Here is a 42599-nt window from a genome sequence, read left to right on the forward strand (position 1 = left end):
ATTTAAGGCGTAAATTGACGTAAATGGTTGTTCCCTTTACAAAACTTACAACGCAGAAGTGAGTTGTTTTAACCAGTAAAATAGATTAGCTATTTACTGTAATTGGTATTACATAGCGGATACGAAGATAACACAAAAAACAATCAGTCCTTCAAGACGTTAATTTTTGCTTTCCAAACTTCGTGGTTAATCGGTTTTTTTGGGGAGGAGTGTAATACCATTCCGCTTAATATAATGATCAGGTTTTACGCAGGGTAAATGACTAAGGTCAAGGCGCATGATGGAGTAATAGCCGGCTATTGCGATTGAATGCAACGCAGATATTAGTAATTTAAACCAGTAAAAACGATCAGTTACTTAGGCGGATTGGTATAAGTGCTCATTCAGCGCTGTTGCAGGTTAGCTTCCATCCAACTCTCTAAAATCAAGGCCGCAGAAACGCTGTCTATTTTCCCTTTGTCTAATGCTTTAAAGCCACCTCGTTCAAAAATAAACTCTTTGGCGCTGGCAGTGGTTAAACGTTCATCTTGCAATGCTGTTTTCACACCGAAACGCCCATTAAGACGATTAGCAAACTTTTTAGCGCGCAGGGTGATCGGTTGCTCTGACCCATCCATATTCAGCGGTAAACCAACTACGATTAAATCGGGTTGCCATTCTTTAATCACTTTTTCAACAGTATCCCAATTAGGAATGCCATCGTTGGCTTTGATGGCGTGAATGGGTTGTGCGGTGGCGGTAATCATTTGACCGGTCGCGACACCGATACTTTTGGTGCCAAAATCAAAGCCTAATAGGCTTTGTGGTGCTTTATCTGTTGTCGTTGTAGCAGTCATGCGTGTCCTGTGGTGGTGGTGAGTTGCTCAGGGCTAATGCCTAAACGTTGCAGAGATGCACTCCAGCGTTTTTCGGCAGGGGTGTTAAAAATAATGTCGTTTTCACTCTCAATGGTGAGCCAATGGTTATCGTTCATCTCTTGCTCTAGTTGCCCAGAACTCCAGCTTGCGTAACCCAGTGCAACGATATATTTTTCAGGTGCATCATCGGTGCCAAGCGTTGATAATACCGCATTAGAATTAGACATCATTAAGTGCTCGTTAAGCTCGGTACTCTGTGAGTTATCCGCAAGTGGACTGTGCAGTACAAAACCGCGTTCAAGCTCGAGTGGCCCACCTAAAAAAACAGCATCTTCAAGGGGAGGCTCAGGTTGATGTTTAATGCTTTCTACATTGCTTAGTAGCTCTTGTAAGGTAAGTTTTACTGGGAAATTAATGATAAATCCCATTGCTCCCTCCTCATCATGCTCACAAAGATAAACAACGGACTGCTTAAAGTACGGGTCAGTGAGTGCGGGCATTGCAATTAAAAAGTGATCTTTAAGGGTGCTGAGCACCTCTGTTTTATCGCTATTAACATCGACTTCATTTTGCTGAAGTTCAGGATTAGCACTTTTATTTATTTTATCATTCATGTGAACCCCCTTTAGTTGCCATACCTTGAGTATGGCAAATTATAACAAATTATCGAATACGCTTTTCAATGGCGTCCATTAATTTTCCTGCAATGTTTGTGCCGTAGGCGTTATCTATCTCTTGAATACAGGTTGGGCTAGTGACGTTAATCTCGGTTATTTTGTCACCAATTACATCTAAGCCAACAAATATCAGCCCTTTCTCTTTGAGTTTAGGACCAATACTGTTAGCAATAAACCAATCAGATTCAGAAAGAGGTTGTGCGACACCACGGCCACCCGCCGCTAAATTACCGCGTGTTTCCCCTTTCGCAGGAATACGTGCCAAAGAGTAAGGCATCGGCTCGCCATCAACAATTAAAATACGTTTATCGCCATCTTTGATAGCAGGAATAAAGGCTTGTGCCATAGTGTAACGTGTTTCATGTTCGGTAAGCGTTTCGATGATCACCCCTAAGTTGGCATCTTTCTCTTTGATACGGAAAATAGACGCGCCACCCATGCCATCAAGTGGCTTTAAAATGATATCTTTATGTTTTTGGTGGAATGCACGGATTTTATCACTACTGCGTGTTACCAGTGTGGGAGGGGTGAATTCACTAAACCATGCGGTGAACAGTTTCTCATTAGCATCACGTAGGCTTTGTGGTTTATTAACAATTAAACAACCTTCCTCTTCAGCGCGTTCAAGCAGATAGGTTGCGTAAATGTACTCAGTATCAAAAGGGGGATCTTTACGCATTAATACGGCGTCTAAATCGGCAAGAGGATGATCAACGGTTTCTTCAAGTTGATAAAAATTTCCCTCTTCACGTTGTACGGTAAGCTTTTTACTGCTTGCAAAACAACGTCCATCGTCTAAATAAAGATCCTTCATGGTGATGTAATAAAGTTCCCAACCGCGAGATTGTGCTTCTAATAACATCGCAAAACTTGAGTCTTTTTGAATTTTTATGTTTTCGATAGGATCCATCACGATCCCTATTTTTATAGTCATTTTAAATCCTTAAGCAAGATCGCCAAAGCGACATTGTAGTGCGGTAATTGCGGTTAACGCGGCGGTTTCGGTGCGTAATATACGCGGGCCGAGTAGCGTTTCAGTAAAATTAAGCGTTTCTGTTAATGTTATCTCTTGCTCACTTAATCCACCCTCTGGGCCGATCAATAGCGAGATATTGGTGATGTTGTCTGGCAGTGTATTAATCGAGTATTTAGCGCGCGGATGCAATGTTAGTTTGACTGCATCCGTAGGGGCTGAACACCAAGCAGTTAATTGCTCTGTTGCATGAATGGTAGGCACGCTATTACGACCAGATTGCTCACAGGCCGCAATGGCTATTTTTTGCCACTGTTGCTGTTTTTTTGCCATGCGCTCAAGGTTGATTTTAACCCCACAACGCTCACTAATGAGGGGGGTTATCTCATTAACACCCAGCTCAACGGCTTTTTGAATGACAAATTCCATGCGCTCACCCCGTGAGATAACTTGTCCTAAATGCAGATGTAAGGGGCTTTCATTATCAGTTTCGTGAAAATCATCAATGTGTACAGTGCAATTGCGTTTTTGTACATCAATTAACGTAGCAGAGTATTCACCACCTTGACCGTTAAAAAGGGTGATTGTTCCTTTCACTTTCAAACGCAATACACGGATATGTTGCGTTACATCATCACCCAGTTGCACTGTTTGTTTAACGGTTAATGGTTGTGGATCATAAAATCGAGGTTGGCGCATATTGTTCTATCTTGTTATCTCATTAGGTTGTTAGTATAACGCAAAAAGTTTGTTGAAAACTAACGCTTATTTATTATTAATTTTCACTCAGATATGCGACAATTTATTCATATTATTTTGTATTTAAAGAAGAGTGCCATGTCAGATTCAATATTAAGAGATAAGTCGAATGATCCCAAGCAGGGTGTCTATTTTATTGGTACTACACCACCCAAGCAGGATACTGATATTGCACTTGTTTCAGGCATTGCTGATAAACTGCTCAACCGTTTAGCGGAGATAGATTATGACGGTTTGATTGTTTACGATATTCAAGATGAAACTTCTCGTATCGATAAACCACGGCCTTTCCCGTTTAAATATACCCATGATTCTCGGCTTTATTCAAAGTTATTACACGATAAATGTGGTAAACCGGTGATCACCTATAAAAGTGTTTCTCAACGCGACAGTGCCGATTTTTCTGCGTGGTTAAGTGACGCATGGCATCAATTTTCAGTGCGTGACATCGTGTTAGTGGGTAGCCCTTCTGCCAATGGCGAAATTAAACTGTCACTCAATGATGCTTATGATGTGTTAAAAAAACACAATTTAGATTTTCATCTTGGTGGCGTTACCATTGCAGAACGCCATATTGCTAAAGGTGATGAGCACTTACGTTTAACCAATAAAGTGCTACAGGGGTGTGAGTTTTTCATTTCACAAGCGGTTTATAATGCGCAAGCAACGATTGACTTGTTAACCCGTTACGCGTCGCAATGTAAAGCAAAGGGGGTAAAACCTAAACGTATTGTATTAACATTTTCACCTTGTGGCAGCGCTAAAACATTAGAATTTATAGAATGGTTAGGTATCTCGGTACCAGAAGCCACTAAATTGCGTATTTTAGAGTCAGATAACCCACTTAAAGAATCGTTACTGATTAGTCGCAATAACTTTGAGCAGATTTTACAAGCTTGTCTACCTTTAAATATTCCATTTGGTTTGAATATTGAAAGTTTAACCAATCGTAAAGAGGAGATAGATGCCGCCATTTTGTTATTCAAACTGCTTAAAGCGACATTAGATCTGAAATTGGCAGAATCGCAGCTGTAACCACTATTACAATTTGAACTCTGTGCCTTCATTTAATAACATCAACACCAAGGCACAGAGTTTATAAAGAGATGATTATTTAACCTTTTTTCGTGTCTTCGTGGTTAATTTTACTGGTGTTTTCTTCTCTGCTTGCCATCTCGTTCTTTTTTAGCAGTGAATATTTCCCTCAATTCTTCTTTTTTGTGATAAAAAACAAAGAATTTTTTACATTTATCGTTATGATCCCTTTTTTATTTCTGGATCCCTCTGTTAATGAAGTTAACTCATGAAGCGCAAACTGAACTGACCCGTATTGCGGTGAAAGCAGGGCAGATTTTGCATCAACATGGTGCTGAAAGCCGTTTGGTTGAACAAACTACTCAACGTATTGGTGTCGCACTCGGTGCGCAAAGTATTGAACTTTCAGTTAGCTCTGATGCCATTGTGATCACTAGCTTGTTTGAAGGTAATTGCGTCACGACCACAAGGCGCTGTTATGATCGGGGCATCAATATGCAGATGGTCTGTGATGTACTACGTATCTGTGTGATGTTGGAAAAACAGTTACTTGATGCTGCCCAAGTGAAAGAGCGCTTAGCACGTTTAAAACCCTACAAATATAATCGTTGGTTAGTGGTGGTGATGATCGGTTTTTCCTGTGCGAGCTTTAGCCATTTTTTTGGAGGAGATTGGCCTGTTTATATCACTACTTTTTTTGCATCTGCGGGGGCGATGATTTTACGTCAAGAGTTAGCCCATCGGCATCATAATCCCTTTGTAAACTTTGCATTATCTGCTTTTGTCGCAACCTCTATTGCCAGTATTGGAGTCATCTATCAGTTTGGTGATAAACCACAAATTGCATTGGCAGCTTCTGTGCTGTTATTGGTGCCTGGTTTTCCATTGATTAATGCGGTTTCTGACATACTAAAAGGGCATATCAGCACCGGGATAGCACGCTGGGTATTTGCAACGATGCTCACTATTAGTGTATCAATCGGTATTGTTACCTCAATGACCCTGACGGGTGTTTCAGGGTGGTTATCCCCATGATACTTCAAGATGCAAAGTCAGCAAGGCAAATCGTGCCAAGATGCTAGGCATAAAATTGAAGTATAGCGTTCTACAGTGAAGTTTTATAACGACGCAGATTGGTGCAAGTTGCCTTGCCCTTCGGGGTGTGAGCTCGAAAACCAGATCCGCGTTACAACAATCGAAAAGTGAATAACAATTAGCTCATGTTGTGCCTTGCTCTGGTGTCCGAGCTCGCACCTGACAAAGCATCTTGAGGTAACATGGGGATATACTAATGGAACTTTTAACGTTAATAATTATTGATGCATTATTTGCCGCTGTGCCTGCCGTTGGCTTTGCGATGGTCTTTAATGTGCCTAAAAAGATGCTTATCTATTGTGCTATCGGTGGTGCGTTGGCACATAGCTTGCGTTTTTTATTGATGAATTTCGATGTGCAGATTGAATGGGCAACCTTGATTGCCTCTAGTTCAATGGGATTTTTAGGGCTTTATTGGTCACGTAAACGGTTAATCCCCAGACCTGTATTTACGGTGGCTTCTGTTATCCCGATGATCCCCGGTAGTTTTGCATTTACCACCGTGATTGGTTTGGTTGAGCTTAATAGTGCAGGTTATAGTATTGAAATAATGCAAATAGTCACTGAAAATGGACTAAAAACGCTGTTTATTTTAGGTGCATTAAGTTTTGGTTTAGCGTTACCGTCAATACTCATTTACCGAGGCAGGCCAATCGTATAAACTGCGCTCAATTAATATGAGGAACAGACCATGTCAGATAAATTTTTCTTCAAAGGAAGAAAAGAAAAGAAACCAAAACACACGAGTTACGGTTTTAATACTAAACGCAGTGCAAAATCGGGCACTGAAATACACCCATTTAGTTTGCTAGTACAAAGTGAAGTAAGAAAGTTAGAAATTGAAGATATCTTAACAGAGCATCACTTATTTGCTGAGATTGAAGTGAACGAAAGCAAAGATGAAAATATCATTGAGCTTGAAGGTTTTTTAAACAGACCGAAAACAACCACTTTTGAGAAAATGCCTAAGCGCAATGAGCCTTGTTCTTGTGGTAGTGGTAAAAAATATAAGAAGTGCTGTGGATAGATCACCTGTTTTTAGTGGCGCATGACGTTCCTTACTGAATAGGTGGGCATTTCATACCATTCCGCTTAATAAAGTGGTCAGAGTTTACGTAGGAAAAAGAGTTAAGAGCAAGGCGCATGATTGAGTAATAGCTGGCTATTGTGATTGAGTGCAACGCAGATACTGACTTTTTTAACAAGTAAAAGTGACCAAATACTTAGGCAGATTGGTATCACATCACCGTAAGAGCAAAAAACACAGCAATCGCCATGTTTAGGTTTTAATCGTGTTTGACACGACTGGCATTGATAAAAAAAGAGACAAGCGTCCGTGGGCATTGTCTCTTTTTTTTTGAAAGTGGCAAAATGGGCAGGTCAGTGTACTTTGTAATAAAATTTCACTCATGATCGTTGCCCTTAATCTCACTCAAGTATTACCCCTGCTCTAATAAACGACGAAGATCAATTAAGGCCGCATTGGCGCGTGATACGTAATTTGCCATGACCAAAGAGTGGTTCGCTAAAATACCAAAACCACTACCATTGAGTATCATCGGTGTCCAAACTGTCTCTTGCGTGGCTTCTAAATCGCGAATGATCTGTTTTAGGCTAACCTGTGCATTTTTCTTTTCCAGTACATCTGCAAAGTCAATTTCAGCGGCTTTTAAAAAGTGTAATATTGCCCATGTTGCGCCACGACTTTCATAAAAAACATCGTCAATTTTCCACCATGATGTTTTTACCATTGTCTGGGCTGCGGTTGTGGTTGATTGTTTTGCATTTGGATCGCCTGCTAACGCGGTATTGTATCTGTCGTGACCCACACTGGCACTTAAACGATGTGAGATAGAGCCAAGACGCTTTTCAACTTCACGTAACCAGTCTCCTAAATTATCCGCACGGGTGTAAAATTGTGCTTCGCTCGCATCTTGCGCCATTAACCGTGTACGGTAACGTTTCAGGGCTTTAATGGCATCGGAATATTCACTTTCTGCACTGGGCAGTTGCCAACTTTTATGGGAAATATTAAGTTTACTTTGTGCAATTTCTAAATCTTTATCACCTGTTGATTGCGATTGAGAGCGACTAAAATCTAACCGCATTGCTAAGGCTAAATCACGAGTTTGCTCTAACACTCCGTACTCAAAGGCCGGCATGTTATCCATTAATATACCCGGTGGGGTAATATCATTTGAGAGAAAACCACCGGGTTTATTGATTAACCACTCAGTAATATCAATCAGTGTTGAGGTGGTGGTATAACCTGCAACAATAGTATGATTATTCATTTTAGCGGTTTCAGTGGTTTTGAGTTTTACATTATACGCGACTGGCATCCAACCCCACCAGAGTGAGACAGCCCAAAGAATAAGGGTAACAATAGACAAGCCCGCAATGATTGATTTTTTTCCGAACATAATACTTCTTCCATTTTAAGAACAGATCATCTATTCATCATAACAATGCGTAAAATTTTATGCATCATTTAAACTATTTATTTGATAACCTTATAAAAAATAAATTAAGGAATATGATGAAAATTTCAATGATCGTTGCGATGGCAAAAAACAGAGTTATCGGCTTTGATAATAAGATGCCGTGGCATCTGCCAGCAGACCTGAAGTTTTTTAAACGTGTGACATTAGGTAAGCCTGTGATAATGGGACGAAAAACCTATGATTCTATTGGTCGTCCACTACCTGGTCGTCAAAATATCGTATTAACGCGTGATAAAACGCTCACCATCACCGGGGTGGATTGTGTACAGACGGTTGAGCAAGCGTTGCAATTAGTTGCTTCTGTTGATGAGGTCATGGTGATCGGTGGAGCGACTATTTACGAGCAATTTTTGCCAAAGGCAGACCGTTTATACCTTACTTTTATTGATCTTAAAACGCTGGGAGATACTTTTTTTCCTGATTATGAAGCGTTAGCGAGTTGGTCTGAAGTGGCGCGAGAGAAACATATTAAAGATGATAAAAATGGTTACAACTATCAGTTTGTTACCTTAAATCGCGTAGTAAATTAAAAAAGGGCTATCTTTAATAAAAGATAAGACTCATGTGTTTGGAAGAGATATGTATAACAAGTTATCAAAAAATATTTTGGTGGTAGAAGACAGCGTGATGTTCACACGCATTTTAAAGCGTAGTATAGAATCTGTAGATGGTTTTAAAGTGATCACTGTAGAAAGTTTTGGTGCGTTAAAACAGTTATTATCTGAAAAAAAATACCAATTTTTTGCTAGTTTATTAGATGTTAATCTACCTGATGCCCCTAATGGTGAAGTGATTGATTTTGTTTTAGCACATAATATTCCCTCTATTATTTTTACCGGCAAACTTGATGAGAGCTTTCGCAAAAAGATATACACCAAGGGGATTGTAGATTATGTTTTAAAAGAGGGCCCTGCCAATATTGAATATGTTGTTTCCCTACTTAGCCAACTTAAGCGTAACAGTAATATTGATGTGTTAGTTGTTGATGATTCTATTAGTGTGCGCTCTTATATCAAACACCTGTTAGTTATCTATCAATTTACTGTGTTTGAAGCAGTTGATGGTGTTGATGCTTTAGAAAAAGTGAAACGAAACTCCAACATTAGTTTAGTCTTAACCGATTTTAATATGCCTAATATGGATGGTTTAGCGTTAACCAAGCAGCTTCGTCGTCAATATAGTAGTCAACAGATGGCGATAATCGGCATGTCTGCATTTGGTAATAATCAGTTATCTGCTCATTTTTTAAAGTTAGGAGGCAGTGATTTCATTACTAAACCTTTTCTTGAAGAGGAGTTTTTCTGTCGTATTAATCAGAATATGGAGTTGCTTGAGCATATTAAACAGTTAAAGTTTTTAGCAACCAGAGACTTTTTAACGGGGTTATTTAACCGACGTTACTTTTTTGACGTTGGAAATAATATCGTTTCTGGTTATAAAAAGAAGGGGCTTAAACTGGGTATTGCACTGTTGGATATTGATCATTTTAAAAAGGTGAACGATAACTATGGTCATGATGCAGGTGATCTCGTTCTTTGTCAGTTAGGAAAACGATTAATTGATAATTTTGAAGTTGATGATTTAAGCTCTAGTATCGTTGCGCGTTATGGTGGTGAAGAGTTCTGCTTTTTATTGGTGGCGAAAACCCACTCTGAGATAGAGGCAAGTTTGTCTGCACTTCGGCAAAGTATCGAAGATGATAAATACGTATTAAAAGAGGGTTTTGAATTAAAGATAACAGCAAGTATCGGTCTGTTTACTGGAGAATCTGAAGATCTTAAAGTGGCGTTAAGCATTGCTGATAAAGCGTTATATCAAGCTAAAGCGAGTGGTCGTAATCAAGTTGTGGTACTCGATATATAAATGTCATTTTATAGGCAAAAGGGTACAGGCAAAAGAAAAGTGTTTTTTATCTTGCCAACGTAACATGGTTAAACTATTTCCCCATACGCAACCGGTGTCTAATCCATAAATACCCTGTTTATTAACCTTGCCTAATAGTGCTGCCCAGTGACCAAATAAAATGGGGCTACTTTGATCAACACTATCAAGCTCAAACCAAGGTTTCATGATGCTACTATCAGTTTCTGCTGGGCCAAGTTTATTTTTAAACTCTAATGAGCCATCTAAAAAACAGTAGCGCATGCGGGTAAATACGTTGATGATAAAGCGTAAACGCTCATCACCTTGTTGTGCTTCTGACCAGTTATTGGGATGGTTGCCGTACATATTTTTTAGTAACGTTTTGAAATGGCTACTGTGTAGTTCAGCTTCTACTTCAAGGGCAAGTTGCTCAGCTTGTTTGATCGTCCATTGTGGGCTAATGCCCGCATGCACCATTACAAAATCAAATTCTGGGTGGCGCAACATTAAAGGTTGTAAACGTAACCAGTTAAGCAGTTCATCACAATCGGGGGCATTGAGCAGTACATCGAGTTTATCGTTGCTTTTTGCTAGATGAATCCCTTGCCAAATCGCGAGTAGATGTAGGTCATGATTACCTAAAATTACTTTTGCACTGTCACCTAACCCTTTTACAAAACGCAGGGTTTCAAGCGATTGATTACCGCGGGCAACTAAATCACCTGCTAACCACAGTTCATCTTTATTGCTATCAAAGTTGGCAAGCGCAAGTAACTGTTGTAATTCATCATAACAGCCTTGGATATCACCAACAATATAGGTTGCCATTAAGCCTGTTCAGCCTGTTTCTCTTTTCTATCAAAAACGTAGTTAGCTAAACGCACATACTCTTCAACAGTGATGTTTTCTGCACGTTTAGTATGGTCAACTTGTAGCGCTTTTAGCTCTTCTACATCTAAAATATCACGTAAGCCATTACGAATGGTTTTACGGCGCTGATTAAAGGCCATTGAGCAGACTTGCGTTAATATTTTCATGCTTTTGGCAAGAAAAGGAGGCACATCATAAGGCTCTAAACGCACGAAGGCAGAATCTACTTTAGGTGCTGGAATAAAGGCGTTGGGTGGTACTTCTAAAACAGGAATAACTTTGCAATAGTATTGTGCCATCACGGTTAAACGTCCGTAAGCTTTACAATTAGGACCTGCGCAAAGGCGGTTTACCACCTCTTTTTGTAACATAAAATGCATATCTTTTATTTTATCTGCGTACTCAAAAAGATGGAACATCAATGGTGTTGAAATGTTATAAGGTAAGTTACCAAATACACGCAGTTGACGCTCTGTGCTGGCGAGTATGCCAAAATCAAACTGCATCGCATCGGCTTGGGTGATCTTGAGTTTAGGGGAAAGTATTGGATTTTTGGCTAAACGCTCTGCCAAATCTCTGTCTAATTCAATGACGTTTAAGAGGTTTACTTTTTCTGCCACAGGCATGGTTAATGCGCCCAGTCCGGGGCCAATCTCAACGATATTATCATCGGGTTGTGGTGAAATTGCAGAAACGATGGAGTCGATAATGTAATCATCGTGTAAAAAGTTCTGTCCGAAACGTTTACGTGCGGTGTGGCCTAAGTGTGTTTTATTGCTCATTCTCTATCTCTTCTATTTGTTCTGTTGGCTTGTAGCCATGGTGATTGCTTCATTCACTGCGCAGAATAAACTGCCTGCGTCTGCTTTTCCTGTGCCCGCTAAATCAAGGGCGGTACCGTGATCAACTGAGGTGCGAATATAGGGGAGTCCTAAGGTGATATTAACTGCTTTACCAAACCCTTTGTATTTAAGTACGGGTAAACCTTGATCGTGATACATCGCCAATACCACATCGGCATCTGCAAGGTATTTCTCTTGGAATAGGGTATCTGCGGGCAGTGGCCCAATTAAATTTATGCCCTGTAAGCGTAGTTTTTCAAGGGTCGGTTCAATGATTTCTATCTCTTCGCGTCCCATATGACCACCTTCACCTGCATGTGGATTTAATCCACAAACATAGATGCGTGGCGTTTTAATGCCATATTTAACCTGTAACTCGGTGTTTAAAATATTAATAATCGAGGTTAATCGTGCTTCCGTGATAGCATCAGAAACATCTTTAAGGGGTAAGTGAGTGGTGACTAGTGCCACGCGTAAATCTGTTGTCGCTAACATCATGACCACTAAGTCTGTATTTGATTGATCGGCAAAAAACTCTGTATGCCCGCTAAAGGTAAAACCAGCATCATTAATAATGCCTTTATGGACAGGGGCGGTCACTATCGCTGAAAACTCACCCGATAAGCAACCTTGGTTGGCAAAGCTTAATGTATCAAGCACATACTGGGCGTTACTTTTATTAAGTTTTCCTGCTTCTGAGGTAGTTTTAAGCGGTAGGTGGGCAATGGTTAATTCACCAACTTTTATTGTCTTTGAGTGTGGGTAATCAACTAATGTCACCTCCAAGTCTAGCTGCTTGATACGCGCTTCAAGTAAATATTTATCACCACAAATAACCAGTGGCGCAGCCCATTCTTGCGCTGCGAGTGTAAGAATAATATCCGTGCCAATACCGCTTGGCTCTCCAGCGGTAATGATGATTGGTTTAATATTATTGATAACGGACATCTTATTTTTTATCCGTTATATAGTCTGGATTATTAATTTTAATATACGCTTCTTGGCGAATCTCATTCATCCACGCATAAACTTCTGCTGGGAATCGTTGTTTAAACAGTAAACCATAGGCTTTTTGTTTAGTTGCATCTTCAGTGGTATCTGATTCACGTTTTTCCATTACCTGTAAAATATGCCAACCATGCATCGTATGAAAAGGTGCGCTGATCTCTCCCATTGGTATTGATAGTGCAAGATCTCTAAACTCAGGGACATACATGTTAGGATCTGCCCAGCCTAAATCTCCACCTTTTACCGCAGAACCGGGATCTTGAGAATGTGCAGTGGCAAGCTCTGCAAATGTTTTACTGCCATCTAAAATCTCTTTACGGTATTGAACAAGTAATTTTTTGGCTTTCTTATCACTGAGAATGATATTTGCTTTAATTAAGATGTGACGTGCTTTTACTTCAACGGTGATCACATTTTCAGAGCCTTTTTTGTCTAAGACTTTAATCAGGTGAATACCCATGTTAGTACGGAATGGACCAATGAGATCCCCTTTTTGGGTTTTTTGGTCATCAAAAACATTGGCAAATAAACTTGGGATCTCATCCAATGTTCGCCATCCCCAGTCTCCGCCTTCAAGCGCTTTAGGGCCTTGTGAGAATTCAATTGCCAGCGCTTGTACATTCGCACCCTCTGTGAGCTTTTTAGCTAACAGATCCGCTTGGATTATAATGGCCTGTTGTCTATCTTCTGATGCGTCGTCATCAACTCTAAGCATAATATGTGCAAAATGGAACTGAGTGGTTTTTTCGCCCTGTTCATTAAGACGTTTTACCATCTGTTCAACTTCTTGATCAGAGATATTAATACGCCGACGTACTTGGATTTGACGGATCTCATTGATGGTTAACTCATCACGAATGTTATCCACGTAGGCTGCATAACTATTACCCTGTTTTGCGATCTTTGCTTTTAATTGCACCAGTGTTAAACCATCATCTTTGGCAATCTGTTGTAGCGTTTGATCAAGCTGCGCATCATTAATGCGTAAACCGATACGCTGTGCAATTTGTAGCTGTAATCGGTCGGTGATCAACTTATCAAGGATCTGTTTTTGTAACTCGCCATCTGCGGGCAGTGCTTGGCCATTTTTTGTATAACGGCTACTAATATCCTTTTGCATACGCGTGATATCGCTAGTTAAGATAACCTCTTGATTGACCACCGCTTCAATTTTATCAACCAGTTGATTTTGTGCGCATACTATTGTCATGGGTGAGATGAAAATTCCGCAGATAAAAGGTAATAACACTTTTTTTAGTAATTTCATTTTCTGTCCGTTTTTGTTCGTTTACTGTAAATAGAAAGGGCGACCATAATCAAAAATCCCTTGTTCACCAGAGCTAAATCCGACACCACCAAGCCCTATTAGTTCAAAGGTGAAATTTATACTCTGCTCTGTTTCTGCGTTTTCTGCAATGTTATCTAAGTCACCATAATAGGGCAACATATGTTGATCAAAGGTAAAGCCAAATGCCCAACAGCAAGATTGGTATCTGAATCCAACAATGCTTTCATAGGATTGGTTATATTCAACATCGTGATAATAACTGGCAAATGCGGTCCATTGACTATTGAGTGACCAATTCATTTTAGCGCCTAGTTGATTGACTAATCCTTTGCTATCTATATACAAGTCATTCTCTTCTGGAATAGCAATATAGCGGTAGTTCAATTGTGCAAAAGTATTGTATAACCAGCGTTTTTCAAAGGTAGAGTTAGCACGTTTTATTTTATTGTTATCGGTATCCCACTCAAGTCCTGCATGGAAAAAATAGCTGTTCTCAAAGTTCATATCAAACTCACCAATCAATGATGAGCGCGTATCATCGATAATTTTATTGCCATTTTGTGGCAAATAGGTTTGCGAGGGGCTGAAGTAGTAGTTTTGACCAAGCGCAAAACGCATCTTCTCTTTGCCGTGGCTATTTAAGAAACTGCTCGAGATGCCTAAGGTAATTTGGTTAGCATCAGCAATCCGGTCATAACCAGAATAACGATTATCACGAAACAGGCCATAATAATCTTGTTGTAAACTGGTGGTATCGTAAACACCAATTGCTGATTGATCTTGATAAGGGACATAAAGATACTGTATCTGTGGCACTAATGTTTGTCGATAATCACTGTCCATGAATGAAAAATCACGTTCAAAGTTTACCCCTGAATGAATTTTAAAAGAGGGGATATAACGTGCCACACTTTTTTCTAATTCACTGTACCACGCCTCTTTGTGACTGTCGGGGAGAGTCTGTTCATAAAAACTGAGCATATATTTAAGCTCAGTATTTATAAACATTGAATTGTAATAGAGTGGCAGAGACAGTTTTGGCTCTAAGTGAATACGGGTACCGGTATAAACATTTTTATCACTATGATCAAACTTGGTGATCTCTGAATAAAAATCGAACTGTAAACTTTTCCAATCAATGGGCTGGTAAGCACTAAAGGCAAGCTTGGGCATCACTTTGTGAGGGGTATCACCCCCACCTAAAATTTGAAAAGAGCGTATTTCTAGTTCACTGTTCCAGCTCTCCTGACGGTAACTTAATTTTGCGGTTTGTAGTAGTTGGTTATCACTACGATCACCATAGGGGGTATCAATATCACTGAAGTAATAATCATCACTTACTTGGTTGTAACGGACGTTAAAGTTCCAGTGTTGTGCAAAATTGATATTATGATCCCAGTGATAAAGGTAACGGTCTTCGCCTCGTATTTTATCGTCTGCAAGGTATTCAGCTTGAATGCTACCGCTACCAGCGTCAAATAGATATCGGTATTCACCTGCAATTTTAGTACCGCGATTCTGCATATAGGTCGGGGTGATAGTGGCGTCCATATTAGGCGCTATATTGATATACAGTGGCTGAGTTAAGGTAAAACCATTAGTATCAGACATCTCATGACTTGGAAACAGAAGACCGGTTTTTCGTTTATCTGTTAATGGGTAAGTTACATAAGGAAAATAAAAAACAGGTACATCTTTAATACGTAACACGGCATTATAAGCACTGCCGACCGCCTCTACATTATCAATATACAAGGTGGTTGCATCTAATCGCCAAGTCGTGTCCTCTGGAGGACAAGCTGTATACGATGAGTCATTAAGCTCATACAGGTCTAAACCATTATCAAAAATACGCTGTGCATCACCCCGACCCCCTTGGCCATGAAATTGGTAGTCAGCTTGGGTTAGAATGCTTTGGTCATTGCTTAGATCCATCTCTATATCATCTGCAATGAGTGTTACTCCACCATTGATAAAATTCACATTTCCCTGTGCAGTGGCACGATCTTCATTGAGGTAATAGGTCATTTCATCTGCAGAGAGAAATTTATCTCCTTGTTTTAGATTTACATCACCTTGGTAGATAAATTTGCTGTTTGAGCCTGAAACAGAGAATGCGTCAATTTTCACCGGAATCTGATTATTAGGCTGGGTATTGGTATTCGGCACCAGTGGAGGGACCTTGTTATAACACTGACGGAAAAAGTCGTTAGACGAGCGTGGGGCAATCACCTGCTCTTCACTAGGCGCTTCTATTTCTTCATTCTCTGTTTGTGGGGATATTATCTGTTGCGCATAACTGCTTGGCAGAGGTAATAGTAGTAATAACCACGGGAATTTTTTAAACATTAACCATTCTCAAAAATTGCTTAGGAAGTAGAAGGCGCTAAGCGTAAAAGAGAGTAAGAATATCAGCAAATAGCCTCTGCGAACAATAGTTAGCGCCAAATTTGCATACTCTTTTTATTAAATTGTTCTATTTACCCTAAAAAATTGGCAAATTGCTGCAGAGTTAGTCAAAATAGATAAAAATATCTTATAAAAACAGAGGTCAGAACGTTTATGCGCATTTGGGGAAAAATACTCGGTGGTTTTTTTGGTTTCATGTTTGGTCATTTTTTTGGCATGTTATTGGGGATCTGGTTAGGGCATCGCTTTGATCGTGCTCGCGCAATCAACTTTAATGTACAAAATGGTCTATTTGGAAATAGTGTAACCAGTCAGCAAAAACAAAAATTATTTTTTAATGCCACATTTTCAGTAATGGGGCATGTTGCTAAAGCAAAAGGGCAAGTCACACAAACAGATATTCAAGTAGCAAATGCGTATATGGATCAGATGCGTTTACAGGGCGAAGCACGCTCTCAAGCACAATCTTCTTTTGCTTTGGGTAAAGAGTCTAACTTTCCATTACAGGATACATTATCTGAATTTGCGCAGATGGTGCGCGGAGATCGTAATGTATTACAGATGTTTTTGGGTATTCAAATACAGGTTGCCTTCTCAGATGGTGCGATTGACAGTAAAGAGAAAGCGATTCTTTACACTATCGCAGAGCAGCTTGGTTTCTCTCGTTTTGAGCTTGATCGTCTATTGCAGATGGTTGAGGGACAACAACATTTCCATCAAGAGCAACAGCATCATCAACAGCAAGCAAGTAGCGAAGATGCGTATAAAATATTGGGTGTTGATGAAACGGTAAGTGATAAAGAGGTTAAGCGTGCTTATCGTAAATTGATGAGTCAAAATCATCCTGATAAATTGGCTTCAAAAGGGTTACCAAAAGAGATGATGGAGCTTGCTAAAGAGAAAACCCAAGACATTCAAAAGGCCTATGAAACACTGCGTAAAAAGCGTGGCTTTAAATAGATGCTAATCAGGTTATTGCAACGTTACAGTTTGATGTTGATCTTTGCTAGTAGCTTATTGATCGGGTTGCAACTACCTAGTTTTTTACAACAGTATGAAAGTCGTCTTGATGCGCGTTACTTAGAATCAAGCGAGCAATTATTGAAGTATCAAACGCTGGCAGATCTGTTTTTTGAAGGTTCACTTAATAAATTACTAGATAAACATAAACAAAGTGATGTTGCACTTTTTAAAGCAGAGGCGGATATATTAGAAGCGTTGATTGAGCGTGTTGATTTTTTAACGGCGCAAAAATACTCATTGAATGGAAATTTGCTGAGTCGTCTTGTTTTTTTAATAACGCAAGTGAATCAACCTCTTTTCACTGAAACACAATTGAACTATCAAGCGAATATTGAATTAAGCAAAGATGCGATGTTCGCAGGCTTGTTACTTGCATTAATAAGTACTCTCTTTTTAGAGTTGTTGTTGGCCATGATTCCTCTATTATTTCAAAAAATAAAAACAATCAATAATCAGGTGAACAATCGCAATTAAATCAGTTGTTTTGCATTTATCTCTTTAAATCTGCGCTTAGTTCTTTATGATGGTTGCTTTATTTTAGACTTTTAAATTGGAGCTTAATTCATGTCTACATTTTCCCTTGCCTTTGGCACAGCGACTAAAAACCGCGATCAAAAAATCATTGAAGCCTTTTTCCCTAACCCTCTATTAAACCCAAGTGACGATCTTGTTGCTGTTGTGGGCGGCATTGTGGGTTATCAAGGAGGTAATGAAACAATTGAAATTAGTACTGACGTTGCAGAGCAACTGAGTGCTGCTTTTAATGGGGCAGATGAAACTGCTAATGCTGATTTTGCCACTGCAGCCGTTAAATCAACGCAACCTCTGTTATTAACTATTTTGGCAACAGATGAAGCGCCAGCAACGGTGGCTGAAGGTTACTTGAAATTACAACTTATTTCGCACCGTTTGGTTAAACCACACGGTTTAGTATTAGATGGTATTTTTGGTGTATTACATAACATTGCATGGACTAATAAAGGTGCCATTGACTTACCTGAACTTGCTGATCGTCAGATTGAAGCGCGCTTAAACGGCGAAACTATCAGCATTGATTGTGTTGATAAATTTCCTAAAATGGTTGATTACATTGTGCCAGCAGGTGTACGTATTGCAGACACCGCTCGTGTACGTTTAGGCGCACATGTGGGAGAAGGGACAACGGTTATGCATGAAGGTTTCATTAACTTCAACGCAGGCACAACAGGTGTCAGCATGGTTGAAGGGCGTATCTCTGCGGGTGTTATGGTTGGTGAAGGTTCTGATATCGGTGGTGGGGCTTCTATTATGGGGACACTAAGTGGTGGCGGTAAAATGGTCATCAAAATCGGTGAAAATAGCTTATTAGGTGCGAATGCGGGGTTAGGTATTCCACTGGGTAGTCGTTGTACGATTGAGTCTGGTTTATATGTTACAGCGGGCTCTAAAGTAAAACTACTTGATAATAAAGGCATCGATGCGGGCTTTGTTAAAGCACGTGAATTGGCAAATAAAGATGATTTACTCTTCCGTCGTAATTCAATGACAGGTCAAATCGAGTGTCTAGCAAATAAAAGTGCCGTTGAGTTAAACAGCATGTTGCATTCTAACTAATCTTTTACCTCTTTTGTTTATTTTAGATAAAAAGGCTACATTTTGTAGCCTTTTTATCGTCACCTTGTCCGGTCATAAAACCGTCATCTCTCTGTCACAGTAATCCTTATAATAGTTTGTAGAGAAAATAGCTATAACAGGGAAGCTGATGTCCGCTCAAGAATCGATCACAAATAGAAAATTAATTATTAACCCTGCATTTAAAAAGCAACTTTTATTACTCAAAAGTTGTGCTAATGCAGAGCTTAATATCCAACTCTCACTTGATAAAATGGTTTCTGACAAACAGTACCGTTTAACGGTATTAACGGAGCTAGATGGTTTAGGGAGTGAGCGTTTAAATGATCTTGTAACGCAGTTAAAACGACTTCCCCTTTATATAAAATTAGCCCCTTCTGTGGCAGAAAAAAAAGTGCCTCCAGCAGTAAAAGTGAGCGCCAAGAAATCCCCTATGGCCACTATTTTAGCATCATTATTATTGATTATTGGTATCGCTGCTTTTATCAGTTGGCAAAATGGTTATGTAAATATTAATGTTCCCACTACTGAGGTACAAGCGGTAGACAAAATAGCACCCCAAACGCTAAAAGTGATTGAAGATGAAATTGCTATTATTGCCGCTGTCGTAACGCCTGTGCCAATCCCCAAGAAAGAGCTGACACTACCAAGTGAGCAACGTATTGTTAAGTTGCGCTTACATGGCTCTAATACCGTGGGTGAGAGCCTTGCGCCTGCATTACTAGAAGCTTACCTCGTATCACAATCGGTGACTCAGATGATGTGGGTACAAGGGCCACAGTTAGTAGAGCGTGAGTTGCAATATATTCAAGATGAACAGGTTTATGCCATTGAGTTACATGCACATGGCTCAACAACTGGTTTTAAAGATTTGCTCTCGGGTGAGAGTGATATAAGCATGTCATCGCGGAAAATAAAGATTAAAGAGTTAGATGCACTGCGCCCAACACTGGGAAATTTAGCTTCTGTTGGCCATGAATATATTATTGGTCTTGATGGACTTGCCATTATTGTTAATAAAAATAATCCCATTAGTTATATGACCAATGAATTATTAGCAAAAATATTCTCCGGAGAGGTTAGCAATTGGAAAGAGGTGGGCGGGGATGATTTAGCGATTAACTTATATGCACGTGATAGCAACTCTGGTACTTGGGATACTTTTAATAGTTTGTTATTAAAGGTAAATAATAAGCAACTTAAAAAAGAAACCACACGTATTGAGTCCAGTACTGAGTTATCAAGCCGTGTTGCAGAAGATGTTGCCGCGATTGGTTTTATTGGCCTACCTTATGTGAATAATAGCAAAGCGTTGGCTATTTCAGCCACACAAGAGAGCGCTGTTATCTATCCTACCAGTTTTACGGTGAGCACTGAGGACTACATATTATCGCGTCGCCTTTATCTTTATGTTCCTAATAATAATAAAATGGCACAGAGTTTCAGTCAGTTTGTTATCTCTGCACAGGGACAAAGTGTGGTTGAACAGGTCGGTTTAGTTTCCCAAAACATCAAACTTGAACATGCCTATAGAGTAAAAAATGCGCCACAAAATTATAACAATTATGCTGAAATAGCGAGCCGTTTATCGGTTAGCTTTCGTTTTAAAAGCGGCAGTAATGAGTTTGATAATAAAGCACAACGTGATGTTAAACGCTTAGTGGATTACCTCACGGAACATCGTGGCAGGCGCATCGTTTTAATGGGTTTTTCTGATTCGTTGGGGGACCCAAAAATGAATTTATCACTCTCTTTGGTACGTGCTAGCAAGCTTGAAAAAGAGCTAAATGCTTACGGTTTAAATGTTACTGCTGTCGAAGGTTTTGGAGCAAAATTACCTATTGCTTCTAACAAAAGTGCATTAGGAAGAAGTAAAAATCGTCGTGTTGAAGTTTGGGTCTTTTAGGAGAAAAATATGAGTTTTTTAGTTAAAAATAGAGACACATTAACGCAGTTATTTAGCACTTTTAATTTACAAGAGATACTCTTGTTAAATCAAAACTTAAATAGCTCATGGCATCTGCTAACCTCTCCTCCTGCGCAACTACTTTTAGCAATGAAAGAGAGACAAGTTAATATAACGTGTTTTTTAGGGAAAAAATGTTTACCTTTAATTCGCTTTTATCTTGCTTCGCAACAGAGTCAAAAAACGACCTTTTTATCCATGGAGTTATTAACAACACTCTTTATTAGTTTACCCGCTGTTGAAGCGACGGTATTTAAAGCGCAGATACAAAAAGCACAATACGCCCTACAACAAACCAATCAAGCTCTCTCTGAATTGTTATCAGGACAGGTATTAAAGTCATCTGAAAAGAGCAAACTTGTGGTGCAGTTTAATCATTATCAGTCCAATAACAAACCCTCTTTAACTCAGTTAGCAGAAATGGATAAAAAATATCTTAATTGTTTTTATTATCTACAAGCAGGCGACATTTTTGTTGTGGCTGAAGGGCAGGGTATTGATGTCGACATGTTGTTGTATAGTGAGCTTTCACCCCTACAGCAACTTAAAGCACAACAACTTGTTGGTGATGAAATAGTAGAGGTGAGTGTTTCAGCCTAACTCATTTTGTGTTTTTTATGTTTTTAAGGCAAAACTTTTTTGAATGGTTTTACGATAACGGATGCATAAACACCTGCTTCAACATAGGGGTCCGCATCAGCCCAAGTTTGTGCCTCGGTTAAAGAGTCAAACTCTGCAATTACCGTTGAGCCAGTAAATCCAGCCTCACTTGGGTCTTCACTATCAATCGCAGGGTTTGGCCCTGCAACAAATAGACGACCTTGCTCGTTCAAGTCTTGCAGACGTTTAATATGCGCAGGACGTGATTTAATACGCAGTGGTAAGCTGTTTTCTACATCTTGTGAAAAGATAACGTATAACATTATTTATTCCTCTGACTCTTTTTCTGTTATTTTTTTCTTACTTTCTTCGGGTAAGTGTTTGTAAAGGTAAAGTCCACTTAATACGGTAAACAGTAGGGTGATTGCCAATAGTCCAAATACTTTAAAGTTAACCCAAACCTCTTGTGACATATTAAACGCCACATAGATGTTTACTGCGCCTAACACGGCAAAAAATATCGCCCATGCAAAATTAAGATTGTTCCATATATTGTCTGGTAGGGTGAGTTCTTTGCCTAGCATCTGTTTGATGGCGGGTTTTTTAAAGACGAATTGAGTGACTAACAGGCCGATAGCAAAGACACCATAAACCAGTGTTACTTTCCATTTGATAAACACATCATCATGTAAAAAAAGGGTTAATGACCCAAAAATCAAGATCATACCGAGAGTGATGATCTGCATCTTTTCCGCTTTTTTACCATTTTTAAAGTAACTGTAAATAAAAGTGATGGTCATACCTATCATCAGTGCCGCGGTTGCCGCATAGATATCAACCATCTTATAAACGATAAAAAAGATAACTAACGGGATAAATTCTAATAGTTGTTTCATCTGTTTCTCTTTTGTTTAAGTTCAATATGTTAAAGTGGAAAAATTCACTTTAACATATTAGGTCATTTAAGATCGCCATTATAAATGCGTAGCAGCTTTCATTTTTGCAATAAACTTATCCATCTCAACAAGCAATTTATCAGGATCATCAAGGTTCGCTTCAATCACTTTAACCACCGCTGAGCCTGAAATTGCGCCCGCAGCCCCTGATTTTATCGCCTCTTTAACCTGTGCAGGTTTTGAAATACCAAAACCCAGCAGAGAAGGAGGCGCATTATGTTTGTTTAAGGTTTCAAGCATATGCTCAACGGGCATGCCCGCTTTGGCGTCTGCACCTGTCACACCCGCACGACTTAATAGGTAGGTGTAACCCTCACCATATTCAGCGACTTTTTGCAGTGTCTCTTTATCACCATTGGGTGGTGCGATAAAAATTTGTTGCAGTCCTGTTTTTGCAGCTGCCGTGCGGTAGGGGGCGCTTTCGTGTAAAGGTACATCGGCGATCAAAATCGAATCCACACCTGCATCAACACAACGCTGATAAAAGTTTTCGATGCCATTACGGTAAACTAAGTTCACGTAAAGCAATAATCCAATGGGAATGGTGGGGTGTAACGCGCGTATCTCTTTAATAATCGCTAAGCAGCTATCAGGGGTTGCACCTGCATTAAGTGCACGTGTTGACGCATCTTGAATAACAATACCATCGGCAACAGGATCAGAAAAAGGAATGCCTAACTCAAGTGCATCAGCACCTGCTTTTACTAAAGTATCGATAATCTTAAGTGACAGTTCACGGTTCGGATCGCCAACCGTAACAAAAGGAACAAATGCGCCTTGGTTTTCGGTTTTTAGGCGGGAAAATAGGGCTTGATAACGTTTGGTCATTACAGAATTCCTCTCTCTTCAAAAATCTCAGCCACGGTGAAGATATCTTTATCGCCACGACCTGATAGGTTAACAATAATGATCTGATCTTTATCATCATGTTCAATGATTTTAAGTGCATGTGCTAATGCGTGTGATGACTCTAACGCAGGAATAATGCCCTCTTTTTGTGACAACGCTTTAAACGCCATTAGCGCTTCATCATCGGTGGCATTTACATATTGCGCGCGGCCTGTTTCAGCTAAGTGTGCATGTTGTGGCCCCACTGAAGGGAAATCCAGTCCTGCTGAAATAGAGTAAGACTCTTGTACTTGACCATGTTTGTCTTGCATCATTAATGAGTGCATACCAAAGAAGATACCTTTTGACCCATAAGAGATAGGACAACCATGTTTACCCGTATGGATACCATGACCGCCCGGTTCAACACCAATGAGTTGTACACTTTCATCGTCAATAAAATCATTAAACATGCCGATAGCATTAGAGCCACCCCCGACACAAGCGATCACCATATCAGGTAATACACCCTCTTTTTTAAGGCATTGCTGTTTTGCTTCTTCACCAATCATTTTTTGAAATTCACGCACAATGGTTGGGAAAGGATGAGGTCCTGCGGCGGTGCCTAACAGGTAATGTGTATCTTCGTAGCTGCCCGCCCAATCACGTAGCGCTTCGTTACACGCATCTTTTAACGTAGATGCGCCACTGTGTACGGCAATGACTTCTGCGCCCATTAAACGCATACGAAATACGTTAGGTTTTTGGCGTTCCATGTCTACCGCGCCCATGTATATTTTACACTTAAGATCTAATAATGCACAGGCAAGCGCGGTCGCAACACCATGTTGGCCTGCACCTGTTTCGGCAATAATCTTGTTTTTCCCCATGCGTTTAGCAAGCAGTGCTTGGCCTAATACTTGGTTAGTTTTGTGTGCGCCACCGTGCAGTAGATCTTCACGTTTTAGGTACAGTTTGGTTTTTTTGCCTTTGGTTAAATTACGGCACAATGTTAGTGGTGTCGGGCGACCTGCGTACTCGGTTAATAACTCTGAAAACTCAGCAATAAATTCAGGACAGGTTTGTGCTTTGACAAATTCCGCCTCTAGTTGCTTTAATGCAGGGACTAAAATTTGTGGCACATACATACCGCCAAACTGTCCAAAATAGGGATTTAATTTTTCCATTTTTTGTAACCTTTTGAAATTATTTAATAAGGCAGGACTAAAGTCCCACTTCCAAGTTTATCTGTTTTGGGACGTGAGGCTTTTGCCTTGCCTGTTTTGATTTGCTTTTAAGCAAACAGTGCAGGATCAAAGTCTCACGTCCTATGTTAGTTACGCGCGTAACATATACTGTCGAATCTCAGAAAATGCACTATTGATTTTATCGACATCTTTTTGGCCTGGTTTGCTCTCTAGTCCTGAATTAAAATCAAGGCCAGCAACACCCATTAACGCTGCTTGTTGTGCATTTTCGGGGGTCAGTCCCCCTGCGAGTATAATGTTGTTTTTATCGATATTAGCCTCTGCGAGCAGTGACCAATCAAATACTTTGCCTGTACCACCTGTTTGATTGCCAATGCGAGTATCAAGCAGGTGTTTATCAACGTTAAATTTTTCAAATGCTGGTAGCGTTTCAGATACACCGTGTGCTTTCCAAATCTGACAGGTTTTAGGTAATAAGCTACGTAACATTTTAACATCTTTAGGTGTTTCATCACCGTGCAGTTGTACCACTGCAAGCCCTAAACGTTTAACGGTATAGGCGATTAATTCAGGATCTTCATTTTGGAAAACACCTACATATTTAAGGGGGGCACCGAACATCACTAAGCGTGCTTCTTCTGTATCCACAAAACGTGGTGAGGTATCGACAAAAATAAGACCGCCGTAAATAGCCCCCGCTTTATACACGTTGGCTGCTTGATGAGAGTGCGTTAACCCACATACTTTGTTTTCGCCTAAAATAAGTTGTCGACAGGCAAATTCAATATTGTCTTGGCTCATAATAGAACTACCGACTAAGAAACCGTTGGCATATTTGCTCAGTTCAACCACTTGGCTGTGGTGATTGATACCTGATTCTGAAATCACAATTCTGTCTGCTGGAATATTTTTAGCCAGTACTTTAGTGCGATTAAGATCGATGCTCATATCACGTAGGTCACGGTTATTAATACCAATGACTTTTGCGCCAAGGGCAATCGCACGTATGCGCTCTTCCTCATTGCTTATCTCTGTGAGCACTCCCATGTTAAGGCTATGTGCTGTATCACGCAGAGCTTGGTAAGCATCATCATCAAGCACAGAAAGCATCAGCAAAATAGCATCTGCTTTATAGAGGCGTGCAAGGTAAATTTGGTAGGTATCAATGATGAAGTCTTTACAGATAACGGGTTGCGTTACAATGTCACGCACTTGTGTGATGTAATCAAAACTGCCTTGAAAATATTTTTCATCGGACAATACTGATATTACGTTCGCATGATGTTGGTAAACATTGGCGATCAAGTCTAAGTCAAACTCAGGGCGAATTAACCCTTTTGAAGGGGAGGCTTTTTTACACTCTAAAATAAACACCGTTTCATCTTGATCAAGTGCTTCATAAAAATGGCGATCACTGTCGATAAGCTGATCTTTGAAACTGATCAGTGGTTGTTCTTTTTGGCGGTTTTTAACCCACTCCACTTTATCATCAACAATTTTTCCTAAAATGGTATCTTGTAAGCTTGTATCATTAAGCATGACTCATCTCCGCTAATTTATTTACTAATTGTAATGGTTTGCCACTGTTCATTGCTGTCAATGCCATATTTGTACCTGCTTTAAAATCGTCAGCTAAGCCATTTAAGACCAATAAGGCTGAGGTATTTATGGCGACCGCTGCTTGCTGTGCATCGGTGCCTTTACCTTGTAGTATTTTCTCGGTGATGATTTTATTATCGGAAGGCGTGCCACCAAAAATAGATTCAATCGGATACGTTTTAACACCAAAATCAGCAGGTGTTAAGGTGTATTCTTTAATTTGACCATTCACTAATTCCGCAACTTGTGTCTCGCCATGCAGGGCGACTTCATCAAGGCCACTACCAAAGACGACCATCACACGTTCCATACCGAGTTGCTGCTGAACTTGTGCAATCGGCTTGAGTAGCTCAGATGCGTAAACACCCATTAATTCAAATTTGGGACGTGCAGGGTTTATCAGCGGACCTAACAGGTTGAAAATAGAACGGGTTTTCAGTGCCGCACGCACAGGCGCCGCAAAACGCATACCTGCATGATAAGCGGGCGCAAAAATGAAACAGATATTGAGTTCATCTAAACATCGTCGAGCAACCTCAGCCGACATCTCAAGATTTACTCCAAAGGCGGCTAATAAGTCCGATGATCCTGATTTACTCGATACACTGCGGCTACCATGTTTACATACTTTTAAGCCACAACTGGCCGCTACAATGGCACTGGCTGTGGAGATATTAATAGTGCCAATGCCATCCCCCCCTGTACCCACAATATCGGTAAACGGATAATCAGGTCGTGGAAAGGGTTTTGCTTGCGCAAGCAGGGCGTTAGCGGCCCCTGTTATTTCATCAATGGTTTCACCGCGCATTTTTAAGGCGGTGATTGCTGAAGATAAGACGATAGGGTCTACTTCGCCTTTAACCACTTGTTCAAAAAAAGTTTGGCTCTGCTCAATGCTGAGGGATTTTCCTTGATATAACTGTTCTAAAATATCCATTTAGCTTGCTTCCAAATTAGTCACAAAATTTAAACTGTTTTCCAGTAGGTTTGCACCTTCACAGGTTAAGATTGATTCAGGGTGAAATTGAAACCCGATCACCCGCTCTGCTTGGTTGTAAACAGCCATACACATGCCGTTAAAATCAGCGACCACTTCTAAGGACTCAGGAATCGTTGTGCCGACCAGTGAGTGATAACGTGCCACTGAAAGTGGCTGACTTAACCCACTGAACATGCGATCGCCACAATGGTTAATCAAAGATGATTTACCGTGCATTATCTCATCTGCGCCACCCACTGTGCCACCATACTGTTCAATTAAGGCTTGATGGCCTAAACAGATACCGATCATTGGAATTTGACCACGGCAAAGTCCGATAAGCTCAATCAAGCAACCTGCTTTACTGGGAACGCCAGGGCCGGGAGATAAAATGAGCACCACATCGTTTGCACAGGCATCAATATGTGCTTTAATTTGGCTTGCCGATTGGTTATTACGGTAGATTTTAACCGGGTAACCAAGGGCTTTAAATTGATCTACCAAGTTATAAGTAAATGAATCAAAATTATCCAAGAAAAAGAGGGTCGTTGTTTTAGTCTCTGTCATGCTTATTCGCCTTGAACGTCAGTGAGGGTTGTTCCGTGTGCCAGTGCGATAGCATTTAAAACCGCGGCCGCTTTTTGGCGTGTTTCGTTGGCTTCTAATTGCGGCACAGAATCAAAAACAACACCTGCGCCCGCTTGTGCATAAGCAATATCGTCTTTCACAAATGCACTGCGAATAACAATACAGGTATCCATATCACCGACACCGTTAATATAACCCACTGCACCGCCATAACTACCACGACGTTTTTTCTCTACATCACGTACCAGTTGTGACGCGCGAATTTTCGGTGCGCCGACTAACGTGCCCATGTTCATACACGCTTGATAAGCATGCAGTGCGTCTAAATCACTGCGTAACTGACCGACTACACGTGAAACAAGGTGCATGACATGGCTGTAACGATCAACTTGTAACAGGTCTGCTACATGGCGCGTGCCCGGCTCACTGATACGTGCAACATCGTTACGCGCTAAATCAACGAGCATTAAGTGTTCTGAGGTTTCTTTTTTATCTAAACGCAGTTCTAATTCTAAACGGCTATCTAAGTCTTTGCTGATACTGCCATCTGTATTAAAGCCTCGACTACGTGTACCTGCAATCGGGTATATCTCAACTTCGTTATTCTCTTTCGTGTATTTCAATGCACTTTCTGGTGATGCGCCAAAGAGAATAAAATCACTGTCTTTTAGGTAAAACATATAAGGACTAGGATTCGTTTCTTTGAGTTTTGCATAAGCGGCTAACGGGTTAGGGCAGTGTAGAGAGAAACTACGTGATGGCACCACTTGGAAAATATCACCCTTTACAATGTTCTCTTTTAATTGATTAACAATGGCACAATATTCATCATCACTGACATCAACGCTGATTTTACCCGTAAGTGGAATCAGTTTATTGGCACAAGGGGTAAAGTTACGACAGAGATTTTTAATTTCAGCGAGACGCATCGAGATGCGCACATGGTTTTCATCGCTGTATAAACCACCAAAGACAGATCCGAGAATTTCACTTTTCTGAGTTTGATGATCGTGGATCATTAAGGTTTCAGCAACATAAAACAGGTAATCAGGACAACAGTTCTCGCCATCGGGCACATCACCAATCTCTTCAAAACTGGCAATAAAGTCATAAGCGAATATGCCACCTAAAAATAGTGCTTGTGCATGACTTGAATCTTTTTTAATTTGATCCACGATAAAACGAATAGCATCGACAGGGGAAGATGATTTTAAGCGGTTATCTTCATCACCACTGCGATCAGATTCTGGGAAAAGCAGTACCAATTTACTCGGTGATTGTTGTTTAATCAGTTCGATAGAAAATTTAGGAGTGATAAAGGTGATCAAATCTTTACCATTATCAGTGAGTGCCTCGAGTGTCACGGTTAACCCGTTGCAGGTGATTTTTAAACAAGCATCGACGAGCATTAAACTTTTGAGGTGCGCTTTAGAATCAATTTCCGCAGAATCAAACAGCAGGTGGTTAGCACTGTTGACGCTCATCTTTTTAAATAGGCCCAATGAATCTTGGATATATTCACATTTTTTCTGTAGCGTTTTTAAAAGCCCAATTGGGTGGTGTGTGTTCATCTTGTGATCCTTTATATATTTAGCTTGGCAAATTTAGTTTGTTTTTTTTTGGCTATTTTTGCCATCGCCAAGATAGTTTAAGGATGATGTTCAATATTCTCATTTTTATTCCACTCTATTTTCTAAACGCCAAAAACCAAAAAAGCCCGCAATTTGCGAGCTTCTTAATTTGGTTTTGGGAAAATATTATATACAAAAACCTCATTGCTCGCTTAAGAGAATGAGTGCCACCAAGAATCAGTAAGAGTAATTGTATTAAAAATCATATATCATGCGTCCCATAAATTATAGCAACCATTTTTTGCGATTCGCGCGCTAATGTCAAGTTGATTCTTAGGATATTCATGTTAATTGATCTTCACTCACACACTACCGCTTCAGATGGTCAATTAACACCCAGTGAGTTAGTGAACCGTGCTGAAAATCGTCAGGTAAATGTATTAGCCATTACCGATCACGATACCATCGATGGCCTTGCAGAAGCGCAACGCACTATTGATGATAACGGATTAAAGTTAACCCTGATTAAGGGCATTGAAGTCACTACTAATTGGCTGAATCATGAGATTCATGTGGTTGGGGTGAATATTGACCCTACTAATGTGCAATTATCAAACCTTATCACGTTGCAAAAAGAGAAGCGTGAAATTCGTGCTATTGAGATGGGACGCAGGCTCGCTAAGGCGAACATTGAAGGTGTTTATGAAGGCGCGAAAGCACTTGCGGGAGAAGGCGCTATTACGCGTGCTCATTTTGCACGTTATCTGGTTGAACAGGGCGTTGCACCGACGTTTCAAAAAGTGTTCGATAAATATTTAAGCCGTGGTAATACCGGTTATGTACCCCATAACTGGGTCGATATTGACGAAGCGATTGTTGCCATTCAGCAAGCGGGTGGACAAGCTATTTTAGCGCACCCAAATCACTACAAGCTCTCAAATAAATGGATGCGTCGTCTGTTTACTGATTTTAAAGCGTTAGGTGGGGATGCAATGGAAGTGGCGATGGGACAACAATCACCACAAGTGCGACTACAATTAGCGATGTGGAGCGAAGAGTATGGTTTGCTTGCATCACAGGGCAGCGATTTTCATTTTGTAGGACGCTGGCGTGATTTAGGTAAAGCATTACATCTACCCGAGATCGCTAAACCAATATGGGCAGATTGGCCTATTTATAAAGAATTTAAAGAGAAACAGCTAACATGAGTCAATTTTTTTATGTACACCCGGATACCCCACAACTGCGTTTAATGAAACAAGCGGTCGAGATCATCAAAAAAGGGGGGGTGGTTATCTATCCCACCGATTCAGGTTATGCGTTAGGTTGCTTGATGGAAAATAAACGCGGTTTAGAGCGTATTTGTCAGATTCGTGATTTAGACAAAAAGCATAACTTTACCCTTGCATGTCGAGACCTTTCAGAGATTGCAACTTATGCGCGTGTTGATAATCAAGGGTATCGTGCACTGAAAAATAATACACCAGGTGCGTATACGTTTATTTTTAAGTCAACCAAAGACTTGCCTAAGCGTTTAATGAACCCAACAAAACGCACTATTGGCATTCGTATTCCAGATAATGCCATTGCGTTAGCACTGCTTGAAGAGTTAGGGGAACCATTAATGACCACTAGCTTAATTTTACCGGGCAAAGACAGTACAGAATTTGATCCTGAAGAGATTCGTGATCAGTTAGAAAATCAAGTTGATTTGATATTAAACGGGGGTTATTTAGGTGAATCGCCGACTACTGTCATCGATTTTTCTGATGATGAAGCTGTCATCGTGAGAGAGGGGGCGGGGGATCTCGCCCCATTCCAATAAATAATAACGCAGGTCATCGTCTAGCTTAACCCTTAGGAATCGTTACACAATAACTTGCGCTAAATTGTTTTCAAAAAGCCTAAAATGACGGGTTATTTTGAAAACAAAAGCACAACTAATTTTGAAGCCGATCCTAAGTCATTATTAGACTTTAAATAAGCAATTAAAATTTTAAAAACGTTAACACTTAAAATTTAAGTGTTAGTTGGCATAATGAGAATTACCCAAGGGAATAATTATGAGTGAAAAATTACAAAAAGTATTAGCACGATCAGGCAAAGGCTCACGCCGTAAAATGGAAGTGGTCATTGCAGAAGGGCGCGTCAGTGTCGATGGTAAAGTGGTTGGCCTTGGCGAGCGTGTGACTGAGGGGCAGCTTATCCGTCTTGATGGCCATATGGTGAAATATATCACCGAAGAAAATACCGTGTGTCGCGTGCTTGCATATAACAAACCAGAAGGTGAAGTGTGTACTCGAAGTGATGAAGAGGGGCGTAAAACCGTTTTTGAACGTCTACCACGTTTAAATGGTGCGCGTTGGATCTCAATCGGTCGTTTAGATATCAATACCTCTGGTTTATTACTGTTTACTACCGATGGTGAATTCGCCAACCGTATGATGCATCCAAGTCGTGAAGTTGAGCGTGAATATGCCGTGCGTATTTTTGGTGAAGTGGATGAAGCGATGCTTAACCGTCTGCGCATGGGCGTGAAGTTGGACGATGGTGAAGCTAAATTCCTGTCGATTAAAGAATCTGGTAAAGAAGCAGGCGGTGAAGGAATTAATCGTTGGTATCACGTAGTATTAACCGAAGGTCGTACGCGTGAAGTGCGCCGTTTATGGGAGAGCCAAGGTGTACAAGTGAGCCGTTTAATGCGTGTACGTTACGGTCAGTTGCATCTTGATAAGCAATTACCACAAGGTGGTTGGACTGAGCTGAGCCTGAAAGAGGTCAATCACTTCCGTAAGCTTGTTGAAATGCCAAAAGAGACTGAAAGTAAAGTGCGTGTTGATGAGAATAAAACTAAAAACACTCAAGCACGTATACGTCGCGCGGTGAAAAAACATACTAAACATCGTAAAGCGGGCGAACGTCGTCGTAATACGGCACGTACACGTAACTAGCACCTCAAATGGCTGATAAATTATTTATCGGCCATTTTTTTATCCTATCTCCAAAAAACCGCCTCCGTTAGGATCAGCAATGAAAATTGATTTAACAAAATTAGTCACAGAAAGTCGTAATCCCCATTCAGAAAAAATCGACACATTATCAACCTTTGAGATGTTAAAGCTGATTAATGATGAAGATAAAAAAGTGGCGATTGCGGTAGAGAAAACACTGCCTGACATTACTCTTGTTGTTGATGCGGTGGTCAACGCTTTTCAAAATCAGGGGCGTTTAATTTATATCGGCGCGGGTACCTCTGGTCGTTTAGGTATTTTAGATGCCAGTGAATGCCCGCCTACTTATGGATCGAAACCTGAGCTGGTCATTGGCTTAATTGCGGGGGGTAATAAAGCGATTTTAAGTGCCGTTGAAAATGCAGAAGATAACCGAGAGTTGGCTGTGGCAGATTTGCAAGCACTGTCATTTAATCAAAATGATTTGTTAGTGGGTATTGCCGCCAGTGGTCGCACTCCTTATGTCTTAGGTGCGATGGAGTATGCACTCTCTTTAGGGGCGACAGTTGCGAGTGTAAGCTGCAATCCACAAAGTCCAATGACTGAGCTTGCAAGCATTGCTATCACACCCATTGTAGGGCCTGAAGTGGTGACAGGATCTTCACGCATGAAAGCGGGAACAGCGCAAAAACTGGTGTTAAATATGATCACCTCGGGCGCAATGATCAAAATGGGTAAAGTGTTTGGCAATTTAATGGTGGATGTTGAAGCGACCAACGCAAAGTTAGTACAACGCCAAAAAAATATTGTCGTAGAGGCAACTGATTGCTCGTTCGAGGATGCTGAACAAGCATTAAGCGCTTGTGAGTTTCATTGTAAAACCGCGATTGTGATGATTTTACTGGATATTGATGCGCTGAGTGCTAAGCAGAAACTTAATAACAGTGGTGGGTTTATTCGCCAAACATTGAGCTGAAAATCCAACCTCATTGACGTTGGATTTTTATTAGCGAGGAAACTACTTCATCTCTCTATCAAGTAACTTAATGCTATTAATAATTACTGGTTGCACAGGTTTATCTTGGCTTGCTGTTTTTACTTTTGCAATTTTATCAACCACATCCATGCCTAATGTCACTTCCCCAAAGACTGTATAGCCCCAGTTGCCACCTTTAGCATCTAAAAATGCATTGTCTTTATGATTAATAAAGAATTGGCGTGATGCGGAGTGCGGGTTAGCGGTACGTGCCATGGCGAGTGTGCCACGCTCGTTGCTTAATCCATTACGAGATTCATTTTCAACAGGGGGCAAGGTTGACACTTTGTTGCCTGTTTTCGCTGAGAATCCACCTCCTTGAATCATAAATCCGTTGATCACACGATGAAAAGTGGTTTTTTTGTAACCATCTTTTTGTACATAAGCTAAAAAATTTGCCACTGTTTTGGGTGCTTCATCAGGAAACAGTTCAATGATGATCTGGCCCTTTGATGTTTCCATGACTACCGTTGGGTTTTCTGCTGCAAACAGGTTGAAGCTTGCTATTAACATAAAGAGAGATAAAAAAGTTTTCATGATTTTTCCTATTGTGTTCCGATATATTGCTGTCTGATACGGGAGAGTTAAAGTTGCGCTAGTTTAGCGTTAAGCTCAGGATCTTGAACTATTTGATCCAATAGTTGTGATAACTGTGTATTTAATTGTGTTGTCAGTGCCTTTATATCGACACTAAAAGGTGCTTTCTCTTCATAATGAGAGCGGAATGTTTTACTAAAGGTGATTTTATCAGTATTAAGTTGTACTTTTATGACCATATTAATATCAGTTTCATGGCTGAGACTACCCTGTTCAACCTCTGCTAATAGTTTAATAAGTTGGATCTCTATCTGTTTGTCATTTTGTTTTTTATTGCTGAGGTGATAGCCCTGTTTTAACCAGTGACCGTATAATGTTTTTTCAATGGTTAAACGACTGCTTGTTGATTCATGAATCAGTGTTGCCACTTTATCACCAGAGCTAATGGCGATGAGATAACGTGCATTACGCAAATCAATGCTATTTACTGACCAGATTTTTTCACTCTCTATCTTATTAATAGTGATATTTTCATCTAGTTGTGGTGTTAATTTTAAACTCGTTGGTGTGTTTGCACAGGCGGATAAAAGCAGTATAGGTAATAGTAGGCAGATGCCTTTAATGGTTAAACGCTTCACAATAGTTTTCCTATATAGAGGTGATAAGTTGCTAGCATAGCAAATTTATCGTCTTGGTTTTGTAAATGGGTGATTTTTAAACATTGGAAAGGTTAAATTTTCAAAAAAACCTTATAAATGCATTGTATTTGTTAGCTTTTATTATCTACTGCTCACTGTGGGTTACAATTGCTTATTTCAGATAATAATCTTTTTTTGTACAAAATATGATCCAATAGACTTATTCACTTTCAGTTGAAGATCTTATTCAAAATGCTCTGGTTTTGCTGCAGGCTAGGCACTCTCTAGGCTGGCAATGGTTATCCACTTTTTCTGTGGATAACTCTGTGGGGCATTATCTGAAAAGGTGCTGAAAGACTGATGTTTGCTTGCTTACGCTTACATTGCTGTAAAAATACACATAAATATTTTATATTTAAAAACAGTAGGTTATATATGTCAAGAGCTGTTTATTAGTTTTTGTTTGATGTTTTTTTTTTATTATTATAAAAAAGTCGTGTCAATAATTTTCTGTGAATTATTTTCAAGTTTGTGGAAATATATTAATTGACAAGCTGTTAGAGTTGTAAGTTTTTATTGTTTGTTTTGTAAACATTGATAAACCGTTCTTTATTCAAAAAAAAGTGTAAGATCATTTGTTGCTTTAATGATCACTTTAAAAACTAATTGTTATTATTGACCCTGTTAATGAATTGTTAATTGTTATAAACAAGCTGTTCGTGCTGTTATCTTATCTAAAGTGGTAATTGTGTGACATTTTGAACTTTGTATCTATTATTTTGCTTGCTGTTCTGTTTGATTTTGAGGTTATTATGGAAAAATTATTTCAGTTATCATCCCCTTTTTCTCCTGCGGGTGATCAACCTACTGCGATAAAGCAGCTGGTGGAGGGTATTGAATCAGGACTCGCGTTTCAAACGCTGTTAGGGGTAACAGGATCAGGGAAAACGTTTACGTTGGCGAATGCGATTGAGCAGTTAAATCGGCCCACGTTGATTCTTGCGCCAAACAAAACCTTAGCTGCACAGCTCTATGGTGAGATGAAAGAATTCTTTCCTAATAATGCAGTAGAATACTTTGTTTCCTATTACGATTATTACCAACCAGAAGCGTATGTGCCAAGTTCAGACTCTTTTATTGAGAAAGATGCGGCGGTAAACGCGCATATTGAGCAGATGCGTCTATCTGCGACTAAAGCGCTACTTGAGCGTAAAGATGTTATTTTAATCGCCTCTGTTTCTGCTATTTATGGGTTAGGTGATCCCGATGCTTATTTAAAAATGATGTTGCACCTCACTGTCGGTGAATTTATCTCTAGTCGTGATATTTTACAGCGTTTGGTGGATTTACAATATAACCGCAATGAGACCGAACTTAGTCGCGGTACGTTTCGCGTACGTGGTGAGGTGATTGATATCTTCCCTGCGGACTCGGAAAAAGAGGCGCTGCGCATTGAACTGTTTGATGATGAAGTTGAAAATATCACTGTGTTTGATCCTTTAACAGGTCAAACCTTAGATAAACTCACCCGGGTGACCGTTTATCCTAAAACCCATTATGTCACCCCGCGAGCACAGATATTAAAAGCGGTTGATGCAATCAAAGAGGAGTTAAACGCGCGTAAAAAAGAGTTTATTGCACAGGGTAAGTTAGTGGAGGAGCAACGTATCTCACAACGCACTTTGTATGATATTGAGATGATGAATGAACTCGGTTACTGCTCGGGCATTGAAAACTACTCTCGTTATCTCTCAGGGCGTGAGCAAGGTGCGCCACCTCCTACGTTGTTTGATTACTTGCCGAAAAATAGTCTATTAATCATCGATGAAAGTCATGTTACTGTGCCGCAAATAGGCGCAATGTACAAAGGTGATCGTAGTCGCAAAGAGAACTTAGTGAATTACGGTTTTCGTTTGCCCTCTGCCCTTGATAATCGCCCTTTGATGTTTGAGGAGTTTGAAGCGATCTCCCCACAAACCATCTATGTTTCAGCCACCCCAAGTGATTACGAGATTGAAAAATCACAGGGTGAGATTGTACGTCAAGTGATCCGCCCCACAGGATTGTTAGATCCTGAAATTGAGGTGCGCCCAGTGGATACTCAAGTGGATGATCTGCTTTCAGAAATTAACCTACGTTTACCCCTCAAAGAGCGTGTTTTAGTCACCACCTTAACCAAGCGCATGGCGGAAGATCTCACCGATTACCTGAGCGAACATGGTATTAAAGTACGTTATCTGCATTCTGATGTTGATACGGTGGAGCGTGTGGAGATAATTCGTGACTTACGTTTAGGCGTGTTTGATGTATTAATTGGTATCAACTTATTACGTGAAGGGTTAGACATTCCCGAAGTCTCGCTGGTGGCCATTTTAGATGCCGACAAAGAGGGTTTTTTACGCTCAGAGCGCTCATTAATTCAAACCATGGGGCGTGCTGCACGTAATCTCAAAGGTAAAGCGATTCTTTATGCTGCTAGAATCACCGGCTCAATGCAAAAAGCGATTAAAGTAACCGAAGACAGGCGCGCGCTACAACATCAATTTAATCTTGATAATGGCATTACGCCACAAGGTTTAAATAAAGCGGTCACCGATATTATGCAACTTGGACAACGTAACCTCAAAAAAGGCAACTCAAAACAGTCAAAAATTGCAGAGTATAAAGCCAATTACGAGATACACAGCGAGCGAGACATTCTCAAGTTGATCGCCAAACTTGAAAAGCAGATGTTTGCGTTTGCGAAAGAGTTAGAGTTTGAAAAAGCTGCCCAACTGCGTGACGAGGTGAGCAAATTGCATGAACAGCTAGTAAGTATGGGATAGAGGGAATAAGTCGGGTCAGATCAAACTTTATCCTTTGTGCCTTCGTGGTATCATGTTTAAGCCTTTAACATGAGCTTAAACTATTTTCATTCCTTCATTTTCTAACATCTCGATCAATGATATAAGTGGTAGACCAATTAAGCTGTTAGGATCTTTTCCCTCAAAGCTTGCAAACAGTGTGATGCCATAACCTTCACTTTTAAAACTGCCTGCGCAGTTATAGGGTTGCTCTTTATGCAGGTAGTTAGTGATCATCTCATCTGTTAACGCACGAAATTTAACCACAAAAGGTTCAACCAGTGATTGGATATTACCTGTTTTGCTGTTTACTAAAGCAAGCCCAGTATAAAAGGTGATACTTTTGCCACTGGCTGCTTTTAACTGTTTAAAGGCGTTTTCAAAGTTGTGTGGTTTACCTAAAATAACGCCATTATTAATACACACTTGGTCTGAGCCGATGACCAATGCATCTTCAAAATGGGGGCTAATCGCTTGTGCCTTTTTAATGGCTAAACGTTCAACTAATTGTTGTGCGGTTTCTCCTGCTAGTGCAGTTTCATCTACATTGGGTTTTTCCGTTAAAAAGGTCAGGTGTAACTTTTCTAGTAACTGTTTTCTAAAGGGAGAAGTGGAGGCTAAAACAACTGTTTGTGGCATAATGGGCTCATTGTTAGGTAAGAATCTTGCTATATTAAGTGCTGAAAAATCAGAAAGCGAACGTTAACGTTAAAAGATATAAATAATCACTATTTTTCTTTGACTATCGTCTAACCAATCTATATCATTCGCGCCCATGCAAAAGGTTAAATTACCGATTAGCGTTGATCCGGTACGCGCTGCTCAGTCTGGCACAGAATTTGAAGCTATAATTCAGAAAGCCTTAATGAGAAGATTAGCGGAATCAACAATCAGTATTCAATCTGATATCAAGACTCAATTTATTTTTGAAGTTGACCAACAAAAGTTGCGAATATTTCATGGTAAAGCGAGTGTTGCAGTAGAACTCACTTGTCAACGGTGCAATGAGCCTATGATTTATCAGTGTGAAGCTGAATTTACGTATTGTCCTGTTCATAATCAAGAGCAGGAAAATAATTGTCCAGACGTGTATGAACCCATTTATTATGATGAAAATGGGGAGGTAAATCTTCACGACATCGTTGAAGATGAGCTGATATTGACTCTGCCTCAGATATCGAAACATGCAATCAATGATTGTGTTGAAAGTAAGTTTGACCTTACTTTTGGTGAGATTGAAGAAGAAGAAGAACAACGTCCCAACCCATTTGATGCTTTAGCTCAACTAAAGCGCAAATAACAAGTAGGAATTTTTACAATGGCAGTACAAAAAAGTCGTAAGACTCGTTCAAAGCGCGGCATGCGTCGTTCACATGATGCACTAAGTGCTCCAGCTCAACTTACTGTTGACGCTACGTCTGGTGAAACTCATCGCCGTCATCACATGACTGCAGATGGTTTCTATAAAGGCAAAAAAGTAATCGAACTATAAGATTACCTTGCGTAACTATACTATTGCGCTTGATGCCATGGGGGGCGATCTCGGCCCCCATATTTCACTCCTAGCAGCGAAAAAAACACTCCAAGATTACCCTACACTCTCGCTAATTATTATTGGCACTCGTGAAAAAATAATTCCCCTATTAAAACAGTTCGATCTCTTAGACCATTCAAGACTTACTTTTATTCATGCTGATAATGTTATCTCAATGGAAGATGATCCTATTTATGTATTACGCCATGTTTCAAACTCATCCATGCATGTTGCCCTTAAAATGGTTGCTGATGGTGAAGCTGAAGCCTGCGTAAGTGCAGGTAATACGGGCGCGTTGATGTTGCTTGCAAAGCGCGCGCTGAAAACCATATCAACCATTTCAAGACCTGCTTTAGTTTCTGGTTTACCTAATAACGCTGAGGGGCATACCTATCTGCTTGATCTTGGCGCTAATCTTCAATGTGATAGCGATACGTTATTTAATTTTGCAGTCATGGGTAGCGTGTTGTGTGAAAAGGTAGAGCAACTTAGAAAACCTCGCGTCGCACTGCTCAATGTCGGTAAAGAGAGTAATAAAGGCAGTGATATTATTAAGCGCTCTGCTACCTTGCTTCGTGATAGTCAATATATTAACTATGTTGGTTTTATCGAAGCAGATGAACTGTTTTCTTGCCAAGCAGATGTGGTAGTAACCGATGGTTTCACGGGTAATATTGCGCTGAAAAGTTATGAAGGAATGGGGCGTGTTTTTTTACAACAGCTTGATAAAGCGGTAAACTCTAATTTTTATAGTAAGTTACTCGGTAAGTTATTAAGCCCCATCTTAAAAAAGCAATTTAAACATTTACACCCAGATATGTATAATGGTGCGAGTTTAATTGGTCTGCGTGGTATTGTGGTCAAAAGCCATGGCAGTGCAAATGAAATTGCATTTTCCTATGCGATTGAGCAAGCGATTAAAGAGATCCAGTGGCAGATTCCAAGTTGTATTTCAAACCGGCTAGAAGCCGTTTTATTAGAGCGAGATTGTTTATCACATGAATAGCAAAATTACAGGGTCGGGTAGCTATCTACCGACAGCGATACGTAGCAATGATGATTTAGAAAAAATGGTCGACACCAGTGATGAATGGATCACCGTGCGTACGGGTATTAAAGAGCGTCGTATCGCTAATGCTGATGAGACGATTGCATTTATGGGGCATCAAGCGGGTTTAAAAGCGCTTGAAGCTGCTAATCTAACAGCGACTGATTTAGACCTGATTGTGGTTGCTACAACCAGTAATCATAATGCATTTCCCTCTGCAGCTTGTGAAGTTCAAAATTTATTTGGCATTTATGATATTCCTGCGTTTGACATTGCAGCTGCCTGTGCGGGTTTTACCTATGCGCTGAGTGTGGCTGATAATTTTATTAAAGCAGGTGCTGCTAAAACAGTGTTAGTGATTGGTGCAGATACACTCGCTGCGACGTGCGATCCTACGGATCGTGGCACTATTATCCTCTTTGGTGACGGTGCAGGCGCGGTGATTGTCAGTGCCAGTGAAGAAAAAGGCATTTTATCAACCCATATTAATGCCGATGGCCGTTTTGGTGAACTACTAAAATTACCTAATGCACAACGTGGCAATGCTGATGCGGTCAATGATGCTTACCTTTCGATGGCGGGTAACGATGTCTTTAAAGTGGCGGTGAAAAAACTCAGCCAAGTGGTTGTTGATACATTAGCCGCCAACAACATTGATAAAGCAGAATTAGATTGGTTAGTACCACATCAAGCCAATAAACGTATTATTACAGCTACTGCTAAAAAATTAGGTATGTCGATGGATCAAGTTATTTTAACACTTGAAAAACACGGTAATACCTCTGCTGCATCCGTACCTTTAGCATTTGATGAAGGCATACGCTCAGGAAAAATTAAAACTGGGCAGTTGGTATTATTAGAAGCATTTGGTGGTGGATTTACGTGGGGTAGTGCGTTAATACGCATGTAGGCTTCATCAGGAAGTAAGGCTTTAGCCCTGATTAAAAAAATTCAAAACAGGAGCTCTCTCCTGTTTTTTCTTATTGATGATTTAACGTTATCAAGGAATAAAAATATGACAAACTTTACTTTTGCCTTTCCGGGGCAAGGCTCACAAAGCGTAGCGATGCTCGCTGAACTTGCTGAGCAGTTTCCAACCGTTGTTGAAACTTACCAACAAGCAAGTGATGTACTGGGTTACGATCTTTGGGCATTAGTACAAAATGGCCCAAGTGAGTCTCTTAATCAAACGGATAAAACACAACCTGCATTGCTTGCTGCATCGGTTGCGATTTGGCGTGTTTGGGCGGAGCAGGGCGGTGCATTGCCGACTGTTATTGCAGGTCACAGCTTAGGTGAATATTCCGCACTGGTTTGTGCGGGGGTTATTGATTTTCAAGAAGCGATTAAGTTGGTTGAACTACGTGGTCAATTGATGCAACAAGCAGTACCTGCCGGTGTTGGCGCAATGACCGCAATTATCGGTTTAGCGGATGATAAAATTAGCGATGCATGTATTGCAGCTGCGCAAGGTGAAGTGGTTTCACCTGTCAATTATAACTCTCCGGGTCAAGTTGTTATCGCGGGTAATAAAGCCGCTGTGGAACGTGCGGGTATTTTATGTAAAGAAGCAGGCGCAAAACGTGCGTTACCGTTACCTGTCTCGGTGCCGTCACACTGTGCCTTAATGAAACCTGCTGCGGAAAAATTAGCAATCGCATTAAAAGAGATTGAATTTAAAATACCTAAAATTTCTGTTATTAATAACGTTGATGTGATTGCGCAAACAGAGTCAGATAAAATTAAAGATGCCTTAGTGCGTCAACTATATTGTCCTGTTCGTTGGACGGATATTATTGAAAAAATGGCTAAGCAAGGGATTAACGTTCAAATAGAAGCGGGTCCGGGTAAAGTATTAAGTGGTTTAGTACGTCGTATTGATAAAAGCTTTACGGCACAAGTAATTAATAGTCCTGCAACGTTGGAAGCAACATTAATTGCAGTGAAAGGAGCACAATAATGAAAGATAAAGTAGTATTAATAACAGGCGCAAGCCGTGGCATCGGCCGTGCAATCGCAGAAAAATTTGTCTCTCTAGGCGCAACGGTTTTAGGCACTGCAACCAGTGAAAAAGGGGCTACAGCAATCAGTGATTACCTTGGTGAATCAGGTAAAGGTTATGTTTTAAATGTGACCGATAATGACTCAATTGCAGCACTTTTCGCTGATATTAAAAAAGAATTCGGCGGTGTGGATGTCTTAGTTAATAACGCAGGGATCACACGTGACAACTTATTAATGCGCATGAAAGATGATGAGTGGAACGATATTATCGATACCAACTTAACGCCTATCTTCAAAATGAGTAAAGCTGCAATACGTCCAATGATGAAAAAACGTTCCGGTCGTATTATCAATATTGGCTCTGTTGTTGGTACAATGGGTAATGCGGGACAAGCAAACTATGCGGCAGCTAAAGCGGGTGTGATTGGTTTTACTAAATCACTTGCGCGTGAAATTGCAAGCCGTGGCATTACTGTTAATACGGTGTCTCCAGGTTTTATTGAAACAGATATGACCAAAACATTAACCGATGAACAGCGTGCGAATACACTTGCAAATGTACCCGCAGGACGTTTAGGTGACCCAAGTGAAATTGCAGCAACAGTCGTGTTTCTCGCGTCGGAAGGGGCTGCTTACATCACCGGTGAAACAATCCATGTAAATGGCGGTATGTACATGGTCTAGCGTAAACATTTTATGTGTCGTCATTTGACTCGATTTCGGCGTTGAAAGTACTCACTTGGTAAACCAAGCTCTGTGCTTTCGCCTTGAACTCACACCAACTGACTTAACATAAACTGCTTACAGTGAATGTGCTTAGGGTAAAAGCAACCAAGCTCCGCGCTTTCGCCTTGTCCTTAGCACCATTCACTTAGTCTGAATCATCACTTGAGTATGAA

44 protein-coding genes are annotated in these 42599 nt (G+C 40.3%); 22 read left to right on the forward strand and 22 right to left on the reverse strand.

The window, feature by feature from the left end:
* Positions 1 to 383: 383 nt before the first annotated feature.
* Genes ruvX through rsmE form a run of 4 tightly spaced genes read right to left on the reverse strand, consistent with a single transcriptional unit; the run spans position 384 to position 3206 of the window.
* Positions 384 to 836 (reverse strand): Holliday junction resolvase RuvX, encoded by a 453-nt coding sequence (ruvX, locus tag G322_RS0102360; protein ID WP_022940210.1) that lies wholly within the window; start codon positions 834 to 836, stop codon positions 384 to 386.
* Positions 833 to 1471 (reverse strand): YqgE/AlgH family protein, encoded by a 639-nt coding sequence (locus tag G322_RS0102365; RefSeq protein WP_022940211.1) that lies wholly within the window; start codon positions 1469 to 1471, stop codon positions 833 to 835. The genes ruvX and G322_RS0102365 overlap by 4 nt, the downstream gene beginning before the upstream one ends.
* Before the next feature lie 49 nt (positions 1472 to 1520).
* Positions 1521 to 2468: a glutathione synthase gene (gene gshB / locus G322_RS0102370; RefSeq protein WP_022940212.1), complete on the reverse strand. Its 948-nt coding sequence runs from the start codon at positions 2466 to 2468 to the stop codon at positions 1521 to 1523.
* 9 nt (positions 2469 to 2477) lie between these two features.
* Positions 2478 to 3206: a 16S rRNA (uracil(1498)-N(3))-methyltransferase gene (gene rsmE / locus G322_RS0102375; RefSeq protein WP_022940213.1), complete on the reverse strand. Its 729-nt coding sequence runs from the start codon at positions 3204 to 3206 to the stop codon at positions 2478 to 2480.
* 138 nt (positions 3207 to 3344) lie between these two features.
* On the opposite strand from rsmE, the gene G322_RS0102380 reads away from it, so the two are divergent.
* The 4 genes from G322_RS0102380 (at position 3345) to G322_RS0102395 (ending at position 6423) form a co-directional block, all read left to right on the forward strand.
* On the forward strand, positions 3345 to 4301 hold the full coding sequence (locus tag G322_RS0102380; protein ID WP_022940214.1) for a methylenetetrahydrofolate reductase: 957 nt from the start codon (positions 3345 to 3347) through the stop codon (positions 4299 to 4301).
* 255 nt (positions 4302 to 4556) lie between these two features.
* The gene (locus G322_RS0102385) at positions 4557 to 5336 is read left to right on the forward strand and encodes a threonine/serine exporter family protein (RefSeq protein WP_022940215.1); all 780 of its coding nucleotides are present in this window, start codon (positions 4557 to 4559) and stop codon (positions 5334 to 5336) included.
* A gap of 256 nt (positions 5337 to 5592) precedes the next feature.
* Positions 5593 to 6057 (forward strand): threonine/serine exporter family protein, encoded by a 465-nt coding sequence (locus G322_RS0102390; protein ID WP_022940216.1) that lies wholly within the window; start codon positions 5593 to 5595, stop codon positions 6055 to 6057.
* A gap of 30 nt (positions 6058 to 6087) precedes the next feature.
* Complete coding sequence (locus G322_RS0102395; protein ID WP_022940217.1) at positions 6088 to 6423, forward strand: PBPRA1643 family SWIM/SEC-C metal-binding motif protein; 336 nt, start codon at positions 6088 to 6090, stop codon at positions 6421 to 6423.
* A 101-nt stretch (positions 6424 to 6524) separates the two neighbouring features.
* On the opposite strand, the gene G322_RS24725 is transcribed toward G322_RS0102395, so the two are convergent.
* Complete coding sequence (locus G322_RS24725; RefSeq protein WP_483826388.1) at positions 6525 to 6740, reverse strand: GDCCVxC domain-containing (seleno)protein; 216 nt, start codon at positions 6738 to 6740, stop codon at positions 6525 to 6527.
* Positions 6741 to 6835: 95 nt separating this feature from the next.
* A complete protein-coding gene (locus G322_RS0102400) occupies positions 6836 to 7819 on the reverse strand; it encodes a DUF2333 family protein (protein WP_022940218.1) in 984 nt (327 codons plus the stop codon).
* Between the two features lie 116 nt (positions 7820 to 7935).
* Here G322_RS0102400 and folA point away from each other — a divergent pair, with 116 nt between their 5' ends.
* Both folA and G322_RS0102410 read left to right on the forward strand, forming a co-directional pair.
* The gene (gene folA, locus G322_RS0102405) at positions 7936 to 8430 is read left to right on the forward strand and encodes a type 3 dihydrofolate reductase (protein WP_022940219.1); all 495 of its coding nucleotides are present in this window, start codon (positions 7936 to 7938) and stop codon (positions 8428 to 8430) included.
* A 49-nt stretch (positions 8431 to 8479) separates the two neighbouring features.
* The gene (locus tag G322_RS0102410) at positions 8480 to 9763 is read left to right on the forward strand and encodes a GGDEF domain-containing response regulator (protein WP_022940220.1); all 1284 of its coding nucleotides are present in this window, start codon (positions 8480 to 8482) and stop codon (positions 9761 to 9763) included.
* 3 nt (positions 9764 to 9766) lie between these two features.
* Here the strand turns inward: G322_RS0102410 and G322_RS0102415 are convergent, their stop codons facing one another.
* From G322_RS0102415 to lptD, 5 genes are read right to left on the reverse strand one after another with little or no spacing between them, the layout of a single operon-like run.
* Entirely contained in the window at positions 9767 to 10591 is an 825-nt protein-coding gene (locus tag G322_RS0102415; RefSeq protein ID WP_022940221.1) for a symmetrical bis(5'-nucleosyl)-tetraphosphatase, read from the reverse strand.
* Positions 10591 to 11415: a 16S rRNA (adenine(1518)-N(6)/adenine(1519)-N(6))-dimethyltransferase RsmA gene (gene rsmA / locus G322_RS0102420; RefSeq protein WP_022940222.1), complete on the reverse strand. Its 825-nt coding sequence runs from the start codon at positions 11413 to 11415 to the stop codon at positions 10591 to 10593. Before rsmA ends, G322_RS0102415 begins: the two co-directional genes overlap by 1 nt.
* Before the next feature lie 12 nt (positions 11416 to 11427).
* Positions 11428 to 12423, reverse strand: a complete 996-nt coding sequence (pdxA, locus tag G322_RS0102425; protein WP_022940223.1) for a 4-hydroxythreonine-4-phosphate dehydrogenase PdxA — start codon at positions 12421 to 12423, stop codon at positions 11428 to 11430.
* 1 nt (position 12424) lies between these two features.
* Positions 12425 to 13750 (reverse strand): peptidylprolyl isomerase SurA, encoded by a 1326-nt coding sequence (gene surA, locus G322_RS0102430; RefSeq protein ID WP_022940224.1) that lies wholly within the window; start codon positions 13748 to 13750, stop codon positions 12425 to 12427.
* A 21-nt stretch (positions 13751 to 13771) separates the two neighbouring features.
* Entirely contained in the window at positions 13772 to 16120 is a 2349-nt protein-coding gene (gene lptD, locus G322_RS0102435; protein ID WP_022940225.1) for an LPS assembly protein LptD, read from the reverse strand.
* 213 nt (positions 16121 to 16333) lie between these two features.
* Here lptD and djlA point away from each other — a divergent pair, with 213 nt between their 5' ends.
* The 5 genes from djlA to G322_RS0102460 all read left to right on the forward strand — a co-directional run bounded on the left by djlA (position 16334) and on the right by G322_RS0102460 (position 21380).
* Positions 16334 to 17140 (forward strand): co-chaperone DjlA, encoded by an 807-nt coding sequence (djlA, locus tag G322_RS0102440; protein WP_022940226.1) that lies wholly within the window; start codon positions 16334 to 16336, stop codon positions 17138 to 17140.
* Positions 17141 to 17677, forward strand: a complete 537-nt coding sequence (locus G322_RS0102445; protein WP_022940227.1) for a DUF2937 family protein — start codon at positions 17141 to 17143, stop codon at positions 17675 to 17677.
* Positions 17678 to 17767: 90 nt separating this feature from the next.
* A complete protein-coding gene (gene dapD / locus G322_RS0102450) occupies positions 17768 to 18796 on the forward strand; it encodes a 2,3,4,5-tetrahydropyridine-2,6-dicarboxylate N-succinyltransferase (protein WP_022940228.1) in 1029 nt (342 codons plus the stop codon).
* Positions 18797 to 18944: 148 nt separating this feature from the next.
* Positions 18945 to 20720 (forward strand): substrate-binding domain-containing protein, encoded by a 1776-nt coding sequence (locus tag G322_RS0102455; protein WP_022940229.1) that lies wholly within the window; start codon positions 18945 to 18947, stop codon positions 20718 to 20720.
* 9 nt (positions 20721 to 20729) lie between these two features.
* Positions 20730 to 21380 (forward strand): hypothetical protein, encoded by a 651-nt coding sequence (locus tag G322_RS0102460; RefSeq protein ID WP_022940230.1) that lies wholly within the window; start codon positions 20730 to 20732, stop codon positions 21378 to 21380.
* 23 nt (positions 21381 to 21403) lie between these two features.
* Here G322_RS0102460 and G322_RS0102465 read toward each other — a convergent pair whose 3' ends face one another.
* From G322_RS0102465 to G322_RS0102500, 8 genes are all read right to left on the reverse strand, one after another.
* Positions 21404 to 21703, reverse strand: coding sequence for a YciI family protein (locus G322_RS0102465; RefSeq protein ID WP_022940231.1), 300 nt, complete (start codon positions 21701 to 21703; stop codon positions 21404 to 21406).
* Positions 21704 to 21706: 3 nt separating this feature from the next.
* Entirely contained in the window at positions 21707 to 22276 is a 570-nt protein-coding gene (locus G322_RS0102470; RefSeq protein WP_022940232.1) for a septation protein A, read from the reverse strand.
* A gap of 78 nt (positions 22277 to 22354) precedes the next feature.
* A complete protein-coding gene (trpA, locus tag G322_RS0102475; RefSeq protein WP_022940233.1) occupies positions 22355 to 23164 on the reverse strand; it encodes a tryptophan synthase subunit alpha in 810 nt (269 codons plus the stop codon).
* Positions 23164 to 24351 (reverse strand): tryptophan synthase subunit beta, encoded by a 1188-nt coding sequence (gene trpB / locus G322_RS0102480; RefSeq protein WP_022940234.1) that lies wholly within the window; start codon positions 24349 to 24351, stop codon positions 23164 to 23166. The genes trpA and trpB overlap by 1 nt, the downstream gene beginning before the upstream one ends.
* A 150-nt stretch (positions 24352 to 24501) precedes the next feature.
* Positions 24502 to 25911 carry a bifunctional indole-3-glycerol-phosphate synthase TrpC/phosphoribosylanthranilate isomerase TrpF gene (gene trpCF, locus G322_RS0102485; RefSeq protein ID WP_022940235.1) on the reverse strand — a complete coding sequence of 470 codons (1410 nt, stop codon included), beginning with the start codon at positions 25909 to 25911 and terminating at the stop codon, positions 24502 to 24504.
* Positions 25904 to 26908 carry an anthranilate phosphoribosyltransferase gene (gene trpD, locus G322_RS0102490; protein WP_022940236.1) on the reverse strand — a complete coding sequence of 335 codons (1005 nt, stop codon included), beginning with the start codon at positions 26906 to 26908 and terminating at the stop codon, positions 25904 to 25906. Before trpD ends, trpCF begins: the two co-directional genes overlap by 8 nt.
* Positions 26909 to 27517 (reverse strand): aminodeoxychorismate/anthranilate synthase component II, encoded by a 609-nt coding sequence (locus G322_RS0102495; protein WP_022940237.1) that lies wholly within the window; start codon positions 27515 to 27517, stop codon positions 26909 to 26911.
* Between the two features lie 2 nt (positions 27518 to 27519).
* Complete coding sequence (locus G322_RS0102500) at positions 27520 to 29109, reverse strand: anthranilate synthase component 1 (protein WP_022940238.1); 1590 nt, start codon at positions 29107 to 29109, stop codon at positions 27520 to 27522.
* A gap of 344 nt (positions 29110 to 29453) precedes the next feature.
* Here G322_RS0102500 and rnm point away from each other — a divergent pair, with 344 nt between their 5' ends.
* From rnm to murQ, 4 genes are all read left to right on the forward strand, one after another.
* Positions 29454 to 30317, forward strand: a complete 864-nt coding sequence (rnm, locus tag G322_RS0102505) for an RNase RNM (RefSeq protein WP_022940239.1) — start codon at positions 29454 to 29456, stop codon at positions 30315 to 30317.
* Positions 30314 to 30934, forward strand: a complete 621-nt coding sequence (locus G322_RS0102510; RefSeq protein WP_022940240.1) for an L-threonylcarbamoyladenylate synthase — start codon at positions 30314 to 30316, stop codon at positions 30932 to 30934. The genes rnm and G322_RS0102510 overlap by 4 nt, the downstream gene beginning before the upstream one ends.
* A gap of 238 nt (positions 30935 to 31172) precedes the next feature.
* Complete coding sequence (rluB, locus tag G322_RS0102515; protein ID WP_022940241.1) at positions 31173 to 32060, forward strand: 23S rRNA pseudouridine(2605) synthase RluB; 888 nt, start codon at positions 31173 to 31175, stop codon at positions 32058 to 32060.
* Between the two features lie 79 nt (positions 32061 to 32139).
* Positions 32140 to 33036, forward strand: coding sequence for an N-acetylmuramic acid 6-phosphate etherase (gene murQ, locus G322_RS0102520; RefSeq protein ID WP_022940242.1), 897 nt, complete (start codon positions 32140 to 32142; stop codon positions 33034 to 33036).
* Positions 33037 to 33078: 42 nt separating this feature from the next.
* On the opposite strand, the gene G322_RS0102525 is transcribed toward murQ, so the two are convergent.
* Both G322_RS0102525 and G322_RS0102530 read right to left on the reverse strand, forming a co-directional pair.
* Positions 33079 to 33633, reverse strand: coding sequence for a peptidylprolyl isomerase (locus tag G322_RS0102525; RefSeq protein ID WP_022940243.1), 555 nt, complete (start codon positions 33631 to 33633; stop codon positions 33079 to 33081).
* Between the two features lie 47 nt (positions 33634 to 33680).
* The gene (locus tag G322_RS0102530) at positions 33681 to 34271 is read right to left on the reverse strand and encodes a YajG family lipoprotein (RefSeq protein WP_022940244.1); all 591 of its coding nucleotides are present in this window, start codon (positions 34269 to 34271) and stop codon (positions 33681 to 33683) included.
* An 812-nt stretch (positions 34272 to 35083) separates the two neighbouring features.
* Between G322_RS0102530 and uvrB the strand changes: the two genes are divergently transcribed.
* The gene (gene uvrB / locus G322_RS0102535) at positions 35084 to 37096 is read left to right on the forward strand and encodes an excinuclease ABC subunit UvrB (RefSeq protein ID WP_028866369.1); all 2013 of its coding nucleotides are present in this window, start codon (positions 35084 to 35086) and stop codon (positions 37094 to 37096) included.
* A gap of 75 nt (positions 37097 to 37171) precedes the next feature.
* On the opposite strand, the gene G322_RS0102540 is transcribed toward uvrB, so the two are convergent.
* Complete coding sequence (locus G322_RS0102540) at positions 37172 to 37753, reverse strand: Maf family protein (RefSeq protein WP_022940246.1); 582 nt, start codon at positions 37751 to 37753, stop codon at positions 37172 to 37174.
* Positions 37754 to 37889: 136 nt separating this feature from the next.
* Here G322_RS0102540 and yceD point away from each other — a divergent pair, with 136 nt between their 5' ends.
* The 6 genes from yceD (at position 37890) to fabG (ending at position 42384) form a co-directional block, all read left to right on the forward strand.
* The gene (gene yceD, locus G322_RS0102545) at positions 37890 to 38414 is read left to right on the forward strand and encodes a 23S rRNA accumulation protein YceD (RefSeq protein WP_022940247.1); all 525 of its coding nucleotides are present in this window, start codon (positions 37890 to 37892) and stop codon (positions 38412 to 38414) included.
* Positions 38415 to 38432: 18 nt separating this feature from the next.
* Positions 38433 to 38606, forward strand: coding sequence for a 50S ribosomal protein L32 (rpmF, locus tag G322_RS0102550; RefSeq protein WP_015464635.1), 174 nt, complete (start codon positions 38433 to 38435; stop codon positions 38604 to 38606).
* Between the two features lie 7 nt (positions 38607 to 38613).
* Positions 38614 to 39654, forward strand: a complete 1041-nt coding sequence (plsX, locus tag G322_RS0102555; RefSeq protein WP_022940248.1) for a phosphate acyltransferase PlsX — start codon at positions 38614 to 38616, stop codon at positions 39652 to 39654.
* Positions 39647 to 40606 carry a beta-ketoacyl-ACP synthase III gene (locus G322_RS0102560; RefSeq protein ID WP_022940249.1) on the forward strand — a complete coding sequence of 320 codons (960 nt, stop codon included), beginning with the start codon at positions 39647 to 39649 and terminating at the stop codon, positions 40604 to 40606. Before plsX ends, G322_RS0102560 begins: the two co-directional genes overlap by 8 nt.
* Positions 40607 to 40711: 105 nt before the next feature.
* Positions 40712 to 41656, forward strand: a complete 945-nt coding sequence (gene fabD, locus G322_RS0102565) for an ACP S-malonyltransferase (RefSeq protein WP_022940250.1) — start codon at positions 40712 to 40714, stop codon at positions 41654 to 41656.
* Positions 41656 to 42384 (forward strand): 3-oxoacyl-ACP reductase FabG, encoded by a 729-nt coding sequence (gene fabG / locus G322_RS0102570; protein ID WP_022940251.1) that lies wholly within the window; start codon positions 41656 to 41658, stop codon positions 42382 to 42384. The genes fabD and fabG overlap by 1 nt, the downstream gene beginning before the upstream one ends.
* Positions 42385 to 42599 lie beyond the last annotated feature (215 nt).

Source organism: Psychromonas hadalis ATCC BAA-638, from assembly GCF_000420245.1.
Lineage (GTDB): Bacteria > Pseudomonadota > Gammaproteobacteria > Enterobacterales > Psychromonadaceae > Psychromonas > Psychromonas hadalis.

Bases quoted from the DNA above. Each gene is read 5' to 3' on its own strand.
- G322_RS0102365 (WP_022940211.1), bottom strand. From the start codon at position 1,471: ATGAATGATAAAATAAATAAAAGTGCTAATCCTGAACTTCAGCAAAAT.
- rluB (WP_022940241.1), top strand. From the start codon at position 31,173: ATGAGTGAAAAATTACAAAAAGTATTAGCACGATCAGGCAAAGGCTCA.
- G322_RS0102400 (WP_022940218.1), bottom strand. From the start codon at position 7,819: ATGTTCGGAAAAAAATCAATCATTGCGGGCTTGTCTATTGTTACCCTT.
- uvrB (WP_028866369.1), top strand. From the start codon at position 35,084: ATGGAAAAATTATTTCAGTTATCATCCCCTTTTTCTCCTGCGGGTGAT.
- rpmF (WP_015464635.1), top strand. From the start codon at position 38,433: ATGGCAGTACAAAAAAGTCGTAAGACTCGTTCAAAGCGCGGCATGCGT.
- trpCF (WP_022940235.1), bottom strand. From the start codon at position 25,911: ATGCTTAATGATACAAGCTTACAAGATACCATTTTAGGAAAAATTGTT.
- G322_RS0102395 (WP_022940217.1), top strand. From the start codon at position 6,088: ATGTCAGATAAATTTTTCTTCAAAGGAAGAAAAGAAAAGAAACCAAAA.
- G322_RS0102465 (WP_022940231.1), bottom strand. From the start codon at position 21,703: ATGTTATACGTTATCTTTTCACAAGATGTAGAAAACAGCTTACCACTG.
- G322_RS0102380 (WP_022940214.1), top strand. From the start codon at position 3,345: ATGTCAGATTCAATATTAAGAGATAAGTCGAATGATCCCAAGCAGGGT.
- G322_RS0102560 (WP_022940249.1), top strand. From the start codon at position 39,647: ATGAATAGCAAAATTACAGGGTCGGGTAGCTATCTACCGACAGCGATA.
- trpB (WP_022940234.1), bottom strand. From the start codon at position 24,351: ATGGAAAAATTAAATCCCTATTTTGGACAGTTTGGCGGTATGTATGTG.
- G322_RS0102510 (WP_022940240.1), top strand. From the start codon at position 30,314: ATGAGTCAATTTTTTTATGTACACCCGGATACCCCACAACTGCGTTTA.
- G322_RS0102460 (WP_022940230.1), top strand. From the start codon at position 20,730: ATGAGTTTTTTAGTTAAAAATAGAGACACATTAACGCAGTTATTTAGC.
- djlA (WP_022940226.1), top strand. From the start codon at position 16,334: ATGCGCATTTGGGGAAAAATACTCGGTGGTTTTTTTGGTTTCATGTTT.
- G322_RS0102470 (WP_022940232.1), bottom strand. From the start codon at position 22,276: ATGAAACAACTATTAGAATTTATCCCGTTAGTTATCTTTTTTATCGTT.
- trpD (WP_022940236.1), bottom strand. From the start codon at position 26,908: ATGGATATTTTAGAACAGTTATATCAAGGAAAATCCCTCAGCATTGAG.
- trpA (WP_022940233.1), bottom strand. From the start codon at position 23,164: ATGACCAAACGTTATCAAGCCCTATTTTCCCGCCTAAAAACCGAAAAC.
- rsmE (WP_022940213.1), bottom strand. From the start codon at position 3,206: ATGCGCCAACCTCGATTTTATGATCCACAACCATTAACCGTTAAACAA.
- yceD (WP_022940247.1), top strand. From the start codon at position 37,890: ATGCAAAAGGTTAAATTACCGATTAGCGTTGATCCGGTACGCGCTGCT.
- G322_RS0102385 (WP_022940215.1), top strand. From the start codon at position 4,557: ATGAAGTTAACTCATGAAGCGCAAACTGAACTGACCCGTATTGCGGTG.
- G322_RS0102415 (WP_022940221.1), bottom strand. From the start codon at position 10,591: ATGGCAACCTATATTGTTGGTGATATCCAAGGCTGTTATGATGAATTA.
- pdxA (WP_022940223.1), bottom strand. From the start codon at position 12,423: ATGTCCGTTATCAATAATATTAAACCAATCATCATTACCGCTGGAGAG.
- rsmA (WP_022940222.1), bottom strand. From the start codon at position 11,415: ATGAGCAATAAAACACACTTAGGCCACACCGCACGTAAACGTTTCGGA.
- G322_RS0102500 (WP_022940238.1), bottom strand. From the start codon at position 29,109: ATGAACACACACCACCCAATTGGGCTTTTAAAAACGCTACAGAAAAAA.
- gshB (WP_022940212.1), bottom strand. From the start codon at position 2,468: ATGACTATAAAAATAGGGATCGTGATGGATCCTATCGAAAACATAAAA.
- G322_RS0102540 (WP_022940246.1), bottom strand. From the start codon at position 37,753: ATGCCACAAACAGTTGTTTTAGCCTCCACTTCTCCCTTTAGAAAACAG.
- G322_RS24725 (WP_483826388.1), bottom strand. From the start codon at position 6,740: ATGCCCACGGACGCTTGTCTCTTTTTTTATCAATGCCAGTCGTGTCAA.
- fabG (WP_022940251.1), top strand. From the start codon at position 41,656: ATGAAAGATAAAGTAGTATTAATAACAGGCGCAAGCCGTGGCATCGGC.
- murQ (WP_022940242.1), top strand. From the start codon at position 32,140: ATGAAAATTGATTTAACAAAATTAGTCACAGAAAGTCGTAATCCCCAT.
- folA (WP_022940219.1), top strand. From the start codon at position 7,936: ATGAAAATTTCAATGATCGTTGCGATGGCAAAAAACAGAGTTATCGGC.
- surA (WP_022940224.1), bottom strand. From the start codon at position 13,750: ATGAAATTACTAAAAAAAGTGTTATTACCTTTTATCTGCGGAATTTTC.
- dapD (WP_022940228.1), top strand. From the start codon at position 17,768: ATGTCTACATTTTCCCTTGCCTTTGGCACAGCGACTAAAAACCGCGAT.
- G322_RS0102495 (WP_022940237.1), bottom strand. From the start codon at position 27,517: ATGACAGAGACTAAAACAACGACCCTCTTTTTCTTGGATAATTTTGAT.
- fabD (WP_022940250.1), top strand. From the start codon at position 40,712: ATGACAAACTTTACTTTTGCCTTTCCGGGGCAAGGCTCACAAAGCGTA.
- G322_RS0102445 (WP_022940227.1), top strand. From the start codon at position 17,141: ATGCTAATCAGGTTATTGCAACGTTACAGTTTGATGTTGATCTTTGCT.
- rnm (WP_022940239.1), top strand. From the start codon at position 29,454: ATGTTAATTGATCTTCACTCACACACTACCGCTTCAGATGGTCAATTA.
- G322_RS0102525 (WP_022940243.1), bottom strand. From the start codon at position 33,633: ATGAAAACTTTTTTATCTCTCTTTATGTTAATAGCAAGCTTCAACCTG.
- G322_RS0102410 (WP_022940220.1), top strand. From the start codon at position 8,480: ATGTATAACAAGTTATCAAAAAATATTTTGGTGGTAGAAGACAGCGTG.
- lptD (WP_022940225.1), bottom strand. From the start codon at position 16,120: ATGTTTAAAAAATTCCCGTGGTTATTACTACTATTACCTCTGCCAAGC.
- G322_RS0102390 (WP_022940216.1), top strand. From the start codon at position 5,593: ATGGAACTTTTAACGTTAATAATTATTGATGCATTATTTGCCGCTGTG.
- G322_RS0102455 (WP_022940229.1), top strand. From the start codon at position 18,945: ATGTCCGCTCAAGAATCGATCACAAATAGAAAATTAATTATTAACCCT.
- ruvX (WP_022940210.1), bottom strand. From the start codon at position 836: ATGACTGCTACAACGACAACAGATAAAGCACCACAAAGCCTATTAGGC.